Below are 55,172 nucleotides of genomic sequence, written 5' to 3'. Positions count from 1 at the left end.
CAGCGGTGAACAGGGCACCATCTTCGCCGAAGCCAACGGCGATATCCGCTCCGGAGCCACAAGCATCAACGGATCACTCGGATTCAGGTACAACTTCTGATTAGGAACAGAAGACGCAAACACACAGGAAGCCGCCCCGGGCAACAAGAGAGAAGAATGGGGCGGCTTCCCATTTTTGATTTGATCCTCCGCATGAAACAAACCTTGCGGAGGATTCATTTTTATACCATCCGGCAGACCGGGTAGAAGAACCAGGCTGAGAAAGGGGGGAAATGCCCAAGAAGTAACCGGGATTATATTTTAACGGGCAGTCCGACTTCGATCACCTGATTGGGAAGAATGCTGTAGTAATCCCGCATGGGCTGGGCATTGCGTGAGAGGAAGGCATAAAGCTCCGCCTGCCATTCGTAAAGATGGCTTTTATCCCCGTGAATGACGATTTCCCGGTTGAAGAAGAACGTCGTTGCAGGAAGGGCAAGAGGAACGCCCGCCTTTTTGATCCCATGGCATATTTTTTCGGCATCCGGCTGTTCCATGTAGCCGTAGGAACAATGGACACGCCACAGGCCACTTCCCTGATCTACCACCTGCAAACGTTCTTCATCAATGACGTACGGTTCTTCCGTCGTGACAATAGTGAGAATGACGGCAGTCTTCTGGATGCACTTGTTGGCCTTGACGTGATGAATCAAGACAAGGGGAATCCCCTTGCCGGAAGACGACATGAAAACGCCGCACCCGGAGACCCGGACAAGTTTGGGATCCTTGACGAGAAAATCGACGGACATGCTCTCCAATGTCGCACTGGAAATAGCCTTCTCGACAGCCATGCGCCCACTCTTCCACGTATGCATGATGATGAACATAAACAAGCTAACCAGCAAAGCTATCCAACCGACATCCATAAATTTATGCATGGCGGAAATAAACAGGAACCAATCCATCAGCCAAAAGGCACCGCACAAGGCAAGCGCCTTGGAAGGAGTCCAGTGGCGACGGTTCACCAGAACGAAGTAGTAAAGAACGGTCGTCACAATCATGGCCCCGGTCACGGCAACGCCATAGGCAGCGGCCAGAGACGTACTCGTCCTGAACAAAATGACGATCCCCAGAGAAAAGGCCAGCATGGCGAAATTGACGATGGGAACGTAAATTTGCCCGGGAACTTCCGGATTTGTATGCAGGATTTTCAGGCGGGGGAAGAAGCCCAGGTGAATTGCGGAACTCGTCACGGAATAGGCCCCGGTAATCACGGCCTGGCTGGCAATAACAGCCGCTACAATGGCGAACAAGGACAATCCACCTTGCCAAATGCCAACGGGTAAAAGCTCGAAAAACGGGTTTTCCGCTCCGGGATGCCCCAAAACATAGGCACCCTGTCCGAAATAGTTAAGCAGCAAGCCGGGCATGACGAAATAATACCAGGCGGCAGCAATCGCTTTGCGCCCAAAGTGCCCCATGTCGGCGTACAATGCCTCCACACCTGTAACCGCCAGGACGACGGAACCGCACAACATGGTCACGCCGCCAGGAGGAAGTCCCGTCAGCAAGAGGCGGATGCCATAGCCGGGGTTCAGGGCTTTAATGACGACGGGATTGCCAATAATATGGTACAGGCCTATACCGCCGAGCACGGCAAACCAGACGAGCATCACCGGCCCGAACACCTTGCCGATCGCATGCGTCCCTTTCCTCTGGACAAAAAACAGCACCAGCAGCACCACAAGGGATATGGCGATGCACCAGTTGGTACTAAGGAAAATATCAAACCCCTTCAACCCTTCCACGGCGGACAGAACTGTGATAGCCGGCGTAATACTGCTTTCCCCAAACAGGAGAGCCGCCGCAAACAAAGCCAGAAGGACGCCGCCGCACAAGCCGCCTTTCCCTTTCGTCCAACCATTCTTCAAGCCGCTCAGTGCCAGCAAGGTAAAAATGCCGCCCTCTCCCTTGTTATCGGCTCTCATGATGTTCATCACGTACTTGAAACAGACCACCAGGGAGATCGTCCAGAAAATCAGAGAAAGCACTCCCAAAATATCCGCCTGGGGATCGCCGTTCGTCGGCAAGGCGCGCAGACATTCCCGCATCGTATAAAGAGGACTCGTTCCTATGTCTCCGAACACCACTCCAAGAGCACCGATGCAAAGACCGGCCTTCAACTTCTGCTCATGATCCTCCGGATACAATTCACTGCTCATAATTAACGGGATATTCTAGGGGGAACGGAACCGACATGCTACATATCACCGCCAGGTATGCAAGCCTGCTTATTACATTCAGGCTTCGGACGAATAAAAAGACGAACCGTCCATCCCGGTCATGGAATGGACGGCTGCCCGTAAAAAACATTCTGTCGAAAGGAAAAAATCACGCGTGGATCTGGAGCCCGTCGGCAGCCAGAGTCGCTTCGTGAATTGCTTCCGAAAGCGTCGGATGGGCAAAAATCGTGGCATGGATATCGCCGTCCGTCAATTCGGCCTGAAGACTGATACCGAGGCCGGAAATCAATTCTATGGCATTTTCACCCACGATATGGGCTCCGAGCAATTCTCCATACTGTTTACCGTAAAGCAACTTGACGAAACCGTCCGTTTCTCCGGCGGCCACAGCCTTGCCGATAGCGATCAAGGGGAACTTGCCAACCTTGTATTCTACTCCTTCTTCTTTCAGAGAACGTTCCGTCCTGCCGACGGAAGCCACCTGGGGATGGCAATATGTGCAGCTGGGGAAGAACTTCACCTGCTTGGGCTGGCAGCTGTCAACAAACATGCCTTCCACCGCCTGCACAGCCTCGAAAGAAGCCGTATGGGCCAGCAGCACGCCGCCAATCACGTCACCGGCGGCATAAACGCCTGGGATGGACGTTTCGTAGCGGTCGTTTACCTTGATGAAACCTTTGGGGGTCAATTCGAACTCCTTGCCTCCCGGCACGACGGGTTTAACCCCGATAGCCACCAGACAGACATCTGCCGTAATTTCCTCTTCGGCGCCGCGGCTCGTCTTTACCTTGGCCGTCACCTTGCCGTCTTCCGTTTCCTTGAGTTCTTCCACGGAAGCGCCCGTCAGACATTTGATGCCCTGCTTCTTGAAACAGCGTTCCAGCGCCTGGCTGCACTCGTCGTCCTCGTTGGGAAGAATGCGCGGCAATGCTTCAATCACTGTGACCTTGGTACCGAATGCGTTGTAGATATAGGAAAATTCGATGCCGATAGCGCCGGAGCCAATCACGATCATGCTTTCGGGACGTTCCGGCAATACCATGGCGTCACGGGAACCGATGATATTGCGTCCGTTCAACGGCATAGAGGGTACCGTTCGCGTGACAGCCCCCGTACAAACAAGAATATGGGAACCTTCCAGCGTCGTTACCGTACCGTCTCCCGCCTTCACTTCCACCTTGCCTTCTCCAAGGATGGAGGCTTCTCCGGTCACGGACTCGATCTTGTTCTTCTTGAACAGGAAGCCGATGCCCTGGGATAACCGGTCGCTCACCTTGCGGGACCGCCCGATCACCTCGCTCCAGTCAAAGCTGAGCCCTTCGACGGCAAGGCCGAATTCCTCTGCACGCTTGTCGATGGAGTGGAACACTTCCGCGTTCTTCAACAAAGCCTTGGTTGGGATGCACCCCCAGTTCAGGCAGGTTCCCCCTACCCGTTCGCGTTCGACACAGACAACTTTTTTGCCAAGCTGCGCAGCACGAATAGCGCCAACATATCCAGCGGGACCGCCGCCAATGACAATCAAATCATATTGCATACAGTACTCCTAACTTATTTGCCCGTCCGGGTAAAGGAAAAGACTCGCAATAATCCGGAGCCGTCATTTTCCGGCGGCACGATCGCGCACCCAGCCGACCAGATCTCCCAGAGCCAGTCGGGTATCCTCGTAACAGCCATCCAGATAACAACCTTTTTCATACAAGATTTTCCCATCGACCATCGTCATTATGCAATCCTTTCCGGATGCTGAATAGACGGCATGAGACACGGGATTAAACACCGGGATCATGTTCGGTTCGGTCAAGTCAAGGGCAATCATGTCCGCAGGAGCCCCCACGGAAAGTGTTCCCAGACCCGGCGTCCTAAAAATACGGGCTCCATCCACCGTCGCCATCCGCAAGGCATCCGCTGCTGGCATCGACGTGGCATCCAGCGTACTCCCTTTGGACAGAAGGGCAGCCAGCTTCATCGTTTCAAACATATCCAGAGTATTGTTGCTGCACGCGCCATCCGTTCCCAGAGCCACGGAAACCCCGGCACTCCGCATTTCATCCACCCGGGCAAAACCGGAGGCCAGTTTCAGATTGCTGGCCGGATTATGAACCACCTGGGCACCGGAACGCGCCACCAACTCCAGTTCGGAATCCGTCAAATCCACCATATGCGCCAGTACGGACCGTGAAGACAAAAGGCCCATATCCGCCGCATAGGAAACGGGACGCCGTCCTCCATGCTGCTCGCACGACTGGGCCACTTCCCCGGACGATTCCGAAAGATGAATGTGCAGCATCAAATCAAGTTCTTCCGCCAGATCCCGGCAGGAGGCAAGCACATCGTCATTCGTCGTATAAACGCTATGGGGCATCAAGGCGGTCTGGACGCGGGAACCGGCCGGGAATCTTTCCGCGTGGTTCCGATACAACTCGGCTGCCCCCTCCATCCCGGAATAAGCCGGAGACGGGAACGCGAATACGACTTCCCCTCCCACGCAACGCATGCCCATGGACAGAGCCGTCTCCAAAACAGATTCCTCCAAAAGATATGAATCGACAAACGACGTCGTCCCCGTCCGCATCATTTCATACATCCCCATCCGGGCGCCAAGAGCCACAATTTCACGCGTCAAATGAGCTTCCACCGGAAAAATGTGGCGAGTCAACCACTCCATCAGAGGCAAATCATCCGCAAATCCGCGCAAAAATGTCATCGGAACGTGGGTATGGGCATTGACAAGTCCCGGCATCAGGAGGGACTCCCCCAGATCGCGGACATCGCCGGATCTCCACTCAGTCAAAACTTCGCTCCGTTTCCCGAAGGCAGCCACTTTCCCTTCCTTGACGGCGACAGCCACGCCGCCTGTCAGGACGGGACGGGATTCATCCTGGGAAATCAGGCATTCGCCCGTCACGATCATATCACAAAGCTCGGATTGCATAAGCAGTATCCTAGCAACCAAGCCGGATTCAGGAAAGGCTAAACCCCGCCGAAACGGGTCTTGTCATAATAACAACACTCATGAAAGGAACACCAGCAACAGAACGTATTGGCTAACATATCAACCCCTAAATGGCCGGAAAATACCGGGGAATCCCCTGTCCTTCCCGGCCGTTCCCATCCATCCAAGGATTTCCATATGAACAAATTCCTCATCCTGACACTCACGGCCATCTCCCTAGGCAGCGTCTTCGCCGCCAATACGCAGCAGGGCCTTGAAGCCGACATGAAACTTTTTAAGGACTCCACCTGTACGGCTCTCAAAGATGGAGTCAACAGTACCCAGCAATTCCAATCGGATGCCCTGAAGGCCCTTGCCGACAAAATTCTCGCCAATCAATTCCAGCCTGCCTATCTGTCCGCGGAATACGAAGCCTACCCCACTCCCCAAGTCATCGGACAGACTCTGCGTCTGGGAGACGGTTTCAGCAAATACGAAAACATGACCGGCGTGTACCTCGACAAAGGAGAACACATTGTCATCGTCGGCAAAACCCAGGGACGTGAGATCAAACTCCTCCTGCCCAACCTGACGCGCAAGCCGGCCCCCGGCATCGAACCGACCAAGGACCCCAACGGATGGGGACTTCACAAAGTCGTCGTGCCCCTTCACGAAGGAGTCAACATCGTGCAGGTGGAAACACCGACCAACGCATACATCAGCTACTTTGCCGACGACTACGACAAAGCCCCCAAAATCCCCGTTACTTTCGTCACAGGCAAAGTCAACGGATACTTCGACACCACCCGAGGAGATACCAACAAGGACTGGGACAAACTTCTGGACAATGCCGTCAGTCCCTTCATGGATGCCCGCGGCAAGCACATTCAGGTCGCCTACCCCGTCGAATTCCTGAAAAAATTCGCTTCCGGCAAAGGAGAAGAACTCATCAATGCCTATGACCGCCTCATCGGCATCCAGTATGAGCTCATGGGCCTCGTCAAATACAACAAGGTTCCCAAGAACAGGGTGCTTGCACGCACTAACTACAATTACTACATGTTCCGGGACGGAGATGGCGTCGCCTACCTCGGCAACAACGGCACCATGCGCATGGTGACGGATCCAGCCGCCGTCGTCAAAGGAGATCCGTGCTGGGGATTCTCCCACGAAGTAGGCCACGTCATGCAAATGCGTCCCATGACCTGGGGAGGCATGACGGAAGTCAGCAACAACATCTTCTCCCTCCAGGCCGCCGCCCTGATGGGTAACGGCAGTCGCCTCAAGGACCAGAACAGCTTTGCCAAAGCCCGGGAAGAAATCATCGGCAAGGGTATCTCCTACCTGCATTCCCCAGATGTCTTCAACAGGCTCGTTCCCTTATGGCAGCTGCATCTCTACTTCACGAAAAACGGCTACCCCGACTTCTACGGAGATGTCATGGAATACCTCCGCAACAACGCCGGACAGTATCAAGGCAACGATACCATCAAGTACCAGTTCGAATTCATCAAAGCCTGCTGCGCCGCCACCAAGACCGACCTCACCGACTTCTTCGACAAGTGGGGATTCTTCTGGACCGGCAACATCACCTTGAACGATTACGCCAAATACAATTTCAATATCACCAAAGAAATGGTTGACGAAACTAAAAAGTGGATCGCCGACCAAGGCTTCAAAAAACCCGCCGCCGACATCACGCTGACGGACGAATAACCCAACTCACCCTCTCGTTTTCCTCCAAAAAACACAACGGCTCATGGCCCTCCTCTGTTTTCAGAAGGCCATGAGCCGTTTCATTTTTCCCCCTTTTATCACCGTAGCAATAACGCCATACTTCCATGCTGCCTCCGTATAGGAAGCGACCGACGTGCCCAAAATCGCCACTGCCGGCGGGATCGTTTCAATTCACGCCTCCGTATAGGAAGCGACGCCATTATCAACAATCACCCCAATAAACAAGAGTTTCAATTCACGCCTCCGTATAGGAAGCGACGGCGGATTTTGGAGGTATTGAATATAAATGCCCCGGGAGGGAATTTCCGCCAACCTCCCTCTGGGAATACCTGCCGTTTGGTATTCTTCGTGAAATAGGTTGTATAAATATTCAGAATCAAGGAGAAAGCAATCCGCCAATCCCTTGGCAAAATCGTGTCCACTTGGGGTTGGCGCCGGAGCATCTTTCCTAGGAATAATCCGAGAAAATACCCTACGTTCAAGATGCGAAATCATGGAGCAATTGAAAAGATCTTTCCTTTCAAAATCCCGAATGAACAGCAAACAAAAACCCCGGGCCACATAAAATGACCCGGAGTCTGAAAAACAGAATGAGCCTGCCCTTTACTTGGTCAGAGCTTCCTGAACAGCCACGGCGACAGCCACGGAGGCGCCAACCATGGGGTTGTTCCCCATGCCGATCAAGCCCATCATTTCTACGTGGGCGGGAACGGAGGAAGAACCGGCAAACTGGGCATCGGAGTGCATGCGTCCCATGGTGTCGGTCATGCCGTAGGAGGCGGGACCGGCGGCCATATTGTCCGGGTGCAAGGTACGCCCCGTACCACCACCGGAGGCAACGGAAAAGTATTTCTTGCCCTTTTCAATGCATTCCTTCTTGTACGTACCGGCCACCGGATGCTGGAAGCGGGTCGGGTTGGTGGAGTTACCGGTAATGGAAACGTCCACACCTTCATTCCACATGACGGCAACGCCTTCACGGACGTCGTCGCAACCGTAGCAGCGGACAGCAGCCTTAGGTCCTTTGGAGAAGGCCTTTTCTCGGACGATGTTGAGCTTGCCGGTAGCATAGTCGAATTTGGTTTCCACGTACGTGAAGCCGTTAATTCGGGAGATGATGTAGGCAGCATCCTTGCCGAGGCCATTGAGGCAGACGCGAAGGGGTTCCTTACGGACTTTGTCGGCGTTGCGGGCGATGCCGATGGCGCCTTCAGCGGCGGCAAAAGATTCGTGACCGGCGAGGAAGCAGAAGCATTTGGTTTCGTCACGCAGAAGCATGGCGGCCAGATTGCCGTGCCCGATACCCACCTTGCGGTCATCGGCTACGGAACCGGGGATACAGAAGGACTGGAGACCTTCACCGATGGCTTCGGCAGCATCAGCAGCCTTGGAGCAGTTCTTCTTGATGGCGATAGCAGCGCCGACAACGTAGGCCCAGCCGGCGTTTTCGAAAGCGATCGGCTGAATGCCCATCACGATTTTGCGGACATCGATGCCCTTGTCAAGGCAGATTTGTTCCGCTTCTTCAATAGAGCCGATGCCGTATTTGGCAAGGGTTTCATTGATTTGCTTGATGCGGCGGTCGTATGATTCAAAGAGTGCCATGTTAGTTATCCTTTCTCAGATATGGTTTTCCGGGGGTGGGTTTATTCGTGGCGCGGATCAATGTGTTTCACGCCTTCTTCGTCAAAGCGACCATACTGACCGGTGCACTTCTGAACGGCTTCGTTAGCATCAACGCCCTTCTTGATCATTTCCATCATGGGGCCGATCTTGATGAACTGGTAGCCGACGATTTCACCTTCGGGATCAACGGCAAGCTTGGTGATGTAGCCTTCGGCCATTTCCAAATAACGAGCGCCTTTGGCACGGGTGCCATACAGCGTACCCACTTGGGAACGCAAACCTTTGCCGAGGTCTTCCAGACCTGCGCCAATGGGCAGGCCGCCTTCGGAGAAGGCACTCTGGGTACGGCCATAGGCGATTTGCAGGAAGAGTTCGCGCATGGCCGTATTGATGGCGTCGCAAACGAGGTCGGTGTTGAGAGCTTCAAGAATGGTTTTGCCGGGAAGGATTTCAGAGGCCATGGCTGCGGAGTGAGTCATGCCGGAGCAGCCGCACGTTTCCACAAGGGCTTCCTCAATAATGCCGTTCTTGACGTTGAGCGTCAATTTGCACGTTCCCTGCTGAGGAGCGCACCAGCCCACACCATGGGTAAGACCAGAGATGTCCGTGATCTCCTTGGCCTGGGTCCACTGCCCTTCCTGGGGAATGGGAGCCGGACCGTGATTGCATCCCTTTTTGACGCAACACATTTGTTCGATTTCGTGAGTAAACTGCATGGTTATCTGTTTGCTGTAGGTGTTTGGGCAATCCGGCATGTCCCCGATCGGGAACGAGCCAAGCCCTCTGGGAAATAGTGTAAACGATTTCAAGCCGATTGGCAAACAAGATTCTAAGGATTCCCGTCAAATACGCAGTTCGGGACAAGGAATGCCTGGGGGAGCCCTCCGTTCCGGGTATTCTCCCGTACAACGTTCTCGGTAAGGAGGAAAATTCGCTTCACTTGACACAAAGCTCTACGAAGGGTAGGAACAAGGGGCTTGCGTTTCCAATGCCCGTCGAACAGGACAACGCCAAACGACCTTTTCCTTCGATATGTTTGATTGTTTTCACACCTCGCTTCTCGCCGCGCTTCCCATAGAGGAATGGATCCATAGTTCACCCGTCCAGCAATGGATAGTCGGCATCCTTCTGATCTTTATTTTCATTTCCTTCGTCAAAGAGTGGCTGCCCGTTGAAATCACGGCATTAAGCGCAACGGGATTGTTAATGGTTTTCGGCATTCTGAACACAAAGCAGGTACTCTCCAGTTTTGGCAACAGCGGTCCTCTGACGGTTGTTTGCATGTTCATTCTCAGCGCTTCCCTGGAAAAAACAGGCTTGATCGCCGATCTGTCCAAAATCTTCAACCGCGTATCTAAAGGAAGGGAAATATATGCCTTGGTCGTCATCACGCTCGGGGCTTTCGCCGTATCTCCGTTCGTCAACAACACTCCCGTCGTCGTCATCCTGATGCCCGTCGTCCTCTCCTTCTGCCGGGAACACGAAATTGCCCCGTCCAAACTGCTCATTCCCCTCTCCTTTGCCACAATTCTGGGGGGTACCTGCACGGTCGTCGGCACCTCAACCAATGTCGTCGTCCTCGGACAGGTTCAAAAGCTGGGTTACGATGCCATTAAAATGTTCACACTGGCCCCGATGGGGTTGCTCTACGCCGCATTCGGACTCATCTATTTGTGGACGATCGGGCGCAAGTTGCTGCCCAACCGCGAGACGCTTTCCACCCTTCTTCCCCAGGGATCCCAAAAGGACTTTTTGCTGCAAATGCGCATCATCAAAGACTCTCCCTTCATCGGGGAGTCCCCTCTGGAATTGATCCGCCGGGAACTCAGCGGAATGAAAATCGTCGAAGTCCGGCGCAAAGGCGTTACTCTCCAAGAGGAACTCCCCAACATCCAGCTTCTTGAGGGAGACCGCGTCCTCGTCCTTTGCGGAACCCGTAAAATAGCCCAGGCTCGCGAGGCCAAGGGCGTCGATCTCGGCTGGGATGAAACGCGCGGTCTGGAAGCCCTGGAACAACGCGATGTGCTTATCGTCGAAGGCATGGTAGACATCGATTCCGAATTCGCGGGACACACGCTCACCGAGCTCAAATTCCGCCAGCGCTTCAATGTCCTTGTCCTGGCCATCCACCGCCACGGCAAAAACATCACCCAGAACATAGGTCAAAGCACTCGCCTCAACGAGGGAGATACCCTCCTTCTGGAAGGCCCAGAAGACGGCATGGATCGCATCCTCAAAAAGCGCCGTCTTATCCCCCTGAGCCGGAGATCGGCCGAGCTGCACAACAGGCACAAACGCGGCTGGGCCATTACCGCCATGGGAATCTTCATTCTCTTCGGCCTGCTGGGATCCTTCGACAAATACGGAGCATTCTTCGCCTTCTTCTCGCAGTTCGATCCGTTCTACCTGTCCTTCATCGCCGCCCTGCTCGTCGTTATTACGGGATGTATCAAGCCACGAGAAGCCTACCGATCCGTAGACTGGGGCATCATTTTCCTCATCCTCGGCATGCTCTGCATCGGCGATGCCATGAGCCAGACCGGTCTGGCGCGGACCATTGCGGAAACCGTTGTCAGTACGGTCGGCCCCTTCGGCCCCGTTTTCATGCTCTCCGCACTCTACCTTCTCTGTTCCATTCTGACGGAGATGGTCTCCAACAACGCCGTAGCAGCCGTCATGGCTCCACTAGCCTATGAAATGGCCGTCAAATTCGGCGTTGACCCGATGCCGTTCATCATGGCAGTCATGTTCGGAGCCAGCGCGAGCTTTTCCACCCCCATCGGTTACCAGACCAACACGTACGTTTATAATGCGGGCGGATACAAATTCTCGGATTTCCTCCGCGTCGGCCTGCCGCTGAACATCACGCTTTGGATTCTCTTCACGTTGACGGCCCCCTTCTTTTTCCCGTTTCATTAAGTACGTGTCTTATTGTTGTCGTGACATCCCGGAGGGAGTCATGTAATGATACAGGATATGGCTTATCAAGCGGACTCCTCCAGATACCGGCACTTCGATTACGTGCGCTGCGGGCGGCGCGGCTTGCTCCTGCCGCCCCTGTCCTTGGGATTGTGGCATAACTTCGGCACCGTCACCGATGCCGAGGTCAGCCGTCAGATGATTTTGACGTCCTTTGACGCCGGCATAACCCACTTCGACCTCGCCAACAACTATGGCCCGCCCCCCGGCTCCGCCGAGGAATGTTTCGGACGCATCCTCTCCTCGGATCTCCTGCCCTACCGGGATGAAATCATCATTTCCACCAAAGCCAGCCACCTCATGTGGGATGGTCCATACGGAGAATGGGGCTCCCGCAAGCACATGCTCGCCAGCCTCGACCAATCCCTGAAACGCATGGGACTTGATTACGTGGATATCTTCTATGCCCACCGCTACGATCCGGATACCCCGGTGGAAGAAACCATGGGAGCCCTCATTTCCGCCGTCCGAAGCGGCAAGGCTCTATACGCCGGGATTTCGAAATATCCGGACTATGCAGCGCGAACCGCTTGCCGCATTCTGGAAGAAGCGGGTGTGCCGTGCCTCCTCCACCAGTTCCGTTACAACATGTTCGACCGGGAAGCGGAAACAGCCCAATTCCCCGTTATCCGCCAGGAACAAATGGGGGGCATTGTCTTCTCGCCGCTGGCCCAGGGCCTGCTTACCAATAAATACCTCCAGGGCATCCCGTCCGACTCCCGCGCCGGAGGCCCCTCCGTTTTCCTCACAGAAGACCGCGTCCGCGAAAAACTGCCCCAGATCCGGCAACTTGCCAAAATCGCAGACAACCGCGGTCAGGATCTTGCGCAAATGGCTATCTCCTGGGTTCTCAGATGCCCCGAAGTGACATCCTGCATCATCGGAGCCAGTCGGCCGGAACAAATTACGGACTGCCTCAAGGCACTGAATAACAATTCATGGTCGCAAGAAGAACTCGACAGTATCGATTCCATTTCCAAATTATCCGAAAAATAATAGCATCCATCCTGAAAGATGATACATCCCAGCCCCGTACTAGAAAAAATTATGAAAAGCCGCTCTCTTCCCCTGATTGCCTCCCTGACATTGGTTACAACCGCCCTAGCCGCACCTTCGGGACCGGTACAGGAAGGCAGCGCCATCATCCCCAAACCGGTCTCGCTCCAGGAAAAACTGGGCGAACCCGGCTTCAGCCTCTCCCAAGGTATCCGCATCGCCCCCGGCTCCATCTCCGGCATGGCCAGCCGTGTTCTCCAGAATGTTGGCATCAAGACGCAAATCAGCGACAAAAATCCGGAACTGGTCTTTTCCACAGATGACAAGCTCGGCAAGGAAGCCTACCGGCTGAATGTCACCCCCCAGAAAATCACCGTCGAGTCTTCCACTCCCCAGGGAGCCTTCTACGCCCTGCAAAGCCTTGCCCAAAGCGTTACCAAAGACGACAAGGGAACAATCTGTTTCCCGACAATGGCTATTGAAGACGCCCCGCGTTTCTCCTGGCGAGGCCTGATGGTGGACAGCTGCCGTCACATGATGCCTGCCAAAGACATCAAAAAAGTCATTGATCTTCTGGCACGCTACAAGTTCAACACCCTGCACTGGCACCTCACCGACGATCAGGGCTGGCGCATCGAAATCAAGAAATATCCGAAGCTGACGGAAGTCGGCAGTTCCCGTACGCATTCCCCTATCATGGGCCAGAGGAACAAGCCGGATGGTGTCCCCTACTCCGGTTACTACACTCAGGATGAAATCAAGGATGTCGTCAAATACGCCAAACAGCGTGGCATCACCATCATCCCGGAAATCGAAGTCCCCGGGCATGCCGCCGCCGCCATCACAGCCTACCCTGAACTCGGCAACAAGGACATTGAGAACTACGACCCGAAAGTCGTATGCAGTTGGGGTGTCTTCCCGTACATCTTTGCCCCGACGGAAGAAACCTTCAAGTTCCTCGACGATGTGTTGACGGAAGTTGCCGAACTCTTCCCGGATAGCCCCTTCATCCATGTCGGCGGAGACGAAGCCCCCAAGGATCAATGGAAAAAGTCCGCGACAGCTCAAAAAATCATGAAGGAAAACGGGCTGAAGAACGAAGAAGAACTCCAAAGCTACTTCATCAGACGCGTCGAAAAACTTGTCAACAGCAAGGGCAAACGCCTCATCGGATGGGATGAAATCAATGAAGGCGGACTTTCCCCGACTGCCTCCATGATGGTCTGGCGCGACATCCGCTGGGCTCGCCATGCCATCGAACGCGGCAATGACGTCGTCATGACCCACACCGATTCCCTCTACCTCGACTACTCCCAAGGCCCTGGGGCCCCCAACAAGCCCGAATACGAAGTCATCGGCGGGAATGTTCCCCTGGAAAAGGTCTATGCCTTCAACCCGGTTCCCTCCGGCATCACCAAGGAACAGGAAAAACACGTCCTCGGCTGCCAAGGCAATGTCTGGTCGGAGTACATCCCGGACATCAACAAGTTCCAATACCAAGTCTTCCCCCGCGCACTGGCCCTCGCTGAAATTGCCTGGACCCCGCTGGAGTTGAAAAATGAAGCGGACTTCAAGAATCGCCTCAACAAGCAACTTCCCTACCTCGACGAACAGAAGGTCAACTACCGCCGTCCCGACAACGGAGCTCCCGCACGCCCCGATGTCGTCATCAAAACAACGGCTCCGGAAAAAAATCAATAATCATCGGGAAAACCTGTTTTTACTTGCCAACAAGGCTATCCTGCGATCATAACGCAGGATAGTCTTTTTGTTTTCCGTATGCCTGTTTTCAATAAAATTGGGGACACTTTCAAATCGTTCTCCGTCATTGATCGCGTTGTAATCGTGTTTCTGATTCTATGGATGCTTCTCGTTGCCATCATGGGAGAGTGGACCGACTATAATATACTATTATTCCAATTCTGCATGTCCATGTTGTACGCAGGGCTTGCCATCATTTGGCTCCTGCTGGCAATAAGCGTCATCTATGCGTTAGGCTGGAAGAGCATCATCCTGTCTCCTGTATTTGTTATCGGTTGCTATATCTTCGGCTTCAACTCCGTTTTTTTGGGACACCACCACGGAGAATCTATTGAAAATTATACCCGCGTTTTCACTCCCTTTGTCTACACCACACCATCGATGGTCATTGCCATCATCATCTTCCTGATCATCTTTTTGAAAAACCATCGCTGTCCTTTCAGAAGAAATGCTTTTCCTTCCTGAAAATCCTGTTTCTCATCGCCATGGGCTATTTATGCTTCTCCTTATGCCTGCGCTACAGTGAAGAAAGCCTCGAACAAAAATCCAGAATCGCCCTGATCCGGGAAGTCTATGGCATGCCCGATGATTTCATCCTGATCAGCAAGGAAAAGAGCAGTAGATATCAAGACAAGAATGTGAAGGGGTTCCAATTCGTTCGGAAGGGAGAAACCCTGACCAACGCCAGGCAAATTTTCCACGTCAATATTTCACGGCAGGGTTTCATCGTGAACATTGACATCAAAAACAACCAGCAGTGATTCAGCACGCCATTCCCTGCCTCACACATATACAACAAAGCCATCGGAAACCTGTCTGCGGAATAGCCTTGTTGTTTTGGCTCTCTGTCGGGGGTTTTCCGACAAATTGCGTGTGGATGACAAATTAAAGAACCTTTTGAGGGGTAATTTTGTTGATGCCGGGACTGATAATAAACATCTCACCGTTGATCACGAGTTTGTAAGAATTGTTCGAAGTTACATTGACAACATTCTTCTCACGATCATAGACAATATCTGTCGTTATGTTGGCAAACTTCAACTTCCGTATGCCGTGTGTACCATTCCTGCCCTTTAAGGCCCAATCAATGCGCTTCTCAAGACCGTTGATCTTCCTGAATCCCATCACGTTTTCAATCATCATGGAAATAGGGCCCAAAGCCGACCAGCCGCAGAAGTCGGGGCGAGCCGTTCTACCATGTTCCGTAGACGGCGAATCCTGAGAAGGGCTGTAGCATTCCCAAATCGTATGCTTGCCTTCGAATCCTTTCATATACACGCGAAGTATCTGTTGAAGAATGTTTTCCGACAATTCATCAGCCAGGTCACAATAGCCGTATTTTTCGAGGGATTTGGCTGTCATGTAAGCCAAAGGTAGCCAGATTCCACCGCGCCAGTAGTCCCCCGTTGCATCATTGTATAAGAGGTGGGAGCGAGAGAGCGATAGGAAAGGGTATTTTCCACCCAGGTCGCTCTTTCCGTCAGCATCGGCTTGCAGGTACTTCACCATGCAAGCCGCTTGTTCGCTGTCGGGGATTTCCGCCATCATCACCCAGAAGGATGCGCATGTTCTCACCTTCGAAAACGTACCCGTTTTGCGCGACAGGTCGTAGTAAAACCCATCGACATCATCCCAATAGTATTGATTGATCGTCTTCTTGAGACCGTTATAGATCTGCATCCACTTTTCCTGTTTTTCCGTATTACCACGGGTTGCATGGATGCGGGCAATGCAAAGAGCTGATAGAGCCTGTTGAGCGAGAGCATCCACCCAGACGATATCCATATCGCGATCAGAATCCGGATTGCGAGGCGTATTGTCCATTCCGGAAGCCCCACGCGACCATGTAAAGCCGATGAAGGGGTATTTTTCCTGATAATCCGCTTCTCCCTCCGCGACCAATTTGCCATTGGGAGCCTGGCGCACAATACCCCGGAAGATAGGCTGATAGCTGGCATAGGGTTGCATGTCACCTTTCTTCACGTTCTGGAAAAAGTTAAAGTGTTTTTCCAGAAAATTTTCCTGATCCATGACGTGGGCGATTCGTTTTTTATCCGCCAGCATCGTATAGTTTTCCCATTCTGCCCAGGCCAAAATGGGAGGGTTATCCCGGAGGCATATTTTCAGTCCCGTTTCTACTTGTTTGTGAATGGGATAATAGATATTTTCCAAAGTTTGAAGGCCGGGAAAAACCGATGGTGCATAACGGGAATAGAGTACCATGAATGCCGAGTCCCATATCCAGATTTGATCGTCGTAAACGTTTTCATCCAGATAGGGAGAAGAAGGAAGGCCAGGCTTCAGATCCTTGCCAGTTCGGGTACGGGAGGCAGTAATCTTCCAGGCAATGTTGTACAGATTGACCAGATTCTCGTTGGGATGAACAAGTTGCGGAACACCCCCTTCCCAATCCAGCTGTGCGGCATCGCTATTGGTTGAGGAGGGATTCCACTCGGGAAAGGCAGAAACCTGCTCTTGAGCTGGAACTTCCTTTACCGACAAATAAAATGCCAGTACCAATAAAACCACTTTTTTCAACATATTCATCATTTAGCAAGAATAGATAATATCATCCGTAGAGAGGGAAAGAAAAATCTCCAAGTTGATGTAAAATATACATTTACATCTTGAGGCCACAATATAAAAATGGCGAAGCAGGACTTTTCTCGACATTCACATATATCACCAGTACTCACGAGAGCAGGACATTGTCAACCCCGTCGTCTTCCTCCCAAATCCCCTGTTCGACCATAAAAGTATCCCATTCGCTGAGGAGAAACTCAAAGTAACGGGCATTCACATTGAAATGATAATAGGAATGGTCGGCAAGATCGAGGTAGGCGTAGTGCCCGACATTTTTCTTTTTCGTCCACTCCCGGCAGAATTCCTCCGTCATCCGGGCAGAAATCATCCTGTCCTGTCCACCGTGCGAAGCAAACAAGGGAGGCAACCCCTTCCGAAGGCGACGCGAGGGAGACAGAGCCTTGCGTTCTTCCTCGTTCATCCCGTGCAGAACGCGGTCTGCGATCCGGGCATCGGTATCCACAATTCCCCGGAAAAGAGCCACACAAGCAGGCCCCGGAGGCAAAGGAGGCGCTTTGCGGAACCAACGGCGGCGTTTGGGAACATCAGGAAGAGCTACATGCAGAGCCATCAAGCCGCCAACATCGCTCCCCGCCACCGTAATGCGGGACGGATCCATTCCCAACTCGACGGCATTGCTTCTCACCCAGGCCCAGAGCTCGCGGGCTTCATATAAGATATCACGCGGAGCCACATCGTAATTCACCGGCATACGGTACTCCGGAAGGATGCAGGCAACACCCCGGCTCACCAGATGCAGAGCCCAAGGAACAAACTCAACAACATTGTATGACGACCACAAGCCGCCGTGAAAAAAAACGACTCCCGGAACAGAATCCTCGCTCTTGTGTTCCGGGGGAAAAAACACCCGAGCCTTCAATACTTCTCCGTCCCCGAATTCACGCCAGACAAACTCGGGTTGCAAACGAAGCAATTTTTGATACCGGTGTTCAGCCAGCCGGTCGGAGGGAGACAGCAAATCCATAGGAAACGACATCATGATGCATTTGTGTTGCCTCCAGGGCAAGAGTCATGTCATATTGCCGAGCAGAATGACACATCGCATTTTTTTATCCGTCCTTTGTTCGGCGGTTTGCTTTGCCGCTTCAGCATTTGCCGCACCGACACCCAACCAGGCGCAGCTCAAAAACGACTTGGAAACCGTGTACAATACATGGCGACAGCACATGATCCGTGAAAACTACGACGGCTGGCAAAAGACAACCGCCGCCTACCGTAAGGTCAAAGTCCGCAACCTGGCCGTTTCGGAAAAGCGTCCCTGGCCCCAGTCCCTCTTCAACCAGCAAATCAGCCCACCTTCCCTCCTGCCGTTGAGATACATCGGTACTGTCGTCAAAGGGCCAACGGCAGCCGCCACCTACTTCGGCAAAGTGGACTGGGGGATCGGCGGAGCTCCCTCGGAAAACGCCTATGTCCTCCTTTTCACCAACGAACGGGGCGAATGGAAGTACGACCAGGCACGATTCTTCAACCTCGCCCAACTTCCCAAAGTCCGTGAACGCCTGCGCAACCACGATACTTCCGTCCTTGAAGAACAAGACGGATTCCAACCCCTCGGCACCGTCCCTCCCGTACCGGTCGTCTGCCCCGTACCGCAGTACATCGGTAAAATCTTCGTAGACTGCCCCGGCCGCACAGTCAAGGCGCGCATCAACAATGTATCCGATCATGTCTTCGAAGACGCCCGCATGGCAGAAGTCATCTCCGGAGGGTTGAGGAACGGCGTCAACACCATCGATCTATCCATCTCTCCCGCTCCGGGGGGCAAGCCGGGGCCTCTCGCCGTAATGGTATACGTCATGCCGGAAACCGTGGGCAACTTCCCCGGACTGGCTTATTCCTACACGGTTCCCGCTGACCAGACCGGAACCAGCGGCCCCACGACGTTCACCATCACGCCCGATACCATCCGCCACATGGCTCCCCAGTTTCACAAAAAAGAAACATCCGAGGCTGCCAAAAAATAACTGACCAATCGAACGTTCATCTCCTCCCTGGTGTCTATCCCTTCAACCAAGTAAGAAACCATGACAGAAAAGACATCATCGGAAGATCCCCGTTTTTCCATCCTCACCCCATGGGTTGCAGGTACGATAGGTATTGTTGAAATCATCCTCGGCATCATTGCCCTAAGCATCCCCTTTGCCTTGGGGGCAGCCTCCATGTGGGTCATCGGGATCCTGTTTGTCGCAGCGGCTCTGCTGCGCCTGTTCCGGGTGTTCAAAACCAACACATCCGCTTCTCGATGGTGGAACCTGGTTTCGGCAATCATCTATGCAATCGTGGGTGTTCTGGCAATTCTCAATCCGATCCTCGCGATGGCCTCGTTCACTCTGGTTATCGGCTGGTTCCTCGTATTCGGAGGAATCTTCCGCCTGTTCGCCAGCATGCGCGTCGGCAAAGTTCCGGGTAAAGGATGGCTGATTTTCAACAGTATCATCACCCTCGGCCTCGGTATCATCATCGTTGCAACCTTTCCGCAATCGGCCGCATGGTTCCTGGGAACCGTCATCGCCTGTGAATTGATCTTCTCCGGATGGGCCATGTTCTTCGTCGCCTTTGCCTCCGGCAAAAACAAGGACTAACCCGGAAATATCCATTCCTTTCCTGCCAAAGGGCTGTCTCACTCACAGAGGCAGCCCTTTTTTATCATCCATAAATCCGGACTGATTCCACATCCACCGGAAATAAACCGCCTCATCGTCATGCAATCGTTTAGAACGGTACTCCTCTTAAGGATCAATAAAAAAACAAAGGCCGCCCTCCGAAAAACGACCTGATCCTTCGAAAAATCTTCTCGGGATTCATGCCAGAAACGCATAGAAAATTTGACCTTGAGACAAATTAACAGCATCATGGAGGGGAACCATGAATCATCTCAATAGAGCCCAAGCTGTATTCAATATGGAGATCGAAGAACTCCAGAGTGTTGCCTCCAGATTGAACGAAAATTTTGATAAAGCCATCACCGTCATGTCTAAAGCCCTCGCCAAGGGACATAAGATCATCGTGGTGGGCGTTGGCAAGTCCGGCAATATCGGTCAAAAAATCGTCGCTACCCTGAACTCCACCGGAGCCCCTACCGTCATGCTGGATTCCCAGAACGCCCTTCACGGAGACCTGGGAGTCGTCTGCGACGGGGATGTCTGTATTGCCATGTCCTTCTCCGGCGAGACGGTTGAGTTGCTCAATCTTCTCCCCTTCCTCAAACGCTTCGATATGCCCATCATCGGCATGACGGGGCACATGGGATCCTCGCTGGCCAAGTACTCCGATATCGTACTCGATACTGGAGTCAGCCGTGAAGCCTGCCCCCTTAACCTGGCCCCCACGTCCAGCAGCACCGCCATGCTCGTCATGGGAGACGCCCTTGCCATGGCTCTCCTGGAAGATCGCCATTTCACGGCGGAAGATTTTGCCAAACGCCATCCCGGCGGTTCACTCGGGCGAGCCCTGCTTACCAAAGTGGGAGATATTATGCGTAAACCTCCGGAAATCGCTATCCTTCCGGAAGACTCCACGGTCACCGACTGTCTCCAGGCTATGACGGACAGCCGTGCCGGTGCAACCATTTTGATTACACCGACCGGAGAACTGGCCGGGGTCTTTACCCATGGAGACTTTGTGCGAGCCTACCAGAAAAACGTCAATGCCGGTGCCATGCCAGTCAGAGAACTCATGACCCGCGAACCGGTCTTCGTTCTGGAAGACGATCTCGCCACCCAGGCCATCCGCGCTCTCAGTAGCCGCAGGATCGACGACCTCGTCGTCCTCAACGCTAAAAAGAAGCCGGTCGGCATTGTCGATACACAGGATCTCGCCCGTCTGAAGCTCATTTAAACACCACCTGTGGAAACCATGGCCGGCTACCCCTCCGAAATACCGCCCGGGCTGCCGGATGCGCACACTCATCTTCCCCGCCCGTTTGAGACGAACGGGCGGGATTTTCCCTTTCCCGGAGCCGCCTCATCCATCGTTTGTTCTGCAGAGCCCAACGACTGGGACACTCTGGCATCCCTGGCAAGGCAGTACCCGGAACGGATCATCCCCTCATTCGGCATCCATCCCTGGCACGCCGGGAACGCCAGCGACATCCACTGGCAGCGCCTCACCGAACTTTTGGATGAATTCCCCATGGCCGGTGTCGGAGAAACAGGCATGGACAAGGCCCGTCGCCCACGCATCCCCCAAGAAGCTCAGGAAAAGTCTTTTCGCACTCATCTCGGTATCGCCCGGGAAAAAAACCGATTCGTTACTTTGCATTGTGTCCGGGCTTGGGGACCGGTTCTCAAAATCCTTGATGAACTTCCTCCTCCCCGACTGCTCGTCCACGCATGGCACGGTCCGTCCGAACACGTCTCCCCCCTGCTCAAACACAATGCCCTTTTCTCCGTCGGCAGCCGCCAACTCATGGACGAATCCTGCCACGCCGCTATCCGCAGCCTTCCTCCGGAACGCCTCCTGCCGGAAACAGACGGCTACACCGGGAATCTCATTCCGGCATTCCGGTATCTTTGCTCTCTTTTCCGTGACTGTCCTCCGGAATGGTGGCTGATACAAATCCGGGAAAACTACATGAACCTGTCCTCTCCCTCAATCTTCCTTCCCTGACGCATTCCACAAAAAAGCCGGCAAAAGATTCCGACAATCCTGCCAAACCATGAGATGCCGGAAACTCAACTCTCCGGTTCCTCCATCTTCCACCGGGGCCAGAACGGTACCAGTAGCATCCCCACGGAAAGAACCACTTCCACTATGCCGACAAAAACAAGCAGGGACGGCACGCCGATATGGTCCAGAAGAGCCCCCCACCACAGGGCGGCCAACGGCTGGGCGCCAATCGTTACTATGGTGAATAGTCCCAGGATGCGGGAGCGGTGCCCGGCAGGAGATAACAATTGAACTGTCGAGGACGTCGTCACAAACAAGGCAGAAGTCGCCACACCCGCCAGGAAAAAACAAACTGTTTGAACCTGAAGCATCGGTACTATGCCAGCCAAGGCAAACATAGCGCCCATCCACAGCGTGCCGCAGGACAAATTCAAACCGATCCGGGGACTATACCGCAAAAACGGCATCACAAACAAAATACTCGAAACGGCACCAGCTCCGACCGCTCCCAGAAGAGCCCCCGTTGCCGAGGGATTGCCATACGTCAACGCCGGGACAATTTGGTACAACGACTGCCCCAGAAGATTCTGGATCAAGGCACTGATGAGAATCATGCGCAAACGTCCGTCCCTCCAGACAATCAATAGGCCGGATCCCGACCGCACGTTTTCCCCGACCCTGCGCCCCATCCCCACAGACTCCGGAACATACATCCCCCTCAAAACAGCCAGGCAACCTACCAGGGGGATACAGCACAGGGCATTCAGACCGAAGGCATAATTCGCCCCCAATCCGGCAATTACATATCCCCCCAAAGGGGGGCCGACAGAACGGCACACATTGAACACAAGGGAATACATGCCCACGCTTTTGAGCAGCATCCCTTTCGGAGACAAATCCCCCACGAAAGCCTGCTGGGACGGAAAGGCAACGCACTGCATCACTCCCAGCAAAAACACAGCCATATATAAATGCCATAGTTCCAGAATCCCGCTCCATCCCAACAACCACAGGATGCCCGCCACGGCAATCTGGACAAGCTGAACCGCCATCAAAAGTTTCCGCCGGTCAAAACGATCCCCCAGAGCACCTAGAGCCATGCCGCCAAACAGGAAAGGAGCCGCATTCAACGCCGCCAAAAACCCGACGGCCGTCCCCGATCCATGCGACAAATCGTAAACAAGAATCCCCATAGCCGTCACCTGGAGCCACATCCCGATCAGGGAACACGCCTGTCCCAGCCAGTAAATGCGGAGTGCACGCACATTCAGAGGCACAAAAAAACCGAGCCAGCCATGATTGGGAATCTGCAAAACGGAACGGAATCCTTTCCGAGAGAGAGTCTACCGTAAATTTTCCCATCCGGCACGGCCATTCCGTGTCTTTTTGACCTTATAGCGTCCCATGTACATTATAGATGAAAGAGATCCTGTCCTGTCGCCGTAGTACCGTTGTGAAATTGAAACCCCTCGGCATATCCCCATTTTTGTTGCTGCTCGGAATGGCAGCAGTTCCCCTTGTTCCACAATCCCAGGCCCGACCACCGGAAGCAGTAGTCTCTTCGGAATCCGTTGACTGGCTGATTGACGGCAGGCCCTACAAATCCACCACCCGCACAGACAGTAGCGGTCAACTAGTGATCGGAAACGGCCTCATGGAACGAGTGTTCCGCACTACCCCCAACTGCGCCACTGTCGGTTATAACAACCTCATGACAGGAGAATCGGAAATCCGCGCCGTCCGTCCGGAAGCCGTCGTCACCATTGACGGCAAAGAATACAGCGTTGGAGGTCTCACCGGACAGCCCGTCAACAATTACCTTTCCCCGGACTTCCTGGATACAATGAAGGCCGACCCCAACGCCTTCATTTACGAAAGCCACAAAGTCGAAAAAACAGTAGAACGCTTCCCGTGGAAAAAAAATCCCCAATGGCTCTCGACCGCTACCGCATGGCCCGCTCCGGGAACGCGCGTCACTTTCACCTACAAAGCACCGCCGACAGCCCCTGACAAGCTTAGGAACACAACAATCAACATCGTTTACGAACTCTATGACGGAGCACCTATCCTGTCCAAAAAACTGGAAATTACAAACAAAGGAACAAGCCCTGTCACTCTTAATTCATTCAAGGCGGAAATCCTCGCCATGACGGATACCGCCCCCAAAGTCCACTACGGCGAGCCGCACGAAATCCGTATGCTGGCCCAGCCGCCCGGTACTTACACGAAAAACTACCGCAAGTCTCCCGTCCAGACGGACGCTCCCCGCGATTACATCGACCGTTTCACCCAACTCTTCGTCGTCACCGACTACGCCATGGGGGGCGACATGGAGGCCATGAAGGACAACCCCGCCGTCCGCTGGGTCTTTGACCATCCGGAATACGAATACACCGGTATCCGCTACTACGGCCAATACAAGCCCGCCCGGCTGGAAACCACCCTGCCCATCGGCCCGAATACGGATATCGCCCCGGGTGATACCTGGAAATCCTTCACCACCTTCGAGATGATGCGCGATTCCACCGATCGTGAACGCCGCGGCCTGGCAGAATGCAAATTCTGGCGCATGATGTCCCCGTGGGTTCAGGAAAACCCGGTTTTCATGCATGTCCGCAATGCCGATCCGGCTGCCCTGCGCAACGTCATCGACCAGTGCGCCGAGGTCGGGTTCGAAATGGTCATCATGACATTCGGCAGCGGCTTCAACATCGAAAACACAGACCCCGGGTATTTGGAAAGCATGAAAGAAATTGCCGGGTACGCCAAGGCCAAAGGCATCGCCCTTGGCGGCTACTCCCTGCTGGCCAGTCGTGGAGCCAAGGACGCCGATGCAGCCATCAGTCCCAAGACCGGCAAACCCGCCGTCTCCCGTGAAGAAGGTTCCCGCTTCGGAAAATCCCCCTGTCTGGCCTCGGAATGGGGAGACACCTACTTTGACCGCCTGCGCAACTACTTCATCACCACGGGAATGAATGTCTTCGAAAACGACGGTTCCTACCCAGGGGATACATGCGCCTCCCATGAACATTCCGGTCACAAGGGATACGAAGACTCCCAATGGAAACAGTGGAACATCATCAAAGATTTCTACCACTGGTGCCGCAGTAACGGCATCTACCTCAATGTCCCCGATTGGTACTTCCTCTCCGGTTCCAGTAAAACACCGATGGGATACGTCGAAACAAACTGGTCTCTGCCGCGAGCCCAGCAAGAAATCATCGAACGACAAAACATTTATGACGGTACGTGGCAAAAATCGCCGACCATGGGATTCATGTTCGTCCCTCTGACCCAGTACCATGGAGGAGGAGCGGCCGCCACCATCGAACCGCTCGACGAACACCGCGACCATTACGAACAGCGTCTCAAAAATCTCTTCGGCGCCGGCGTCCAGGCCTGCTACCGCGGACCAAGAATTTACGACACCGACAGGACTCGCGATCTCGTCAAAAAATGGGTTTCCTTCTACAAGAAATACCGCCCCATTCTCGACTCCGACATCATCCATCTGCGTCGCCCGGATGGCCAGGACTGGGACGGGATCATGCACGTCAACCCCTCTCTGAAGCAGAAAGGCTTCATTTCGCTCTACAATCCTCTGGACAAGGAAATCACCCGTAAAATCCGCATCCCCCTGTACTACACCGGCCTAACAGACTACGCCACCCTTAAAAAGGAAGATCTTGATCCCATCCGCCGCCGCCTTAATCGGGACTACAGCATCACCTTGGATGTCACCTTCCCACCCAAAGGCTACGTCTGGTATACGGTCGAGTAGTATTTAATTTACGGAACAAATATTTCAAAGAGTCCGCCTCGTTCCGGAAGGAGGACTCTTTGTGGATTTACCTGCCATCAGATCAACTTTGCTTGCTTTGAAAGAAAGCATGCTTTATCAGTGTTAAAGAACAAAGATTCAAACGGTTTCTCTCTCCCCGTCTGTTTTTATGAATATCCGTACCTTCATCCTAATTCCCCTTCCCCGGGCCTTTATTTACCTCGTATTCACTATCGGGTCGCTCTGTGCCGCTTTCATGTTCATGATGGACATGATCTTCCCCCTATTCCACCATCCTGAGCTGGCATATGCACCCAACGTCGATCCACTCGTCTCGCTTTACCTCCTGATTCTCTATCTGGAACGGTTCTCCAACCTGTTATTCCTTTCGATCCTGTTCATCTCCATGTACCAGCTTCTTTCTCTGGAAAGGCACCTTGACTATTGTACCCCGTTCATGAAGAGGTATTCTCCCACCTTTTTCTTCGTCCTGATACTGGCAACAAGCGCACACTATCTGATGCACATCTTTCCCGCCCTGGTCTCCATCCCCTATATCAATTTGATTCAAGGAATCATCCTCTCCTCGTATTGTATAGCCTGCGGCGGAATCCTTTATATTCTACATGCAGGAAATGTACGAGGGTTCAGACAAATAAACCATAGTCTGTTTTACTGGATGCTCTTCACTCTATTCAATTTCGCCTATCTCGGAATCTCGGCCTGGTACGACTTCAAAACCATTCCCCCGTTGTCATACAACATTCTCTCTTGTTCCAAAATCATCATTGCCCTGTTCTTTATCCTCTCGACAAACAAAGTCATCCTCAAATACAGGAAATCTCTCGAAGGTAAGGAAGAATTACCCGATCTGATTGACGATGAAGATGAAGACGATTAGTGCCGTCACCATATCCGAGGAAATGAGGCAAAGCAATTCGGTCGTACGTTGAAACCTTATCCCGGAACTGCACTCCCCCGACAATCCGTCTACAAATAACTACTCTGCCCCAATTTTGAAAGTAGGTGAGAATGCCATGGAACTGAATTGTCTTGTCTCGTTCCGGCTTATGGCTAGAGTGACCGATAAGGTTCAATTCCCACAAACTATAATGAACGATACTTCCATTTACTCACTTGAGGCATCCCGTGAAAAAGTTGCCATACATGCATTTCTCCAGAGAGTCTACCTGTGGATGACCATCGGTATCGGACTAACGGCTTTCGTCGGTTTATGGGCTTCTGAAACTCATCAGGTTGCTACTTACCTGACATCCAGTTTCACACCGATGCTTGTACTTATGCTCGCAACTCTCGGCATGGTTATTGTTCTTTCTGCGGCTATCCACAAACTTTCGGCTCCTACCGCCATGGTCCTTTTTCTGGTTTATTCGGTATTGGAAGGACTTTTCCTGACACCGGTGTTCCTGATCTATACCCAGGCGTCTCTGTTTACAACCTTCATCTGTACAGCCAGCATGTTCGGAGCCATGACCGTTTATGCGTTCACAACGAAAAGAGATCTCTCCGGCTGGGGACGTTTCCTCTTTATGGCCCTGATCGGCCTGATCATTTCCATGGTCATCAATATCTTCTTTATGAAGAATGGCATGATGGATCTCGTCCTCTCCGGAATCGGAGTCGTCGTCTTCGCAGGATTGACCGCCTACGATACTCAGAAACTCATCAAAAATCCGGATTTTCTCGGCATCGGATTTGCCAAGGCATCAATTCTGGGAGCCTTGGAACTTTATCTGGATTTTATCAACCTATTCCTATACCTCCTGCGCTTTCTGGGGCGCAGGAATTGACGTCTTCGTCCGTCATCCGGCCGCCTCGCTTCTCAGCCTTGAGCAGGAAAGCTTTCCTGTAAATCGTGTATTCGGTAACACACAAAAAGGGCATCAAAAAATTGCCTACAATGGGCAGCAGGCGGAACAGGTGGCGGCATACAAACAGAAGCATCATCAAAGAACTGTCCTTCAGCAACGTCATGTACAGCGAATAGGGATTGACAATTGTCCGCTTGTACAGCGACGACACCAGCAACGGTCCGAGAATCGGAACGAAGGAAACGAGAAATACGATCGGATAGGTCCAGTACCGTCTCCGGCTCACGAATTGATCGTATCCCTGCACAAGAGAATTACAGGAGAGAACGGGAGTCCCGCATGAAAGACAAATCTGATTCAGAGTCGGCTTGGTCAGGATTTCCCCACAATTGGCACACCTGCGAAAACTGCGCAAGACATTCGCATGCCTTTCCCGGCCATCAGAAGGAATAGAGGTTCCTATTTTGGAATACCCGATCATGTTCAGCTTGGCCGGATGCGGATTGGGAGTACCGCAGTACGGGCAATTGAGGGCACAAGGATACATCATTGTCCCGCAATGCCCGCATGGAAGCCTGTGAGCATATTCCCTTGTCCGGCTAAAACGGAAAAACATCCAGACTCCCATCCCTCCCGCAAGGGCGAGGAGGATGACGATACCGGGATACCATAAAAGGTAAGCCATGGCATACTCCGACCAGGAATGATCCGATTCCCGCAGGAAGGAATCAGGAGTCAATGGATCCTGCTTCACATCGGGAAGATTGGCAAAATACTCCCGTCCAAAGTCTCCGACGGGACCTGGCGGCAAAAGGTCATCAAGAGGTAGCTTCTTGTCTGCCATAGGATGATTCCCCTCCTAGCGATTCATCCGTTACACCCCCGAATACCACACTCCCGCCAACACCGCAGCGGTTACCATTCCTAGAATCCATCGGCCCCACCAGGGGAAAACGTAATGGAACACCTTGCCGGGCAGCAGGGCCAGAATAACGTGCATCACGGCATACCCGGCAATCCATGCCCACAAAAACGGCATACCCCACCCATATCCTTCACACATGATACCGATGCCGTTCAAAAAGTATGCGGCCGAATTGCCCAACAATGCGCTGAACACCCCGAAAAACACGCAGGCGACCACGTTCTCCGCTCCCTTCCCAGGATGAACCCGCATCAGCAGCAAACCGTACACGGCAACAAGAGGCAGCAAACCGTACAGAGTGAAACTCCAATACAGCGAAGAAGACAAAAAGGTAAGGCCTTCTTTCATGCCGCCTGGGTCCTTGCTTTGATATTCACCCGCATATTCCTGCTGCCGAGACGCTGCAGGAAATTCACTTTTCGGTCTCCTCCGGGAAACCGACGCTTTGGACAAACGTAACGAATTTGTTTTCCGGAAGATTCAATTTAGCCCCCAGAGCCTTTCTGTCGACAAGACCTCGGATGACGGTTGACATACCGGATGATGCGCAGAAGAGGTAGATATTCTGTCCGATGAAACCGGAATCCACAGAGGGATAGTCCACCAGTTCATTGCCGGAAGCCGACCAGTTGACTTTAGACTTGTCCGCTACCATGATGATGTTGACGGCAGCCTTGCCCGCAAGAGGCTGAGCCCCGGTCAAAGCCCGGATGTCTTCCTTCATGATGACTCGGAGGGAATTAGAAGGAGCATCGTATTCAAACACGCCGTCGCGAGTGGAAACATACAGGGTAATTTCCTGAATATTCCGGGCGGAAGGAGCCGTGCGCCGGCCATCTTCTCGATTGACTCCCCAAGCTGCCCAAAGCAGGTTGGACATTTCCTGCGGCGTCAGCTGACGGTCGGAAAACTTACGGCCCGAAGCCCGCTTTTGCAAGGCCTCCATCAAAGGCATGCCTCCCGTCGTAACAGGTTTAGGCAGGGAAATTTCCTCGGCGGAAACGGAGGCAACAGAGGAAACAGCCATCAACATAACGGACAATCCGGCAAACAGGCGATACGTCTTCATATAGGAGATACTATCCCAGATCGTTTTTCCTGCGCAAGTCTTCATTGCGTGTAACAAGCGAAGCATAAAAAAGGCCCGTTCCTTTTCCATGACAGGATGGGAACGGGCCGCAGGTCGATCAAACCAGGAATGAACCGGATGTCAACTAACCGGCGAATCGTTCTTATGGGCGGCCAGGTATTCCCGAGCCCCCACTTCGTCCGGATCCTCCTTCAATTCATGAAGTGAGAATTTAATGCGGAACAAGCGCATGATAAACACGTACGAACAGGGGATCAAAAATACGCCCACCAAGGTTGCCATTCCCATGCCAATGACCACGACGGTACCGATGGCATTGCGGGCCAGAGCTCCGGAACCGGACGAAATCATCAGCGGAATACACCCCAGGATGAAGGCAAAGGACGTCATCAGGATCGGACGCAACCGCAGCTTGGCTGCCGCCAGCGTCGCATCCATCAGGTTCTTGCCACGCTCCATCTCCAAGTTGGCAAATTCGACAATGAGAATCGCATTCTTGGCGGCCAGCCCTACCAGCATCACCAGGCCGATCTGGGCATAGAGAGTCAGATCCATTCCCTGCCAGTAGAGCCCGAGATAAGCGCCCAGCACGGCAATCGGCACCGTCAGGAATACGGCAAGGGGCAAGGTCCATTTTTCGTACAGAGCCACCAGGATCAGGAAGGCAAAAATGGAAGACATGGTAAAAATCGCACCGAGGCCGATACTGTTGCGCACCTTGTTTTCCTGGAAGCTCATGTCCTGGTAGTCGAAACCGATCTTGGTCGGATCCATCGTTTCATGGAACACCTCTTCCAATGCGTCCATCACCTGCTGTGTAGAGTACCCGGGGTTGGGCATCACGTTAAGTTTAGCAGCATTGTAGATGTTATGGTGCATGACGAATTCCGTATCCTCAATCTCCTGGACATTCACCAGAGAAGAGAGGGGAACCCGGACCCCATCGCCATTGGTCACAAAGAACCCATCCATTTTTTCCAGATTGATGCGATCTTCACCCTGAGCCTGGATGTACACCTGCCATTGCTGGCCGAAAGCGTTGAAGTAGTTGACGAAAGAAGACCCGTTGTAAGCGGCGAGGATGCCGTTGGCTACGTCGATGTCCACTTTGTGGAACTTGCATTTTTCTCTGTCCAGATTGATGTATTTTTGAGGCATGTCGGCCATCATCATGTCCATGCACATCATGATTTCCGGACGCTTGGAAGCCGCTTCCTCAAAGGCCTTCACCTGGCCGTACAGGAAGGGTACGCCCTGGCCTTCCAGATCCTCCAGCACCATGGTCACGCCGTTAGCGGTACCGACGCCGGGAATGGCCGGAGGTTCCAGCACCATGGCCATTCCATCCAGACCGGCCATGGCAACCTTCCCCTGGAATTTGCGTGCCAGTTCCGATGCGGATTCGGCTCGCTCGCTCCAGTCTTTGAGTTCGACGAAGGCGATACAAGCTCCAGGAGTCTGGACACCGTTGAGAATGTTGATCCCCACAACGGTCGTCAAATTTTTGACGGAGGGGTCCTGAAGGGCTTCTTCAAATTTTTTGTCCTGTTCGTAGGCAACCTGCAATGACGTATTAGGCTTGAGAATCAAACACGCAAGCAAGAAGCCCTGGTCTTCGTCCGGGAGGAACCCGCCGGGTACATGATCAGCCACGGGCTTGATCGCACCCCAGAACAAAAACAACAGAGGAATGGACAATACCAGCTTGCGGGCCAGCCCCCCGCAAATGCGTGTGTAGCCATTGGCGGTTTTGCCGTAGCATTTGTTGAACAAACGGTGAAACGGCGCCAGAATGCTATGGGATTTCCCTTTGGGCTTGAGCAAAACGGCACACAGGGCGGGAGATAAAGTCAAAGCATTGAAAGCGGAAATCAGCATCGATATGGCAATCGTCACCGCGAACTGCTTGAATAGCGTACCGGTTATCCCCTCCAGCAAAAGGGAAGGAAGGAACACTGCCGCCAGTACCAAGGCAATGGCAATCACCGGACCGGAGACTTCCTGCATGGCGGCAAACGAAGCCATGCGGGGATTCATCCCCTTGTCGATGTGCTCCTGTACGGCTTCCACCACCACAATGGCATCGTCCACGACAAGGCCGATTGCCAGCACAATTCCCAACAGGGAAATCGTGTTGAGCGAGAATCCCAGCAGCGGGAATATGCAAAACGTGGAAATCAATGACACCGGCACGGCAATCAGCGGAATCAGGGTCGCCCGCCAGTTCTGGAGGAAAATGAACACCACAAACGCGACAAGAATGATGGCCTCGATCAGCGTATGCTTGATTTCCTCAATCGAATAACGAACCGCCGTCGTCGTATCCAGAGAAACCCGTCCTGAAATACCTTCCGGCATCAAAGGAGCTTTGGCATCCAGCAACGCTCTCACACGATCCGCCGTAGCAATGGCGTTTGAACCGGGTGCCTGGAAAATGGCGATGGCGGCAGCCATTTTTCCATTCAGGCGTCCCATGGCGGAGTAGTCTTCCGCCCCGAGTTCCACCTTGGCAATGTCCCGCAGATAGACAATCTCTTCGCCGTTCTGCCGGATAATGATATCTTCGAACTCATGCGGTTCGGAAAGACGTCCATGGGTACGTACGGTAATGGTCTGTTCCTGTCCGTCCGGTACGGGATCTGCCCCGATCTTGCCGCCGGGATTCGTCGTATTCTGGGCGACGATAGCGCCCCGGACTTCTCCGATGGAAATGCCGTAGTGAGTCATCTTCGACGTATCCAGCCAGATGCGAATGGCATAACGCCCCGCCCCATAGACCTGAACTTCACCGACGCCCTCGACGCGTTTGAGTTCGTCGATCAACTTCACCTGGGCATAGTTTGCCAAGTCGACGGAGTTATAGCTTCCGTCTGGCGACGTCAAAGAATACATGAGCAACGGAAGCCCCGGCTGCTGCTTGATCGTCACCCCGGTACTTTGCACTTCCTGGGGAAGCTGGGAAGAAGCCTGCCCGTATCGCATGTTCGTCAGCACCTGGTCGATGTCCGGATCGGAACCCGGCTCGAACACGACGGACAAATTGTAAACCCCGTTGTTGGAAGACACGGATGTCATGTAGTCCATCCCCTGCACACCGGAAATCTGACGTTCGAGGGGCGTCCCCACGGAGTCGGCTACAGCCTGTGCATTGGCCCCAGGAAACATAGCCTGCAACTGAATCGTACGGGGCGTAATTTCCGGATACTGGGAAATGGGAAGATTACCCAAGCATACCAGCCCGAGCAGGGTGGTGACAATAGCAATTACCGCCGCAATGGCGGGATGTTTGATAAAAAACGCACTCATGGCTTACTCGGCGGTAATGGAGGGAGTCGTGGAAACCGGCTTGGTGTAGACAAACGGAGTCGGGATGACAGTACCGAAGCCCCCCTGGGCTCCCTGCGCGCGCATCATGTCGTTCACTTTGGAATACTGGGCGGCCATCATGCCTCCTTCCACGATGACCGGGGCGTCGGAGGGCTTGTCATAGCCGATTTCCTTCAAGGATTCCGAGATCGGCTTCACCGTTCCCGTAACAATCTGCATCAGCATGGGAGCCGTACCGCCCTTGCCATCGGGCATGTCGAGAGTTAGAGTATCCCCCAGCTGGACATCGATGCGGCGAGGAGTCTGGTCCGGAGCCACGACGTAAATATTGCGGTGGCTCATCGCCGACACGAGAGCACGTACCGGCACCAGCAGGGCGTTCTCTTCCTGACCGGTGACGGCACGCACGCGGACTGCCATGCCAGAACGCAGCTTGAAACCGGGATTGGGAACATGGCCGATGAAATTCACGGTACCGCTGGCTCGGCTCACTTCACTGTCCACGGAAACAACCGTTCCCTTTTCTTCAAACACGGTTCCATCTTCCAAAATCAATTCGAACTTGTCCATATCTCCCATGCGTCCGTTCTTCACGTCCACGCGTCCATCAAGCAAACGGTTGAGAACCTGTTTTCCCGTTACGGAAAAGTCCACGCGAATAGGATCGATCGACGACATGGTCGTCAACGGAGTTCCATTGGCCGAGAGCAATTCTCCGACACTGGCATTCGATTTAGAGGCCAGCCCTCGGAACGGAGCTTTCACTTTGGTGCGTTCGAGGTTGATTCTGGCATTATCCAAAGCCGCTTCCGATTGTTTGATACCGGCTTCGGCTTGTTCCAAAGCAGCCTGGGTTTCCTTCAGCGTCTGCTGGGCATCCATGAACAGTTTTTCCGAAATGGCTCCCGTCTTAATCAGCTTGTCATAGCGCTCCACATCCTGGGAGGCGCGGTTCCGTGCAGCTTCCGCCTGCATCTTGCTGGCCTTCGCTGCCGCCAGATTGCCTTCAGCCTGATCCACTGCAGCCTGGTACGTGGACGGATCAATCTCGAACAGGAGTTCTCCCTTCTCACAGATCGATCCGTCCCAATAAATCTGGCGAAGCAAGGTTCCCGATACCTGGGGTCTGATATCCGCCTGCTCCACACCCCGCAAATGCCCGAACCACGACGACTTCAAATCCACCGTCTGCTGGACCATATTCATCACGGATACCTTGATCGGATGCATCTCACGCTGCTGCATGGATGCCGTTTTCCCGCCTCCGTCCCTGCACGCGCCCAGCGTGCCGACAACCAGCCCGCTCAGGGCTATCACCAGTATGTGTTCTACTTTCATATTCTTGAATGGAAAATTATAGGATCGAAGCGATCTTCATGTTTTTTGCTGCCGAAACAGACATTGCGGAAACCGTTATTTGATATTGTCGTACATGTCTTGCAACATTTTCCCCAGAGCTTTCCTCTTTTCCGGGTTAATCCCCCGCAGCAGGATATCCTCAATTGCGGCAATCTGCCTGACGACAGCTTGGTCCATCATGCGACTGCGTTCCGTCAGATAAATATTTTTTACCCGCCCATCTTCGTTATCGAAGGATGTTTTGACCAAATCCTTCTCCTCCAACCGACGGACAATCCCCTTGGCCGTCGTATGCGAAACACCGAGGTATTGCTCCACATCCTTCTGGGACACCAATTCGCCATCCCTAGAAATCAGATAAACCAATACCCTGCCCTGCGCGGCCGTCACATGCTCCAATGCCAATTCCCGGGTAATCATCGTTTCCACACGATCCGTGATCATCTTGAGCAAAAATGAAATTCGAGGATTGTTATTCATAATAATTATGAAGCATGCTTCTAAAGTGCGAAATGATTTACCCGAATTTTCGGGGGAGTCAAGTCCAATCGGAAAATGTCCCGGCAATTTTTTTTGTCTCTTGACGGTACGCAACGAAGGGTTAGTCTCTCCGCAAGATGACCTTGACCGCTTCCCTTCTTGACAAAGTATTATCAGGCCAGTCCTGCACCCGGGAAGAGCTTCTCCAGCTTTGCACGGGACCCCTTGAAGAACTCTGCCAGGCAGCCAATGCAATCCGCGAACATTTCTGCGGCAATACCTTCGACCTCTGCACCATCATCAATGGTCGCAGCGGAAGGTGTTCGGAAAACTGCAAATACTGCGCCCAATCCGCTCACTACAATACAGCCGTGGACGAATATCCCCTGCTCCCCCGGGAAACCATCCTAGACGGAGCCAGACGCTGCGAAGAAGCCGGCATTCTCCGTTACTCTGTCGTCACCTCCGGCAAACGCCTCACTGATGCCGATGTCGACCAGCTCTGCGACGCCTACCGCCTTATGAGCGACGAGTGCAACCTGGGACTCTGCGCCTCTCATGGATTGATCTCACTGGAACATTGTAAAAAACTCAAAGCAGCAGGAGTTTCCCGCTACCATAACAATCTGGAGACCTCCCGCCGCCATTTTCCCGACGTTTGTACGACGCATACGTACGATCAAAAAATCCAAACTATCAAATGGGCCATGGAAGCCGGCCTTGAAGTATGTAGCGGCGGCATCATGGGACTCGGGGAAACCATGGAGGACCGCATCGACATGTTCATGGACATCGCCGCTCTCGGAATCAAATCCACCCCCATTAATTTTCTCTCCCCCATCCCCGGAACGCCTTATGAAAATCTCACCCCGATGACAGAGGAAGAAAAACTCCGTATTATCGCCATCGTCCGGTTCATCATCCCCGATGGAGCTGTCCGTATCGCCGCCGGGCGCAACACCATGAGCGACCACGGTAAAAAAGCCTTCCTCTCCGGTGCCAATGCCGCCATTTCCGGCGATATGCTGACAACGGCAGGCGTTTCCACACGCGACGATATCGCCATGTTGCAGGAACTCGGCTATGAAGTGCGAATGAAGTAACCGCCGACCCGGTACACCGTTCAAATGCAACAAGCGACCGTTCCGCATGTGATTGCCGGAACGGTCGCTTGTTTAATAATTGAATTCAAATTACAGGATTAGTGCTTGCAGCAGCAGTCGTCGCCGTGTTCGTGGCCTTCGCCTTCGCACTGGCAGTCACCGCCGCAGGAGCAGTCGCCGTCACAATCGCCACCACAGGAACAGGAAGCGCTGGCTGCACGCTTGGCGGATTCTTCCACTTCTTCGGGAGTTGGTGCGCGCCCCATATCAATGGACATACCGAGGTACTGGTTGATCGTGGCAAGAAGACCGTCTACAGACTGGCGGGCTTCCAGGAAACCGCGGGCCAATTCATTTTCGATGACAGAGGCACGAAGTTTGTCGAATTTTTCGATTTCCTCTTCGGTCGGAGGCATGCCGGCAAGATGTTTGGAACGAAGTTCTTCTCCGTAAGCATTCACTTCCTCGAACAACTTGGTTGCGTCGGGGTTCTGGAAGAACAAGCCGATGCGGGCCTTGGCCGCAATAATCTGGGGGGATTGGGCAAGAGCGTTGCAAAGAGTCGTCGTTGCATCAAGCAAATCTTGCTGTAAAGGGGTTGTATTCATATCTCGCGGGATTAGATCATACTCATCTGTTTCCCGCAACGAAGAATCCTATCATCCATGACATGCCGGATACGCAATTTAGAATATCTCAGTCACCGACTCATCCGGGAAAGTCCGGTACGTTGATCCCTTCTTAAGAAAGAAAAAATCAAGTCAGGAGTCCTCACCGGGAAGTCCGTACTCGAGAATCATGGCGCACTCGCGTTCTACTTGTTCTTTTTCGTGAACCAGGCAATCGCGTTCGAGTTTCATGCCCTCCTCCATCTGCCTGCGGAGAGTTGCCGGTTTCCTGTCCTCCATCCGGGAAAGAAATTCCTTGTACGATACCATCGTATCCCGCCATTCCTCATATTCCTGTCCGCTTTCAACCAGAGCCAATATCTTCTCCCGACGATCCAGAAGAGTATTGCGCAGTGTATCCAGCAGAAAGGAATATTCCTTCTTCGCTTGTTTCAAGGCTTGGTAATTCTTCAACTGCGTATCCAGACGCAAATAGAAATTCATATCCATCCGCACATCGCTACCGCCGCTCATAAACCCGGAATCATGACCTCCGCTCATGTTGAACAAACGCGGGCTGTAAAAATGGACATCCGCAACCGGCCAATAATTCAACGTAATACCCAACTTCCTCAGCCGGGATGCCTCCAACTCCAATGCCATATTCATCAAAACCAGCCGATCGGGTTTCCGAGAACAGGAACGGAACCGCCTCCAATTCATCTGGGGAATAGACTCAGGCTTGATTTTCCAACGAAAACGGAAATCATTGAAAAGAGTTCCCCACTCCTTCCATTCGGAACGCAGGGAAATCTCACGCTGCCGTTCCAATTGAGCTTTTGATACATGCCTGTATTCCGCATCCGTGCAATCCGCCCGGTACTGCTCTCCGGCCAAAGCCGACAAACGGGCCAGCTTGTAGAGGCGGGCGGTTACATCGCGTCGTTTCAAATCGTAATTTTTCTCCGCTCTGAAGAGGGAGAGCAAAGCCGTGTAGCGGTTCATCGGCAACTGCGTCAGGGAAGGCAGATTGAAAATCACGTTGATGTCGTAATCGTGATCACGGGAGTCATAGTAGTTATTGCCGCCGCCAAACAGATACTTGTTATAATAAAACCCTAGATTCACCAAGGGTATCACATCCAGATATACCTTACGCACTTCGTAACGTGCCTTCTCAATGTCATGTACCGATTGCTGCAGCTCAATATTTTGAGCCAGGGCAAGCTTGCATGCCTCAGTCCATGTCAATTCCCGGAAAGAGGTTTTCTCGTAATCCGGAAGGTTGTCGTATGTCTGCCGGAGAGTTTCATAGGCATCTTCCACACGACGATCCACGGAACAACCGCACATTATCGCGCACAACATGACACTGACACAGGAATTCAAATGTTTCATGGCATCTCGCAATCATTTCAACACACACCCCACTGGGCGGAAAACAGCACATACAATCGGAATTGTCGAAACGGCAATACACGTCAACAGCGATACGGACAGTAAAACGATGTCATCCCGCATATCCACCACAGACAGAGTCATCCCCGGCATTTTCAGAAACTCTTTCACCAAGAAACCGCTCAGGCCATGGAACAAAGTCACGGCACACGCCAGGGCCCCGAAAACAAGTACGCAATTCTCCACCATAAACATAGCCACCAGCAAGAGGCGATTCACCCCGAAACTATTCATCAACGCATAAATGTACTCATTCTGCCGAAACTCCATCGAAGAAATCGACGTCAGCAACACGCACACGATCACCCCGATACCGAGAGAAATCCCCATGCGATACACCTGTTGGCTGGCTCGGGTAGTCTCCAATTCCTCCAACAACTCAAGACTGCTGCGTACCTGGGCGCTCCAACCATCCAATTCAATCAGCTTGAGAAGCCGTTTCTCCAATACCCTCATCGAAGCTACTTCCGTCTGTTCGAACCGGAACATATACATTCTTGTCAACCCCGTCCGCATCTTCAGAGCGGACAACACGCCTTCCGGTACAAACACACCGCCATTCGGATAAATCTTCCGTAATGCCATAGCCGCATATTCGGGTACCACGACAGCCCGGACACGATGGTTGGCCACCATGACTTCCTCCGGTGACGCTCCCGGTTCCGAACGCGGAGGAAGCACAAACACGCCGTTATCCGGCCTCACGTCCATCCCCTGGAACAAGCCCGCACCCCATAACGGATATTCCACCAGTTTGAAACGCCTGTCCCGAATCGTTGCATTCTGAAATAACTCATTCAGGATCACGCATTCGCGTCCACCGGCATACCGGGGCATCCCCTCCAGAGGATCCAACGCAGCAACCTCCGAAGAAGGACAATACCGCGCCATCACAATCATATCTCCGCCATTCTTCCTGATCTGCCCCTCTAGAGTACGTGCGGAAAGAAGGTAATGCGACAACACCGTCAACGCACAAAAGACCAGGCAAAACACCACGAGAAAACGTGCCAGAGGATTGGACACCCGCATCACCCAACGGTGCAAAGTATCCACGGTTAGATAGAACAAAACCGATGGAAAAGATTTCATACCCCTTCCCGGAAACCAACCTTCCGCTCCTCTACGGGAACAAGGCCCAAATGAGTATCCCCCTTGAACTCAATCCGGTACCCCGGATACAACCTGGAAACCAACTCCTCCCAGGAGTGATAATCCGACTTCTCCGCCTGAACAATCAAGTCCAGTTTATGTTTATACAAAAACGGCCCCTTTACAACATACGCCAGAGAGGCCACGCAATTCGCCCCAATCATCCTGGATGCTTCCTCACACTGACTGTTTTCCAAGAGGAAAAAATACGTCAACACCGGTTCGTTCCGTCCCTTTTCCACCTTTTGATAGGCAAACTTCCCCACCAGGACATTCCCTCCACCGGAGTGGACGCGCGCCTTCAAGCGATCCGGGGCAATATGGATCAAATCCGGATCGAACATCACCACCGCAATATACATCCTTGAGTCATCTATAACCGACACCACCGGATCGGACGATGAACGCATCACCGGTTCCAATCCACGTTCCGGAAGAACGAAGTGGTACTGGAACTTGCCATCGAACGGCATCTCTACCACATAACGTTTTTTCTTTTCTTCGAACTCCGACAATGCATTTTGTCTTTCCGACGCGGCCCGTTTCTTCTCCAACTCGATTTTCCCATCGATAATTTGCAGGGATTTATGATTCACCTTCGGAGAATCTTTCTGAAGGAATTGTCTCTGCTTTTCGTTCAATCCGAGCAAAAAGGCCAATTCCTCCCGCTGGCGCTCCAATTCCACCAGGTTTTCTTCCATCGTCAAACGATCCCGTTCCAGGCGCAGCTTCAAATTGGCTTCATCGCGTTCCAACTGCCTGGGATTGATCCTCAACAATACATCTCCTTTCCGGGCTCTTTTTTCCCCAGATATCCACCCTTCCACTTCACCGCCTTCCGGCATTGTAAACGTATAGTGGTTCTCGGGAACTATTTTGGCTTGGAGCCGTGAAATCACATACTCCTCCCCTACCGCCATCTGCATCTGGCAGACGACGGCTCCGACAACGGACAGCAGATGAAAAAACAACGACTTGATACCCATACAATTAATCCCGCCTAGGAAGACGTTATCGCACCTTTAATAGAAAAAGTTCGTTCGGCGTCATCTCGATTGAATAGAGAAAGTTCCTCTGCCGGAATACGTTTGACCGTTGCCGGCAATTCCGTTCTTGGATGAGATTTTGAGCGTATAGGAAGAGCAAATCCCTTCTATACGCGCAGGGAGTTTTTCCGCCGTTGCGTCGGTAGGCTTCAAGTCCAGATGAATCTGCACATCCGCCTGCTTATAAACAACCGGAGCTTCCGGGCTACCGGTACTTTCAGAATAAACGAATGAAGTTACGAAATATGCCTGTGTACCGGATTTTTGAAACAGGAACGCCGAACTTCCGGAAGAACCGGTGCCATCGTTCAAACGCATTCTTCCGGATGAAGTCCCGCTGCTTGATTCCACTTCGCAGGAAAAAGAAATCAATTCCCCCGAAGCATCATCCGGAACCATCGACAAAACGGTTCCTGCCGGTAAAGTTGCCCATTCCTTCCCGGACGGATTGTCTTGTTCCTCCCGAGGCGGTTCGCCAGGTTCCAATTCACCAGGCGACGGAGGAATAACCGTTTGAGAACCATCATTTAACACCGTCATATGGCCACGAATGGCGACAGGTCCATCCTTCGTAAACTTAAGGGCAAGTTCCAAAAGGACCTGTTTTTTCACATTGTCATCCGCATATTCGATCAGCATGCGCAATGCCGATTCTTCATTCGCAGACGCAGCACGCACATATTGATAACGACCGCGGTAAACAACCATCTTCCCGGAACTATCGCCAATCTGCCCGGTAACGGCTTCCTCTGAGAAAGTCATCGTCATCGGCACCTTCCCGTCCTTCCAGGAAATACTTAATGACACCAAGTTGTCGGGAGCAGGATTTTCCGATACTTCTTCCTCCGACGTACCGGAATCGTCCATATTGTCTTCGACCGATGATGATGAACCGCCACCTCCGCAAGCCGCCAGCATCATGGTGCACGCACATGCCAGCCCAAATACATTCAACAACTTTTTCATCAGACAGATAGAATTAAAATTCGCCAGGAAAACAGAATAAAGACGAAGACAGTAATGGTATTTTTTCCATAAAAACATGATTCCTTACCAACATACACGGCATAACTATCCGGTCAAGACAAGACGGAATGACTATCCAATAAAAACAAATAATTATATGTATTTCAAAAGAAAAAGTGTCGTCCAGAGCGGATACTGGACGACACTTTGAAAATCGACAATGCCGAACGGTAAATCCGGCATGTTGCTAAAGGAGTTACTTACAATTCGGAAGCAGCTCCCTTATCCAGAAGGAAGCAGGCGTTTTTGTGCTTCTGCAGGTAAGAAGCGGCAACATCGGGAGTCACCGGACCTTCCACAGCCTTCTTGACGATGGAAGCTTTCTTTTCTCCCCAAGCCATGAGGACAACCTTGCGGGCGCTCATGATCGTGGCAACCCCCATGGTAATAGCCGTCGTCGGAACGTTTTCAATACCGTTGAAGGCAGGAGCGGCATCGGAACGGGTCAAATTGTCCAAGAGTACCTTACGAGTGATCGTCGTATCGTCGGAACCGGGTTCGTTAAAGCCGATGTGCCCCGTGCGACCAATACCGAGGATCTGCAGGTCGATTCCTCCGCAGTCCTTGATTTTCTGTTCGTAAGCGGCACAATGGGCATCAAGGTCTTCCGGCTTAACGAGACCGGAGGGAAGATTGATGTTTTCCGGCTTGATGTCAATGTGGTTGAACAAATTCTGGTGCATAAAGTACCAGTAGGATTCCGGATGTTCGCGTTCAAGGCCGCTGTATTCGTCCAGGTTAAAGGAAATCACGTTGGCGAAAGAAAGACCTTCTTCCTTGTGCATGCGGACGAGTTCCGCATAAAAGGGAAGCGGAGTAGCTCCAGTGGCCAGGCCGAGAACAACGGTCTTGCCTTCCGCGGCGCGGGAACGGATCAATTCTGCAACTTCCTTAGCCAATGAATTGGCTGCCTCTTGAGGTGTTTCAAAAACTTTGACAGGGATCATATCGGAGAAAACTTTAACGCTCCTGACGGGGGATTCAATCAGAATTTGGCATCAAAAGAGACTTTTCCCCATCTTTACCTGGAAAAACATCACTTCTTCTTCACCGATCCCTTGTTTTCGGCAGGCGGTGCCGATACTCCGCCGGAAAACGGAGCCGGAGTCCATTCCACATTCGACAGAGGCCCCGTTCCGCGCACTCGGAACAATCCGCCGGCAATCATAAACAAGGGAGAGGTCACCAGGCCGGGGAGGCCTCGTAAACTGACACGCAAATCCGCATTCACATAGAGATCCGACAAACGTATCCATCCCCCTCCCGTCAGCCCCATATTGCTTCCTTGCGCCTGAAAACTCTTCCCATTTTCGCTGGCAGTCTTGATGTATCCGTTCTCAATTACGAAATCGCACCTGGCAGTTGTGATATTGTAATTAATCAAATGCTTGACTCCGGGAACAACCGAACCGATCACCTTGCCCAATGTGCCGAAAAGAGGAATTTCAACAAGGTTCCCCTGGGACAGGGTCGCCATCCCTTCTCCCTTAAGGCTGTTAACATTCCCTCCCTGGGATCGGAAATTGACATCTCCGTTGACATAGGCGGGAGACATTTTTTCGTCATAGGATTGTCCAATACTCTTCAAATCCAGGTTTTTCACGGAAACGACGCCATTCAGGTCATCCCTTTCGTCAATCCGCGCATCGATCTTCGCCGTAAAAGAACCGCCCCAAATCGTACCGGAAAGGTTGCTTACCTTCACCCATGCGGGATCGATGTTCAATGTTCCCTTGCCATTGCGCATTTCGAGCGTCGTCCCCAAAAGAGGATAAGTCACCAAACCGGAGTACGCGTTGAAGGTGATCCTCCCCTGCATGAGGCGCATGTCATCCCCCATCGGGAACACACCTCTACCCTGCAACTGGACGGGACTGTAGAATTTGAAAGTAGAAAGAACCTTCGTTGCCGAATCGGAAAACATCCTGATCGTGTAATCAGGATACACCCTGCCATTGATGCCGACAACTTCCACAGTATCCTTCAAAAAATCGAATTTCACCGTATCGGCCTTAACCGTACTTTTCGCAGTTCCTCCACGGATGTTCCGGCTATCGAGAAATCCTCGGTTGTCACAGACCAGTACGGGATTTGTGAGTACGACGGAACCGGGAACAACATGGGCTTTCGCGGAGGCGGATGTCAGCAACACTTTTTTGTACTCAACGTTGGCAGCGGACAAGATGGCATCCAGATCGTACTGGTTTTCCGGATCCGTCAGGTTGACGTTCGCCTGGAACGAGAGATCCATGTTCGTATCCTTATTGAATCGGAAGCGTTGGATAAAGAAGTCATCATCATCCAAACCGAGAATTTTATCCCACACGTCGAGCGTAATGGTATTGCGCCCCATCAAGAACATGTCTCCCCCAAGATTGCCTCGGCCAAACAATTCCAAACTCGTTCCCGTTGAACGGGTCAGGCGGCAATCCTTCACGACAAGGTCGCCGTTTTCGAATTTGAAGGCAAGGTTCAATTTGGAGAACGGAACTTGGTTCCAGGAAAACTCGCTAGCCTCCAAATCGACATTCAACAAGTGAATGCCTCCATAGGTCAACTCATTGAAATCCAGGCTTCCCCTAGCGGAAAGACGGGCACTCTGGGGTAGTTGAAGCTGCTTCGGAAAAGAGGCCCTGCCTTTCAGCAATTGTTCCAGCACCTTGGGAGGAAACGAACTCGTTGCTGAAAAATAAACTTCCTTGCCCATAATGACTCCTTTCAGAGCCATCCCATGCCCATCACGCTCCAATGCACATCTATTGATGACAAAGCGATCATCCTTGTATTGTGCATCCATGACGATAGAGCCCATATCCACATCCATCACGGCAAAATCCTTCAAGTTCAATTTCACCTCGGCATTCCGAAAGACGGGCTCCCCCGTCCAGCCTTGGGGGAAATCCGCCGTACCGCGCAGGACGAGATCAGGATCTCCCCGCAGCGTCAATTCCTTCGGCATCTCAAACTTACTATCGCCAAATGAACGGACAAGGTGCACGAGAGCTCCAACCCCCAAGGTACTGCGGACATCGAATTTGAGTTCTCCGCCTTTGCCCATCACCTGTCCACGCAAAGAATCCTGTTTGTGAATCACGGAAAAATCCGATATGTAAAAATCACCGTTATTATAGCTGAAATCCGTCGAAAATCGGTCATAGGCATCTTCTCCGATTAAAAAGCGGGGAACCGATGCACTGCCAACAACTTTGATACTTTCCAGATCATTCCATGCCTCGTTGAAACGCAATTCCGATGCGACATGAAATGATGGAGAACTCTTCAGTTCCAATCCATAGGGGAGATGAACAGGAGAATTGGAAAATGCCAGGACCCACTTCAACACCGGAATGGAACTCTTGACATAAACCTGCACGGCACGCGAGGCCAGATCCGCCCGGGAAGATAACTCGAATGTCCCGTTTCCCAGGCGTTCACGGCACGACAACTTCTTCAACCACACGAGTCCTCCCGCATATTCCACAGACATGGTCAAATCCCGTACCTGCAGACTGTCATAGGAAACGGAAGGTACATCCAAATCTACCGCAGCCCGGATACCACCCCCTCTTTGCCTGTCATCAGACACCGTTATCCTCCACATGGGAGGATGATCTTTCGTCCAGTGTACCTTCTTCATTTGTTCCAGGACATCCTGAAGCACTTTGCCGGCGTCCATGCTCCCCGTACTGCTCCCGCCGGGAAAAAACAAGGAGGACAAATCACCGTCTTCCGGTAAAACAACCCGTCCATTCAGCACAAATCCCATTCCCTGGACCTTCCCCCGCACATTCTGGATATCCATCATGGAGGCTCCGGACGGAAACGAACACACCCCCGACTCAACGCCGGCGTCCAGATAAACACCCTGCATCATCTTGCTGAAATCCACCGGCACCTTGGCCGAAACATGCCCTATCTCAATCCTTCTCAACGTTACGATTCCATCCCACAAATCGGAAGAATCCAGATCGATTCTCACATTTCCGATACTTCCCAGCGGTTTGCCTTCCGGTAAAAATCCAGGGAAAACCTCAATATCCGAGGCCTTAACTGTCACACCGGACCACAAACTCACCTTCAAAGAACCAATGTGAACCTTGACCCCCTGCTTCTGGATTTCCTCTTCAACAAAATTCACCAGAGGACGGGGCACCCCCCAGACGGATATCCAGACAACCATCCCGCCACACGCCAATATCAGAAGAATCATCAGCGCTGGGATCAATCCGCGGATCCATCTCATGAGGGCAAAACGAAACATGGGGGAAACTCCAATAAATGACGAAGGGGATTATAAGGGATCTTGCCGGAATTGCACCATTTAATTCTCTTTTCCCGAAACATCATCGGCATGAAGACGGCTTTTCCACCAGTCAACCAAAGACCAGATCCCATATGTAAGGCCGTAACACAAGACTCCCAGCAAAGAACACGACAAGATCACACCCAAGGAAAATTCCACTCCGAACATCCAATAATTCACCCCATCCAAAGGTGCTAGGAAAAAGTTATCGGCAATACCGGTTACCACTTCTTTCAGCATGGAGATACTCGCTCCGGAACCGTCAAAGCCCAAAACCCTCAAAATCCACCAGCCAAGCCACCACTGGAGAGGTACGGCCACAACAATGAATCCGGGAGGAGACAACCAAGCCATAAAAACGGCGACAGGAATATTGCCTTTCTTCCACAAACATGCGGCAATTCCCCAAAAGGACTGCATCGGAACGGGAGCAATCGCACTCGCTGCCCCCCAGCCGGCTCCGACTGCCACGCTATGTTTGCGCCACAGCCAGTACCTTTCGTCAAAAATCTCCGAGGAGAGACACCGCCCCATCCATGTATTTTTCCGCTTTTCCGATTTGAGGTACTTTTTCACCTTGAACCGGAGTGTTCTGTAACGACGCTCCATGCAGGAGCAAGCAAACACGTTCGTACACCGTCCACGCAATCAAATTAACGTTCGTTGACACAAAAACGCCGTCATCCTCCCTAGTCGCCTTCCTGAGGGGAGCTTTTCCTTGCAGTCGACCACCATTCCATGGATACATAGTGGCACACACTCCTCCCCATGCCCAAAGAACGTCTTGATGTCCTCCTCGTAACACGCGGCCTTGTCGAATCCCGCCAACTGGCCCAGCGCCTGATCCTGGCCGGTGAAATCAAAGTCAACGGACATCCCGCAGGTAAACCGGGCGTCAAAGTAAATGAAGACGCTGAACTGGAAGTCAAAAACAAACCTCGCTACGTCAGCCGCGGTGGCTTAAAGCTCGAAGGCGCCCTGAAGGCATTTCCCGTATCGTCGGAAGGAAAAGTGTGCCTCGACATCGGTTCTTCCACTGGCGGATTTACCGATTGCCTCCTCCAGCACGGAGCTATCCGGGTACATGCCATTGACGTGGGTACCAATCAACTCGTCTGGAAATTGAGAAACGACCCCCGCGTCATCGTCAAAGAACAGTTCAATGCCCGCTACATGACCCCGGACGACATCGGCGAGGAAATCGACTTAATCGTCTCCGATGTATCATTCATTTCCCTGACGAAGATACTTCCGGCAGCCTTCCCCCTGCTACGCGAAGGAGGAGACGCCCTTGTTCTCATCAAACCTCAATTCGAACTCCAGCCTGAGGACATCGGCCATGGAGGCATTGTCCGAGGTCCCTTGCTTCACCGCAAGGCCGTCGACTCCATCCGCACATTCGTCACGGAAACACTGGGGCGCCAGTGGATGGGATGCGAAGATTCCCCCATCACCGGGACAGACGGCAACAGGGAGTTCCTGGCTTGGCTCAAATAAATTTCACAGCACTCCGTCGCTGTTGCCAAGTATCCAATTGATCTTCCCGGGGCCAAAAGAAAAGCGCCCCGCCTTGATGGACGGAACGCTTTTCCTGGTCAGTCTCTCTTACCGGGCAAGAAAATCTTGCCGATTCGAGAAGCAACCCATTAAAACGGAAAACTGATTTCCCGGAAATTTTACATTCCCATATCACTGTAGCCGCCATCGACATAGATGACCTGGCCGGTAATCGAGGCAGCGCCATCGCTGGCAAGGAACACGCCCGTTGCACCGAGTTCTTCACCGGAGCAGGAACGCCCCAGAGGTGCGCGGTCTTCGTACACTTTGAACATGGTCGAGAACCCGGAAACGCCCCGAGCAGCCAGCGTCTGGACAGGACCGGCACTAATGCAGTTGACGCGAATCTTGCGGGAACGCCCCAAATCATAGGCGAGGTAGCGCATCGAACATTCAAGGGCAGCCTTGGAGACGCCCATCAGGTTGTAGTTCGGTACCACTTTGACAGCACCCAGATAGGTCATGGCAAGGATGCTGCCGCCGTCCGACATCATGGGTTCTACGGCACGAGCCAAGGCAATCAGGGAATAGGCGGAAATATCCAGAGAGATTTTAAAATCTTCGCGACGGGTTTCCACAAAACTGCCACCGAGGGCTTCCTTGGGGGCAAAAGCCACAGAATGCAGCAGGCAGTCCACTTTGGGCGTTATCTTCTGCACTTCTGCAAAAAAACCGGCGATGGATTCATCGCTGCTGACGTCACACTCAATTACGGGAGTATCTTCACCGAAGGTTTCCTGGATGAGTTTGATCACTCCATCCTTCAGACGTTCTCCCTGATAGTTGAAAATAAGCTTGGCTCCGGCATCATGCCATGCCTTTGCGATATGGAATGCGATGCTGCGCTTGTTCGCCACACCCACGACAATGCCGACTTTGCCTTCAAGTAATTTGCTGGACATAACTGATTCCTTATTGCCTGATTTCCTCCGGCTTTTCCAGCTAAATTTTTTACAGGAGTCCACGGAAGGACTCCATAAATATGCAAAAAAAGGACACTGGCATCACCGCAGTTCCTCATCAAACCGGGCAATCAGATCCTTCAGGGAACTATCTGTTTTCATCTTGGCCTCAATCGTTTTATTGGCGTGGATAACGGTACCGTGGTCACGCCCGCCGAAGGCTTCGCCAATATCCTGCAGAGAAACATTCGTCAGACGGCGGCTCAGATACATGGCAATCTGCCGGGGAAAGGCAATGCTGGCAGGACGGCGGCGACTCGCCATATCGGAGAGCCGGATATCGAAGTATTCCGACACGCGACGCTGAATGGCATCAATCGTGACCTGTTTGGCATTTTCCTCACGGAGAATGTCGCGCAGGAGACTTTCCACACGGGCAATATCGGGGGTATCCCCCGACAGTGAAGCAAAAGTAGCCACGCGCATCAGCCCCCCTTCGAGGCGGCGTACATTCTTACGGATGCGCTCCGCCAAAAACAAGAGGATAGAGTCGCTCACTTTCACATTCCACTGCTTCCTCTTCTGCTGAAGAATCGCCAGGCGGGTTTCCAGATTGGGGGACTGGACTTCCACAGTCAGACCCGACTCAAAACGGGATGAGAGGCGGGGTTCCAAATTGGAAATTTCACTGGCCGGTCTATCGGAACTGAGCACAATCTGCTTGTGACCGTTGAACAGAGAATTGAATGTATGGAAAAATTCCTCCTGGGTACGTTCCTTGCCTCCCAAAAATTGGACATCATCCAGTAGCAGGATGTCCACCTTGCGGTATTTCTTGCGGAATTTACTCAGATCGTTCGTCCGGATAGAATCAATGAATTCGTTGACAAACTGCTCGCAGGAAAGGTAGAGGACGACCGATTCGGGACGGCGGTTGACAATTTCATTCCCGATGGCCTGCATAAGGTGGGTTTTCCCCAGCCCGGAACCACCGTGGATAAAAAGGGGATTGTATTGGCACATTGGAGACGCCGCCACGGCAATTCCGACGGCGTGAGCAAACTGGTTATTAGCACCAACCACAAAATTCTCGAAACTGTAGTTCGGATTAAGGTTCGTTACCCCCCTGGCCTTGCGTCCCGTTTTACCGGAGACGGACAGTACCGCTGCTGGGCGAGCGTCTCCCGCTGCCTTCAGGGCATTGTCTCCCCAACCTTCCTTAAGTTTTTCATCATGGGAAGAAGAATCATTCCCTTCCTCCCCCAAAAGGCGAAATGTCAGGGAGCGGGATCCTTCCAAAACCGTCAGGGCGGCTTCCTGGATCAAATGGGCATAATTCGTTTCCACCCATGCCAGGCAAATATCGTCATCGGCAGCTATAACCAGATGCGTTCCGGAATCTTCTACGAGAACCAGCCGGGTAAACCAGCGCTCAAAAGTGTCCTTATTCACCTTGGCGTGGATGAGACCGGTGATTTTGGACCAAAGAGCGGTATTCTGTTCCTGGGGAATCTGCATGTTCGTAGAAGTCTGTTTCGTCGTGTTCGGTAAGAGCCGGGAGAGGGATGCCTGGACATGCCCGCCTCCCTGCCGGGAGAGCCGGATCAGGTCGGGGCGTTTCCGCCTCGGGAGCCACACAATACCCAGACAACCGGAGTGCGTGAACATATTTTTTCCCCCCTGCCAGGTGTCAATTCTGTCGCATCAAGTTCCATGGGGGTTCCACGGAGAAAAAAATTTTTTGCTTGCCTTCGGGATTACTTAAGAAAGATTGATATTCATTTTCCAAAATTTCTAATTTCCTATTTATTATTAATGGATTACGGATTCATAAAATTTTCATTCAAGGATAATTTATACCTAACTAATCGCGATTCAAAGAATTACGGCGGAGCCCGTTTCCTGGGAAATGGAGAGGCTGGAAAAGAACAAAAAAATCCTCTTTTCGATCATTTTTTCTCGGCAGGCAAACTCTTGTTACCCCAGTGTCAACGAACTGTGACAAAAACAGGGATAAGTGACCGGAAATGGAAGGAAGCGCAACGTCATACATCTCTCTCCGAACCCCACGATATAGAGCTCCTCAACCGACCGAAATACACATATCCCAAAAGACTCCGAAAGCCAGTCGTCTCCGATAGATCACACTTTCTTTCAACAGAATCCGACGAGGCACTGTCTCACACCGCAAAGGACGATTAGATATCATACTTGAAATAATTGCCCGGACGCGCAGAATCATTGCCAACATTGAGACAACATTCCCGGAGATATGAATACCCAACAATTCAACGAAGCCATCGCCATGCACTCCGCATGGATTTCCCCCTTGCGGGCTGAAATTGGCAAAGTCGTAATCGGACAGACAGAACTTGTCGATCGACTTATTCTAAGCCTCTTGTGCAAGGGCCACATCCTTTTGGAAGGTGTCCCGGGTCTTGCCAAGACATTATCAGTCAAAGCCCTTTCCGGAGCATTGGATGCAGCATTCGCCCGTATTCAGTTTACGCCGGATCTTCTTCCCGCCGACCTTCTCGGCACGATGGTCTACAACCCGGAAGAACGGGTTTTTACCGCGAAAAAAGGGCCCATTTTCGCCAATCTCATCCTTGCGGACGAAATTAACCGCGCCCCGGCCAAAGTTCAGTCCGCCCTGCTGGAAGCCATGCAGGAGCGCCAGGTAACGCTGGGGGAAACCACCTATGCCCTGCCCGATCCCTTCCTCGTGATGGCTACCCAGAACCCAATCGACCAGGAAGGCACCTACCAGCTTCCGGAAGCCCAGCTGGACCGTTTCCTCTTCAAAGTCGTCGTCTCCTATCCCGACCGCGAAGAAGAACTCCGCGTATTGGACCTGATGTCCACATCGACACCGCCGCCCAGCACGACCCCCGTTTCCACTCCGCAGCAAATCGCCGACAGCCGTGACCTCGTCAACCAGATCTACATCGACGATGCTGTAAGAGGATACATTGTCGATCTCGTCCGTGCTACGAGAAATCCCGAACGCGTCGACATCACCCTCAGCGGCTTGATCCGTGCCGGGGCATCCCCGCGAGCCACTATCAATATCGCCCTGGCTTCGCGCGCGCTCGCCTTTATGCATCACCGTTCCTTCGTCACGCCGCAGGATATCAAAGACCTGGCCCACGACATCCTGCGCCACCGCATCCTGCTCTCCTATGAAGCAGAAGCGGAAAATGTCACCACGGATGATGTCATCGACCGCATCATGTCCAAAGTGCCAGTGCCGTAAACAGCGTATCCGAGGGGACACATCCCAAGCGTCCGCCTCGTCTCCGGCCTTGCCGAAATACAATAGGCACTTATCGGTCACGAACTCCTAACAATCTTACAATCAATATGGACAAAGCAGCGGAAATCCTCAAACGCGTTCACCGCATCGAATTGCGAGCCAGGCGACTGGCTGCGGAAAACTTTGCCGGACAATATCAGTCCGGTTTCCGGGGCCAGGGATTGGACTTCGACGACTTCCGGGAATACCTCGCCGGAGACGATCCCCGCTTTATCGACTGGAAAGTCACGGCACGCATGGGATCCCCGTTTGTCCGCCGCTTCAAGGAAGAGCGAGAACAAGCTCTCATCCTGGCAATTGATACGAGTGCATCCATGAGGTACGCCTCCGCCGGAGCATCTTACTCCAAGCTGGAATACGCGGCGGAAATCGCCGCTGTCCTGGCCTTCAGCGCCGCTCAGAGCGGAGACAAGTGCGGTCTCCTGCTCTTCGGACGCGGCGACCTCTTCTATGTCCCCCCCGCCAAGGGAGTCAAACAGACGCTCCGCATCGTCCGGGAAATCATCAGCTCTCCCGCAGGACAGGAGGACGAATCTCTTTCCGACGTTGCCAACACCCTGCTCCGCACTCAGAAAAAAACGGCTATGGTCGTCATGATCAGCGACTTTCTGATGGAGCCCAATCGTCCGGCTCTGGGAAAACTAGCCTTCAAGCACGAACTCATACCCATCCGGGTTTACGACCCTCGCGAACTTGTCCTGCCGGATGCCGGACGAATCATTGCCCGTGACCCGGAAAGCGGAGAACTCATGTCTCTCAACCTGTCCCGTCCGGATTTGAGAGCTGCCCACGAACACGCCGTATCACTCCAACGCGATGCATGGGTCAAAGATTTCCACCGCCTTGGTCTGGACTATCTGGACCTGAATAACAGGAACCAATTCCTCAGCCCCCTCAAAGCCCTCTTCGGACGTCGTGCCCGTAAATTTGCCCACTGATCATCTTCTGCAGCCATGATTCCACCGCCACCACAGCTTGATCCGTCCACATCTCCCGATGCCTATCTGCACACGGCTCTTTTAGCCTGGTGGCATTGGATGATTATCATTGTCGGCATCGCCCTCCTCATCCTGCTGGGCTTATGGATCGCCAAAAAACTGATCAAGCCGGTTCCGCCGCCGACACCGGCGCAGATTGCCCTGCAACACATCGATGCGGTGCTGGCCTCCGGCAAAGACCTCCGCCAGTGCGCCACGGAGCTATCCCTCATTCTAAGAACCTACCTCACCGGCACCTCGGAAGATCCCACCCTGTTCGAAACCCACCAGGAATTCAGCATGCGGGCCGATGCCCTGATGAATCTCCCCGTCCAGGAACAGATCCCCGTCCGCAACCTGCTCCAGCGCATGGTACAACTCAAATACGAACCAAACACGGCCGACGACGCCTCCGTTGCCTCCGAACTGGCCCGGGAAACCAAAGACATCATCGAGCGGCTCGAATACCTCTCACAACTCAAGGGCAATGAGGACGCCCCCCTTTCACGGGACACCTCGTCACCCAAGCTCAGCTTCACCAAATGACAGGCATGTTTGACAATCTTCAATTTGCTCATTCCGCATGGCTTTACGTCCTGCCTTTCCTCCTCCTGCTGGTGCTTCTCCGCAGGAAACGCGGGGCGGAAGGTTCCATCGACCACCCCACCATGCGCTTCATCGCCACCTTGTCCCGCAATCCGGAATCCCTCGCCGGACGCATTGGAGCCATCCTCCTTGTCCTGGCTACAGCCTCCCTGGCTATCGCTCTGGCACGTCCACAAATCATTGATGAAAAATCGCACAAGATCGTCAACGGCGTCGATATCATGATAGCCTTCGACCTTTCCGGCTCCATGACTACGCTGGACATGATGCTTCAGGGAAGGCGTGCCGACCGTCTCGCCGCAGCTAAATACGTCATTTGCAACTTTATCGACAAACGCCCCGACGACCGTATCGGTGTCATCGGTTTCGCCGGTAAAACCAAATCCTTCTGTCCGTTGACCCTGGACCACGCCCTGCCCATTTCCATCATCCAGCGCTTCACCGACAAATCAATTTCCGCAGACGGTACCGCCATCGGCTCGGCTATTGCCGCTGCTGCCACCCGCTTGGAAGACCGAAAGGACACCAAGTCCAAAATCATCATTCTCATCACCGACGGAGCCTCCAATTCCGGCCAAATCTCCCCGATCGAAGCGGCCACTGCCGCCGCCAAGCTGGGTATCAAGGTCTACACGATCGCCGTCGGTACGGAAAGCGGCCGCCTCGGAGGTTCCTTCCAAATCGCGGGAGACAACTTTGACGAACCCACTCTGCGCAAAATAGCGGAAATTACCGGTGGAGAACACTTCCGGGCTACGGATACCAACAAACTCCTGCTCGCTTTCTCCTCCATCGACCAATTGGAAAAAAACGAAGCCAAACTTTACGTCATCCGCAAGGAACAGGAACTCTTCATGTATTTCCTGGCCGCCAGTGCCATCCTCGCCGCTCTGGGGCTCTCCCTGCAGATCCTGAGACCCACCCCTGCACCGTAATTCTCCCAAGTTTATGTCATTCCTTTACCCCCATGTTCTCTATGCGTTGATTCTCCCGGCACTCCTTCTGATTGCCTCCGGCCTCCTCATGCGCCGCCGTTCCCGCAAATGGGAGGAGCTCGTCTCCAGAGACCATGTCCAGGAACTCGTCGTCCGCCCCTCCGTCTGGAAAAGGCTGCTTACTCTTACTTTCGGTCTACTCGCCCTCTGCCTCCTCATTCTGGCATTGGCCCGGCCCTATTCAGGAACAAGAGAAGTCCCCACCATACACAAAGGCCATAATATCATGCTTGCCATCGACGTCTCGCGCTCCATGCTCACCCGAGACGTCACCCCTTCCCGCTTGGAAAGAGCCAAAACTGCCGCTTTCGATTTGCTCGACGCCTTGCCGGAAGACAACTTCGGCCTTATCATCTTCTCCGGAGAAGCACATCTCCTCATTCCCCTGACCCACGACCATAGCGCTGTCCGGGAAGCCATCGAACAACTTGAATTCGGCTGGATTTCCTACGGCGGAACCAACATGAAAAACGTCCTCCAGCTTGCCCTTAATACCTTCAAGCGAGACAAAGGAGAATCCACAAACGCCCTCGTCATCCTCAGCGACGGTGAAGATACCGTCAACCTTGACTACAACACTGCCCTCGACGCTCGGGAATCCAAACTCATCGTCATCGCGGCAGGTATCGGCACCGTCAACGGAGACGCCATCCCCGACTCATCTAATCCTGATGGGTTATACCGCGATGCCCGAGGACAGCATGTCATCTCCAAACTCGTTCCGGAATCACTCGAAACCCTGGCTCGTGAAACCGGAGGACAATACATCCACCTTGGAGCAGGCACCAACCTCTCGGCTCTCGTTAAAGACGTTTCACGTAAACTGGATGAGCAGGAAAACAGAGACGAAGTCCACACAATTCCAAACGACAAATATTACCTCTTCGCCATACCTTCCCTCCTATGCTTCATTCTCTGCCTCCTGGCCGGAACCAAATGGAGAAAATGGAGGGTTGCCACCCGCAACTCTGCAGCAACCCTGCCCTGCCTGCTTATCATGGCAGGATTCGGACTGACTACCGTCCATGCAGCCGAACTGGCCCCCGGAGTACGGGAATCTCTGAAACAGGGAAAATACGATGAAGCAGTCAAACTGTTGGACACCTATGGGACATCCTCCAACATGACACCGGAAGATCAAGCCCGCCTCGCCTTCGCTCGCGGGTATGCCCTGCTCAAAAAAGGCAAGGATGCCGAAGCCACTCAGTCGTTTTCACAAGCGCTTCTTTCCGAAGACGAAGCTCTTCAATCTGCGGCTCATTATAACATAGGAAACACGGTAGCTGAACGGGCATTCCATTTACTCGCTCCTCCCCAGCCTGATCAAAACAAGGACATTGAAGAAGTATCCTCGAACCAAGCAGCTACCCCACAGAGGCCAGGCAAAGAACAGATCGAAGAAGCACAAAAATTAATCCAGGAAGCCATCGAACATTATGATGATGCTCTCAAACTTAATCCTTCTCTCAAAACTGCCGTTAACAATAAAAAAAAGCTGACCGAATATCTGGAGCAACTTAAGCAACAACAGCAGGATCAGAACAAGGACCAGAATCAGGACCAGAACAAGGACCAGAACAAGGACCAGAACAAGGACCAGAACAAGGACCAGAACAAGGACCAGAACAAGGACCAGAACAAGGACCAGAACAAGGACCAGAACAAGGACCAGAATCAGGATCAGAACAAGGACCAGAACAAGGACCAGAACAAGGACCAGAACAAGGATCAGAACAAGGATCAGAACAAGGATCAGAACAAGGATCAGAACAAGGATCAGAACAAGGATCAGAACAAGGATCAGAACAAGGATCAGAACAAGGATCAGAACAAGGATCAGAACAAGGATCAGAACAAG

45 protein-coding genes are annotated in these 55,172 nt (G+C 52.7%); 20 read left to right on the top strand and 25 right to left on the bottom strand.

Annotated features, from left to right (window positions below; genetic code table 11):
• Positions 1-293: 293 nt before the first annotated feature.
• The 3 genes from QET40_RS05815 to QET40_RS05805 form a co-directional block, all read right to left on the bottom strand.
• The gene (locus QET40_RS05815; protein ID WP_280126230.1) at positions 294-2,201 is read right to left on the bottom strand and encodes a KUP/HAK/KT family potassium transporter; all 1,908 of its coding nucleotides are present in this window, start codon (positions 2,199-2,201) and stop codon (positions 294-296) included.
• A 169-nt stretch (positions 2,202-2,370) separates the two neighbouring features.
• Positions 2,371-3,759: a dihydrolipoyl dehydrogenase gene (lpdA, locus tag QET40_RS05810; protein ID WP_280126229.1), complete on the bottom strand. Its 1,389-nt coding sequence runs from the start codon at positions 3,757-3,759 to the stop codon at positions 2,371-2,373.
• A 63-nt stretch (positions 3,760-3,822) separates the two neighbouring features.
• A complete protein-coding gene (locus QET40_RS05805) occupies positions 3,823-5,157 on the bottom strand; it encodes an amidohydrolase (protein WP_280126228.1) in 1,335 nt (444 codons plus the stop codon).
• 198 nt (positions 5,158-5,355) lie between these two features.
• Here QET40_RS05805 and QET40_RS05800 point away from each other — a divergent pair, with 198 nt between their 5' ends.
• A complete protein-coding gene (locus QET40_RS05800) occupies positions 5,356-6,873 on the top strand; it encodes a M60 family metallopeptidase (protein ID WP_280126227.1) in 1,518 nt (505 codons plus the stop codon).
• A gap of 192 nt (positions 6,874-7,065) precedes the next feature.
• On the opposite strand, the gene QET40_RS05795 is transcribed toward QET40_RS05800, so the two are convergent.
• The 3 genes from QET40_RS05795 to QET40_RS05785 all read right to left on the bottom strand — a co-directional run bounded on the left by QET40_RS05795 (position 7,066) and on the right by QET40_RS05785 (position 9,236).
• Positions 7,066-7,389 (bottom strand): hypothetical protein, encoded by a 324-nt coding sequence (locus QET40_RS05795; RefSeq protein ID WP_280126226.1) that lies wholly within the window; start codon positions 7,387-7,389, stop codon positions 7,066-7,068.
• Positions 7,390-7,497: 108 nt separating this feature from the next.
• Entirely contained in the window at positions 7,498-8,499 is a 1,002-nt protein-coding gene (locus QET40_RS05790) for a GGGtGRT protein (protein ID WP_280126225.1), read from the bottom strand.
• 41 nt (positions 8,500-8,540) lie between these two features.
• On the bottom strand, positions 8,541-9,236 hold the full coding sequence (locus tag QET40_RS05785) for a hypothetical protein (protein ID WP_345783056.1): 696 nt from the start codon (positions 9,234-9,236) through the stop codon (positions 8,541-8,543).
• Between the two features lie 316 nt (positions 9,237-9,552).
• On the opposite strand from QET40_RS05785, the gene QET40_RS05780 reads away from it, so the two are divergent.
• From QET40_RS05780 to QET40_RS05760, 5 genes are all read left to right on the top strand, one after another.
• Positions 9,553-11,439, top strand: coding sequence for an SLC13 family permease (locus QET40_RS05780; RefSeq protein ID WP_280126223.1), 1,887 nt, complete (start codon positions 9,553-9,555; stop codon positions 11,437-11,439).
• Positions 11,440-11,496: 57 nt separating this feature from the next.
• Positions 11,497-12,495: an aldo/keto reductase gene (locus tag QET40_RS05775; protein WP_280126222.1), complete on the top strand. Its 999-nt coding sequence runs from the start codon at positions 11,497-11,499 to the stop codon at positions 12,493-12,495.
• Between the two features lie 51 nt (positions 12,496-12,546).
• Positions 12,547-14,196, top strand: a complete 1,650-nt coding sequence (locus QET40_RS05770) for a beta-N-acetylhexosaminidase (protein ID WP_280126221.1) — start codon at positions 12,547-12,549, stop codon at positions 14,194-14,196.
• Positions 14,197-14,340: 144 nt separating this feature from the next.
• Positions 14,341-14,721: a hypothetical protein gene (locus QET40_RS05765; RefSeq protein ID WP_280126220.1), complete on the top strand. Its 381-nt coding sequence runs from the start codon at positions 14,341-14,343 to the stop codon at positions 14,719-14,721.
• A gap of 20 nt (positions 14,722-14,741) precedes the next feature.
• Positions 14,742-15,017: a hypothetical protein gene (locus QET40_RS05760; RefSeq protein ID WP_280126219.1), complete on the top strand. Its 276-nt coding sequence runs from the start codon at positions 14,742-14,744 to the stop codon at positions 15,015-15,017.
• A 124-nt stretch (positions 15,018-15,141) separates the two neighbouring features.
• Here QET40_RS05760 and QET40_RS05755 read toward each other — a convergent pair whose 3' ends face one another.
• Positions 15,142-16,797, bottom strand: a complete 1,656-nt coding sequence (locus tag QET40_RS05755; RefSeq protein WP_280126218.1) for a trehalase family glycosidase — start codon at positions 16,795-16,797, stop codon at positions 15,142-15,144.
• A gap of 151 nt (positions 16,798-16,948) precedes the next feature.
• On the bottom strand, positions 16,949-17,839 hold the full coding sequence (locus QET40_RS05750; RefSeq protein WP_280126217.1) for an alpha/beta hydrolase: 891 nt from the start codon (positions 17,837-17,839) through the stop codon (positions 16,949-16,951).
• Positions 17,840-17,891: 52 nt separating this feature from the next.
• Between QET40_RS05750 and QET40_RS05745 the strand changes: the two genes are divergently transcribed.
• From QET40_RS05745 to QET40_RS05730, 4 genes are all read left to right on the top strand, one after another.
• Complete coding sequence (locus QET40_RS05745; protein ID WP_280126216.1) at positions 17,892-18,827, top strand: hypothetical protein; 936 nt, start codon at positions 17,892-17,894, stop codon at positions 18,825-18,827.
• 60 nt (positions 18,828-18,887) lie between these two features.
• Positions 18,888-19,445: a DUF308 domain-containing protein gene (locus QET40_RS05740; RefSeq protein ID WP_280126215.1), complete on the top strand. Its 558-nt coding sequence runs from the start codon at positions 18,888-18,890 to the stop codon at positions 19,443-19,445.
• 283 nt (positions 19,446-19,728) lie between these two features.
• Positions 19,729-20,700, top strand: a complete 972-nt coding sequence (locus QET40_RS05735) for a KpsF/GutQ family sugar-phosphate isomerase (RefSeq protein WP_280126214.1) — start codon at positions 19,729-19,731, stop codon at positions 20,698-20,700.
• Positions 20,701-20,718: 18 nt separating this feature from the next.
• Positions 20,719-21,471, top strand: a complete 753-nt coding sequence (locus QET40_RS05730; RefSeq protein WP_280126213.1) for a TatD family hydrolase — start codon at positions 20,719-20,721, stop codon at positions 21,469-21,471.
• A 65-nt stretch (positions 21,472-21,536) separates the two neighbouring features.
• Here QET40_RS05730 and QET40_RS05725 read toward each other — a convergent pair whose 3' ends face one another.
• A complete protein-coding gene (locus QET40_RS05725) occupies positions 21,537-22,748 on the bottom strand; it encodes an MFS transporter (protein WP_280126231.1) in 1,212 nt (403 codons plus the stop codon).
• A 176-nt stretch (positions 22,749-22,924) separates the two neighbouring features.
• On the opposite strand from QET40_RS05725, the gene QET40_RS05720 reads away from it, so the two are divergent.
• The 3 genes from QET40_RS05720 to QET40_RS05710 all read left to right on the top strand — a co-directional run bounded on the left by QET40_RS05720 (position 22,925) and on the right by QET40_RS05710 (position 27,063).
• Positions 22,925-25,252, top strand: coding sequence for a hypothetical protein (locus QET40_RS05720; protein WP_280126212.1), 2,328 nt, complete (start codon positions 22,925-22,927; stop codon positions 25,250-25,252).
• Between the two features lie 169 nt (positions 25,253-25,421).
• Positions 25,422-26,153 (top strand): hypothetical protein, encoded by a 732-nt coding sequence (locus tag QET40_RS05715; RefSeq protein WP_280126211.1) that lies wholly within the window; start codon positions 25,422-25,424, stop codon positions 26,151-26,153.
• Between the two features lie 211 nt (positions 26,154-26,364).
• Positions 26,365-27,063: a Bax inhibitor-1/YccA family protein gene (locus QET40_RS05710; RefSeq protein WP_280126210.1), complete on the top strand. Its 699-nt coding sequence runs from the start codon at positions 26,365-26,367 to the stop codon at positions 27,061-27,063.
• Here QET40_RS05710 and QET40_RS05705 read toward each other — a convergent pair.
• The 6 genes from QET40_RS05705 to QET40_RS05680 all read right to left on the bottom strand — a co-directional run bounded on the left by QET40_RS05705 (position 27,017) and on the right by QET40_RS05680 (position 34,265).
• Positions 27,017-27,928 (bottom strand): hypothetical protein, encoded by a 912-nt coding sequence (locus QET40_RS05705; RefSeq protein WP_280126209.1) that lies wholly within the window; start codon positions 27,926-27,928, stop codon positions 27,017-27,019. The genes QET40_RS05710 and QET40_RS05705 overlap by 47 nt on opposite strands.
• 30 nt (positions 27,929-27,958) lie before the next feature.
• Positions 27,959-28,357 carry a hypothetical protein gene (locus tag QET40_RS05700; RefSeq protein ID WP_280126208.1) on the bottom strand — a complete coding sequence of 133 codons (399 nt, stop codon included), beginning with the start codon at positions 28,355-28,357 and terminating at the stop codon, positions 27,959-27,961.
• 64 nt (positions 28,358-28,421) lie between these two features.
• Positions 28,422-29,123 (bottom strand): SagB/ThcOx family dehydrogenase, encoded by a 702-nt coding sequence (locus QET40_RS05695; protein WP_280126207.1) that lies wholly within the window; start codon positions 29,121-29,123, stop codon positions 28,422-28,424.
• A 96-nt stretch (positions 29,124-29,219) separates the two neighbouring features.
• A complete protein-coding gene (locus tag QET40_RS05690; RefSeq protein ID WP_280126206.1) occupies positions 29,220-32,405 on the bottom strand; it encodes an efflux RND transporter permease subunit in 3,186 nt (1,061 codons plus the stop codon).
• Between the two features lie 3 nt (positions 32,406-32,408).
• A complete protein-coding gene (locus QET40_RS05685; RefSeq protein ID WP_280126205.1) occupies positions 32,409-33,764 on the bottom strand; it encodes an efflux RND transporter periplasmic adaptor subunit in 1,356 nt (451 codons plus the stop codon).
• A gap of 75 nt (positions 33,765-33,839) precedes the next feature.
• Positions 33,840-34,265: a MarR family transcriptional regulator gene (locus tag QET40_RS05680; protein WP_280126204.1), complete on the bottom strand. Its 426-nt coding sequence runs from the start codon at positions 34,263-34,265 to the stop codon at positions 33,840-33,842.
• A 137-nt stretch (positions 34,266-34,402) separates the two neighbouring features.
• On the opposite strand from QET40_RS05680, the gene bioB reads away from it, so the two are divergent.
• Positions 34,403-35,368, top strand: coding sequence for a biotin synthase BioB (gene bioB / locus QET40_RS05675; RefSeq protein ID WP_280126203.1), 966 nt, complete (start codon positions 34,403-34,405; stop codon positions 35,366-35,368).
• Between the two features lie 98 nt (positions 35,369-35,466).
• Here the strand turns inward: bioB and QET40_RS05670 are convergent, their stop codons facing one another.
• The 8 genes from QET40_RS05670 to QET40_RS05635 all read right to left on the bottom strand — a co-directional run bounded on the left by QET40_RS05670 (position 35,467) and on the right by QET40_RS05635 (position 45,588).
• Positions 35,467-35,976 (bottom strand): YlbF family regulator, encoded by a 510-nt coding sequence (locus QET40_RS05670; RefSeq protein ID WP_280126202.1) that lies wholly within the window; start codon positions 35,974-35,976, stop codon positions 35,467-35,469.
• A 153-nt stretch (positions 35,977-36,129) separates the two neighbouring features.
• Positions 36,130-37,374, bottom strand: a complete 1,245-nt coding sequence (locus QET40_RS05665) for a TolC family protein (RefSeq protein WP_280126201.1) — start codon at positions 37,372-37,374, stop codon at positions 36,130-36,132.
• A gap of 12 nt (positions 37,375-37,386) precedes the next feature.
• Positions 37,387-38,526: a hypothetical protein gene (locus QET40_RS05660; RefSeq protein ID WP_280126200.1), complete on the bottom strand. Its 1,140-nt coding sequence runs from the start codon at positions 38,524-38,526 to the stop codon at positions 37,387-37,389.
• Positions 38,523-39,572, bottom strand: coding sequence for a hypothetical protein (locus QET40_RS05655; protein ID WP_280126199.1), 1,050 nt, complete (start codon positions 39,570-39,572; stop codon positions 38,523-38,525). Before QET40_RS05655 ends, QET40_RS05660 begins: the two co-directional genes overlap by 4 nt.
• A 60-nt stretch (positions 39,573-39,632) precedes the next feature.
• A complete protein-coding gene (locus tag QET40_RS05650; protein ID WP_280126198.1) occupies positions 39,633-40,676 on the bottom strand; it encodes a hypothetical protein in 1,044 nt (347 codons plus the stop codon).
• Between the two features lie 182 nt (positions 40,677-40,858).
• Positions 40,859-41,605: a glucosamine-6-phosphate deaminase gene (nagB, locus tag QET40_RS05645; RefSeq protein WP_280126197.1), complete on the bottom strand. Its 747-nt coding sequence runs from the start codon at positions 41,603-41,605 to the stop codon at positions 40,859-40,861.
• A gap of 89 nt (positions 41,606-41,694) precedes the next feature.
• Positions 41,695-44,901 (bottom strand): hypothetical protein, encoded by a 3,207-nt coding sequence (locus tag QET40_RS05640; protein ID WP_280126196.1) that lies wholly within the window; start codon positions 44,899-44,901, stop codon positions 41,695-41,697.
• Positions 44,902-44,979: 78 nt separating this feature from the next.
• The gene (locus tag QET40_RS05635) at positions 44,980-45,588 is read right to left on the bottom strand and encodes a DUF2062 domain-containing protein (RefSeq protein ID WP_280126195.1); all 609 of its coding nucleotides are present in this window, start codon (positions 45,586-45,588) and stop codon (positions 44,980-44,982) included.
• A gap of 141 nt (positions 45,589-45,729) precedes the next feature.
• On the opposite strand from QET40_RS05635, the gene QET40_RS05630 reads away from it, so the two are divergent.
• Entirely contained in the window at positions 45,730-46,458 is a 729-nt protein-coding gene (locus QET40_RS05630) for a TlyA family RNA methyltransferase (protein WP_280126194.1), read from the top strand.
• A gap of 179 nt (positions 46,459-46,637) precedes the next feature.
• On the opposite strand, the gene QET40_RS05625 is transcribed toward QET40_RS05630, so the two are convergent.
• Both QET40_RS05625 and dnaA read right to left on the bottom strand, forming a co-directional pair.
• Positions 46,638-47,420 carry an enoyl-ACP reductase gene (locus tag QET40_RS05625; protein ID WP_280126193.1) on the bottom strand — a complete coding sequence of 261 codons (783 nt, stop codon included), beginning with the start codon at positions 47,418-47,420 and terminating at the stop codon, positions 46,638-46,640.
• A gap of 102 nt (positions 47,421-47,522) precedes the next feature.
• Positions 47,523-49,088 (bottom strand): chromosomal replication initiator protein DnaA, encoded by a 1,566-nt coding sequence (gene dnaA / locus QET40_RS05620; protein WP_280126192.1) that lies wholly within the window; start codon positions 49,086-49,088, stop codon positions 47,523-47,525.
• 604 nt (positions 49,089-49,692) lie between these two features.
• On the opposite strand from dnaA, the gene QET40_RS05615 reads away from it, so the two are divergent.
• The 5 genes from QET40_RS05615 to QET40_RS05595 all read left to right on the top strand — a co-directional run.
• Entirely contained in the window at positions 49,693-50,676 is a 984-nt protein-coding gene (locus tag QET40_RS05615; protein WP_280126191.1) for a MoxR family ATPase, read from the top strand.
• Positions 50,677-50,783: 107 nt separating this feature from the next.
• Entirely contained in the window at positions 50,784-51,674 is an 891-nt protein-coding gene (locus QET40_RS05610; protein WP_280126190.1) for a DUF58 domain-containing protein, read from the top strand.
• Positions 51,675-51,689: 15 nt separating this feature from the next.
• Positions 51,690-52,259 carry a hypothetical protein gene (locus QET40_RS05605; protein ID WP_280126189.1) on the top strand — a complete coding sequence of 190 codons (570 nt, stop codon included), beginning with the start codon at positions 51,690-51,692 and terminating at the stop codon, positions 52,257-52,259.
• Positions 52,260-52,264: 5 nt separating this feature from the next.
• A complete protein-coding gene (locus QET40_RS05600; RefSeq protein ID WP_280126188.1) occupies positions 52,265-53,254 on the top strand; it encodes a VWA domain-containing protein in 990 nt (329 codons plus the stop codon).
• Between the two features lie 13 nt (positions 53,255-53,267).
• Positions 53,268-55,172: VWA domain-containing protein (locus tag QET40_RS05595; protein WP_280126187.1), on the top strand; the 1,905-nt coding region annotated here is incomplete at its 3' end.

The sequence above is a fragment of the Akkermansia sp. N21169 genome, from assembly GCF_029854675.1.
In the GTDB taxonomy this organism is placed as follows: Bacteria; Verrucomicrobiota; Verrucomicrobiia; order Verrucomicrobiales; family Akkermansiaceae; genus Akkermansia.
This window is presented reverse-complemented; position numbering and strand designations above follow the sequence as displayed.

Bases quoted from the DNA above. Each gene is read 5' to 3' on its own strand.
- QET40_RS05815 (WP_280126230.1), bottom strand. From the start codon at position 2,201: ATGAGCAGTGAATTGTATCCGGAGGATCATGAGCAGAAGTTGAAGGCC.
- lpdA (WP_280126229.1), bottom strand. From the start codon at position 3,759: ATGCAATATGATTTGATTGTCATTGGCGGCGGTCCCGCTGGATATGTT.
- QET40_RS05805 (WP_280126228.1), bottom strand. From the start codon at position 5,157: ATGCAATCCGAGCTTTGTGATATGATCGTGACGGGCGAATGCCTGATT.
- QET40_RS05800 (WP_280126227.1), top strand. From the start codon at position 5,356: ATGAACAAATTCCTCATCCTGACACTCACGGCCATCTCCCTAGGCAGC.
- QET40_RS05795 (WP_280126226.1), bottom strand. From the start codon at position 7,389: ATGATTTCGCATCTTGAACGTAGGGTATTTTCTCGGATTATTCCTAGG.
- QET40_RS05790 (WP_280126225.1), bottom strand. From the start codon at position 8,499: ATGGCACTCTTTGAATCATACGACCGCCGCATCAAGCAAATCAATGAA.
- QET40_RS05785 (WP_345783056.1), bottom strand. From the start codon at position 9,236: ATGCAGTTTACTCACGAAATCGAACAAATGTGTTGCGTCAAAAAGGGA.
- QET40_RS05780 (WP_280126223.1), top strand. From the start codon at position 9,553: ATGTTTGATTGTTTTCACACCTCGCTTCTCGCCGCGCTTCCCATAGAG.
- QET40_RS05775 (WP_280126222.1), top strand. From the start codon at position 11,497: ATGGCTTATCAAGCGGACTCCTCCAGATACCGGCACTTCGATTACGTG.
- QET40_RS05770 (WP_280126221.1), top strand. From the start codon at position 12,547: ATGAAAAGCCGCTCTCTTCCCCTGATTGCCTCCCTGACATTGGTTACA.
- QET40_RS05760 (WP_280126219.1), top strand. From the start codon at position 14,742: ATGGGCTATTTATGCTTCTCCTTATGCCTGCGCTACAGTGAAGAAAGC.
- QET40_RS05755 (WP_280126218.1), bottom strand. From the start codon at position 16,797: ATGTTGAAAAAAGTGGTTTTATTGGTACTGGCATTTTATTTGTCGGTA.
- QET40_RS05750 (WP_280126217.1), bottom strand. From the start codon at position 17,839: ATGATGTCGTTTCCTATGGATTTGCTGTCTCCCTCCGACCGGCTGGCT.
- QET40_RS05745 (WP_280126216.1), top strand. From the start codon at position 17,892: ATGACACATCGCATTTTTTTATCCGTCCTTTGTTCGGCGGTTTGCTTT.
- QET40_RS05740 (WP_280126215.1), top strand. From the start codon at position 18,888: ATGACAGAAAAGACATCATCGGAAGATCCCCGTTTTTCCATCCTCACC.
- QET40_RS05735 (WP_280126214.1), top strand. From the start codon at position 19,729: ATGAATCATCTCAATAGAGCCCAAGCTGTATTCAATATGGAGATCGAA.
- QET40_RS05730 (WP_280126213.1), top strand. From the start codon at position 20,719: ATGGCCGGCTACCCCTCCGAAATACCGCCCGGGCTGCCGGATGCGCAC.
- QET40_RS05715 (WP_280126211.1), top strand. From the start codon at position 25,422: ATGAATATCCGTACCTTCATCCTAATTCCCCTTCCCCGGGCCTTTATT.
- QET40_RS05710 (WP_280126210.1), top strand. From the start codon at position 26,365: ATGAACGATACTTCCATTTACTCACTTGAGGCATCCCGTGAAAAAGTT.
- QET40_RS05705 (WP_280126209.1), bottom strand. From the start codon at position 27,928: ATGGCAGACAAGAAGCTACCTCTTGATGACCTTTTGCCGCCAGGTCCC.
- QET40_RS05700 (WP_280126208.1), bottom strand. From the start codon at position 28,357: ATGAAAGAAGGCCTTACCTTTTTGTCTTCTTCGCTGTATTGGAGTTTC.
- QET40_RS05695 (WP_280126207.1), bottom strand. From the start codon at position 29,123: ATGAAGACTTGCGCAGGAAAAACGATCTGGGATAGTATCTCCTATATG.
- QET40_RS05690 (WP_280126206.1), bottom strand. From the start codon at position 32,405: ATGAGTGCGTTTTTTATCAAACATCCCGCCATTGCGGCGGTAATTGCT.
- QET40_RS05685 (WP_280126205.1), bottom strand. From the start codon at position 33,764: ATGAAAGTAGAACACATACTGGTGATAGCCCTGAGCGGGCTGGTTGTC.
- QET40_RS05680 (WP_280126204.1), bottom strand. From the start codon at position 34,265: ATGAATAACAATCCTCGAATTTCATTTTTGCTCAAGATGATCACGGAT.
- bioB (WP_280126203.1), top strand. From the start codon at position 34,403: ATGACCTTGACCGCTTCCCTTCTTGACAAAGTATTATCAGGCCAGTCC.
- QET40_RS05670 (WP_280126202.1), bottom strand. From the start codon at position 35,976: ATGAATACAACCCCTTTACAGCAAGATTTGCTTGATGCAACGACGACT.
- QET40_RS05665 (WP_280126201.1), bottom strand. From the start codon at position 37,374: ATGAAACATTTGAATTCCTGTGTCAGTGTCATGTTGTGCGCGATAATG.
- QET40_RS05660 (WP_280126200.1), bottom strand. From the start codon at position 38,526: ATGAAATCTTTTCCATCGGTTTTGTTCTATCTAACCGTGGATACTTTG.
- QET40_RS05655 (WP_280126199.1), bottom strand. From the start codon at position 39,572: ATGGGTATCAAGTCGTTGTTTTTTCATCTGCTGTCCGTTGTCGGAGCC.
- QET40_RS05650 (WP_280126198.1), bottom strand. From the start codon at position 40,676: ATGTTTTTATGGAAAAAATACCATTACTGTCTTCGTCTTTATTCTGTT.
- nagB (WP_280126197.1), bottom strand. From the start codon at position 41,605: ATGATCCCTGTCAAAGTTTTTGAAACACCTCAAGAGGCAGCCAATTCA.
- QET40_RS05640 (WP_280126196.1), bottom strand. From the start codon at position 44,901: ATGAGATGGATCCGCGGATTGATCCCAGCGCTGATGATTCTTCTGATA.
- QET40_RS05630 (WP_280126194.1), top strand. From the start codon at position 45,730: ATGCCCAAAGAACGTCTTGATGTCCTCCTCGTAACACGCGGCCTTGTC.
- QET40_RS05625 (WP_280126193.1), bottom strand. From the start codon at position 47,420: ATGTCCAGCAAATTACTTGAAGGCAAAGTCGGCATTGTCGTGGGTGTG.
- dnaA (WP_280126192.1), bottom strand. From the start codon at position 49,088: ATGTTCACGCACTCCGGTTGTCTGGGTATTGTGTGGCTCCCGAGGCGG.
- QET40_RS05615 (WP_280126191.1), top strand. From the start codon at position 49,693: ATGAATACCCAACAATTCAACGAAGCCATCGCCATGCACTCCGCATGG.
- QET40_RS05610 (WP_280126190.1), top strand. From the start codon at position 50,784: ATGGACAAAGCAGCGGAAATCCTCAAACGCGTTCACCGCATCGAATTG.
- QET40_RS05605 (WP_280126189.1), top strand. From the start codon at position 51,690: ATGATTCCACCGCCACCACAGCTTGATCCGTCCACATCTCCCGATGCC.
- QET40_RS05600 (WP_280126188.1), top strand. From the start codon at position 52,265: ATGTTTGACAATCTTCAATTTGCTCATTCCGCATGGCTTTACGTCCTG.